Raw genomic sequence first — 57,671 nt, forward strand, 5'->3', positions numbered from 1 at the left:
GCTGAATACTTTGAATGGATGGATGGAAATCCACGTAATCAAGATAGGGTTGGATATGTAGTGACTCTAGATAAAGGTAAAATACGTAAAGCAACGGCTAAAGACAATTATATTCTAGGTATTGTATCTGCCACCCCTTCTGTAATCGGAGATAGCTATCAAGACGACTGGAACAATAAATACGTAACGGATGAATGGGGTCGTATTCAATTTCATTGGATTGATGTTGAATATGAAGAAGATAAAGAAGTGGTAAATGAAAACGGAACTATTGGAATTGAAAAAGTTACTAAGACACGCAAGGACTATGTTCAAAAGTTGAATCCTAATTGGAATCCTGACCAAGCATATACACCTCGTGAAAAACGTGCTGAATGGGATGCTGTAGGATTAGTAGGTAAGTTGTTAGTACGAGATGACGGCACACTATTCCCTAATAATTTTGCTAAGGTTGGTGGTTTAGATGGTGAATTAACGCTATCCGAAAATCCTACCAATGTTCGTGTTATGGAGCGTGTAGCATCTAATATCGTTCGAGTGTTTATTAAATAATAATTCTTTGAATAGGAAAAATTATGAAACCTTTTAAACTCTATTTCGTATACACAGTTATACAAAATTAGGGGGTAATAAAAATGTTTAATGAACTTATGTCAGTAAAAGAGATGGATAATGTTTTACAACAAAAGAAGTACGAAACTGGATATGGAATTGATGAACTAGTTAAAAATTTAACAAACACTGAGTTGAAACTATATGATAAAAAATTTAAAGAAGAAAATCATATAGTTGGCGAAATAACTTCAGATAACATGAAACTAATTAGCCCTATAGGTCATTATATTTTTACTGAAAAGTTGAATAGAGATAGAAATAAAGTATTCGGAAATTTGTTTTAGTTGTCAAATAGTTCCAAAATATGCAGCGATGTCATACCAATTAATATTATTATACTCTTAATTTATAAATGGTAAGGAGTTTTAACAATGGCACAGTTTTCTTTTGACGTAGAATTTAGAACCGACAGAACAAATTCATTAGGACAACCGATAACGGAATTTGAAATAGTTGTTTATATTAAAGATCCAATTATAGGTGAACTAATATACCCAATGTCTGTAAGTTACATTAACGGATCCGTTATACACGATGTTCAAAAGCTAGAAAATGAATTCCCTCCCGGGCAATTAAGAAGAGAAATGATTTCAAACATGAAGACATTTATAAAATCAGAGATTTAAATTTACATTAGTTCCATATTGTTAAAAAGCGTCAATCCCATCTTTCAGGTTTGACGCTTATTAAATTTTAATTCTATTAACATTAACATTTCCATTTTTCATCCGAAACTGAAAAGTAAAGGGGTGATTATAGAATGAATATAAATGCTCGATATCCTGACATCAGAAAAACAATTAACTATGTATCGTTGATAGTCCTAGTTGTTGCATTACTTGTTTTTGTTATTTCCTTTCGGAACTTAGGGAATTCTGTTTTTGAATGGGTTCTGATGTTGACAAAGTCATCATCTAACGGAAATACACCTGTAGGTTATCATTATTCAGTAAATACAGAGTTAGTTAATTCTAATTGGTGGTATCAGTCACTAATCGGAAGTTTGATAGCAATACTTTCCTCATTAGCTTGTTTAATAATATTCAAAAAGCATTAATTTTAGCAGAGTGTAAAAATGTCATCTTAGTTCCATATTGTTCGGTAATTACACGTTACTACTGTTATCAAATATTTAACAAATCAAATAATATTTCCTTTTTGTTTAACGCTACTCTTAATGGGTAGCGTATTTTTATTATTACATGAAACTTTTCCCAATTTTATGCGTAAATAAAAGTAGAAGAAAGGGAGGATGTTTTATGATTAATGGGGTACTACCAATTGATTCGAAATATTTACTAAACCTCATAGCACCATTAAAAGCGATAATTTTATTTACGATAATTTATCGAACTGTTGTTCCTATAAAAAATACAGAAATTAAAATGGATGATATGTTTATTAACGCTTTTAAAATGCTAGTATATGGGGCGTTAGCCATTTATATTTATGTGAAAGTGAGAGATACAGGAATAACAGAAATTGATGTTTTAACATTATTTACATTTATCTTGGCAGCTTTAGAGGCTACTCATAATTTTATGAATACTTTAGGTACCTATATAGGTGCAGCTCTAAGGCAAGGATGGGACTATGTTTTTGCTAGCAAAAAATACTGATTTATTTCTTGATAGTTCCATATTGTTTACTAAGCGCTGCTCTCATTGAGTAGCGTATTTTTATTTTTTAAGGTGGTGAAGGTATGATTTATGTTACTAATGGCAATGAAGTAGAAGCATTAGTACAAGTATCTAACTTTGAAATGCAACAGGAAATTAAGGGAGACTTTAATATCTCTCTTGTTTCCCATAATACAGATAGAAATCCTGCACATAGAATATTGCAAGAAGAAAGTGTTATAACTATTGGCGATTTTGACTTTAGAGTTAAACAGTTAAAGGAAACTCGTAGAGGTAAACAAGTAGTAGCAGTTAACACATTCTTTGATTTAATAGACACTCGTAAAAATGAAATCTATGGTGGTACTCGTACTTTTAACGAGTTTTTAACATTCGTTTTAGGTGGTACAGCATGGAGATTTACATTTGATAGTGATCTAAATGACCATCGATTAATTGCAAACTTTGGTGACAACAACATAATTGCTTTAATTAACGCTTTATGTCAGGTATATGAATGTGAATATGTGATTTTACCAAACAATCATATTCACTTTGCTAAACAAATTGGCGGAGATTACGATGCTCAGTATCGTTATGGATATAATGTTAAGGCATTATCTAAAAATGTCGATACGACAAAATTAAAGACATACATAGAAGGTTTTGGTGCGGATAATCTTTGGGTTAGTTATACATCACCAAATGAATTGAAATTCGGTAAACGTGAAGCAGACCCTATTTATGATGACAGATATACAAATAGTGATAGTTTAGTAGAGCGTATTAAATCTGAATTGATTGACTATCCAGAAGCAACATTCGAATTAGATTCTATTGAATTGTTAGATAAAGAATTAGGTGAGCGTGTATGGCTTATATACGAACCATTAGATATGGAATTTCAAACACGCATCCTATCTCAGACTAAACAATTCGTTAATGGTGAATTAAGAACTACTAAAGTAGTGCTAGGAAATACACTTCCTAAGACAACTACAGATATATTGATCTCACAAAAGGTAGAGATTGATGAGAATAAGAAGATTACACGCTCTAAATTTGAGCAAACTAATAATCAAATAACAATGGCGGTAGAAACTATTGGTGAATCTATTGCTGAATTAAAGCTTACAGACAAAGAAATAAACCTTAGAGTTGAAGAAACAAATAAAAACCTAGCAGAGTTCAAGATAACAGCTCAACAGATTTCAACTAGGATTGAAAATAAAGTAGATAATTTAAATTCAGAATTTGTACAAACTTCTAATGAGTTTAGAACTAGTATTAATGACAATGGTCGTGCAATTTCAACAATGAGACAAGATCTCACGGGCTTTGAATTTACAGTAAACAGTAGATTTAATGATACTAATTCTAAAATTACGCAAACAGAAAATCAAATTAGATTTGAAGTTGTCAAGAAAGATGAATATAACGGACGTACTATTACATCTATGATTAACCAAGATCCGTATGCTGTTTCTATTAGTGCCGATAAAATAAATTTAAACGGCGCTGTAATGGTTAACGGTACTATTTCAGGAGCTACAAGTATTCAAGTAAATGACAATGTCAAAGTAGGAAACTATTTGACTATAGGTGACTATTATAATGCTGACTATGCTATCTATTTTGGCGGTTCGGCTAAAGCTATGTCTATTAATGGAACTAGTAGCGATACTATACAATTAAGTGCAATGAACGGTGTAAGTATTCCTTCTGGATATTTATATGTAGGTGGACGCTCAGTATTATTAACCAATACAAGTGGATTACGATTAGATTGGAATAGTTCGTCGGGTGGTACAGACGGCGGACGTCTTTATGTACGTACAGAATACGGAGAAGTTGGGTATATTCCAATTTTAAAATAGAAATGGAGAAAGAAAATTATGAACTATGAATTACATTTAAATAACGGATTGATTTATTCCTTAAACGGAGAAGAAATTGATGCACAAAAACTCACTGATACTTTAAATAGTAATCAAGTGGGTTTTATTAATTTTGGAGGAATTATAGTAATTAAACATGCTGTAGTTGGCATTTTCCCTATTTTAAATACATCTGAAACTAAAGAAGAAGAGTAAGAAAGGATTGACCTGTGTACCTAAATAGGTATGCAGGTTTTTTGATGGTGAATAAATGTTAGAAACTATTAATTTATGGCTACCCATTCTTACGGCTGTTGTTGGAGGTTTATTAGGTATTTGGAAAATATCAAATGGATTAAAAACAACCTTAACTAATCTAATTAACAGTGTAGACCGTTTGAATGAACATTTAACAACTGTTCAAGCAGATTCAAAAGAACATGATAAACGATTAGATGCACATGACATTAGATTAGAAAATCATGAACAACGCTTAAAGACATTAGAAGAAAACTCTGAGTAACTAGAATAAAAAGGAGTGCTTAAATTGAAGATAAACTGGAAAGTACGTTTTCAATCAAAACAATTTTTGACATCATTGCTAGCGTTATTGGTAGTTCTTGCAAATCAAATTGCAGCTGTATTTGGCTATGACATTACATTAATATCTCAAGAAATTACAAATATCAGTGAAACTGTTCTATTGATCTTAGGTTTACTTGGTGTGGTTGTAGATAATACGACAAAAGGTATATCTGATAGTGAGCAAGCATTGAAATATAACGAACGGAAATAGGGAGTTGATAGTTATGATTTATGATAAACGTAATAAAGAAAATCTTGATAAGTTAGCAGTTAACACTAGAGCATTAGCATATAAATGGTATCAGTATTGTGTTAGTAATAAAATTGAAGTATTAGTATATGAAACTATTCGTTCAGTAGAACAACAGAAAGCTAACGTTGCAAAAGGTGCTTCACAGACAATGAAATCATACCATATCGTTGGTCAAGCATTAGACTGGGTTTTAGTTGATTCTAAGGGTAATGCACTATGGAATGCTTACAATACTACAAATGCAAATAAAGTTATCAACTATGCAAAGTCAATTGGTTTTGAAAGTGGACGTGATTGGGGATGGGATGCACCTCACTTGCAATATGAATATAAAGGTTACGGTACTGATACATTTGAAAAGGTGACTACACAACCTAAGAAATATAATCTTGGTTATGATGCTCCTAAAAATTCAAAAGCGTATCGTCTACATACAACAGCATTTAAGAATAAAGCAGAATCAGAGAAGGCAAAAGTTGATTACGTTAAGAATGGTTACTTAGCGTATGCTGAAGTGTTCGGAAATGATAAAGATGGATATCGTTTACAGTCTGGAAAATACATATCTCAAAAAGATGCTGAGAAAGCTGCTATGCGATTAATTAATGTAGGATTACAAGATTACGTGTCAATCATTGGTAGACCGAATTGAAAGTGCTTGTATAACACTAATGCCCAGGTACTCAATTAATTTTGAGCTTGGGCATTTTTATTTCCATGTCTAGTTAATTTCATCAACTTGTTTTTTCTTCAATTTTAAACTTAGTTTGAGTTAGATTAATAGGTTCTTTTGTTGGATCATTATCAGTAAATTGCACAGCTGTTACAGTATACTCACTAGGCTTTAAATTATCTTCAGATAAATCTAATGAAGATTGCGCTAGTTCTCCAACATGTTCAGTTGAATAATAAGCCTTATTAATGTAAACAAACGTTTCTAAATTTCCATCAAAGTTTTCATAATCGACACCTATTTGAACAATAGCATCGTCTTTATCAACAAATAATGTAGGAACATTTCCATTGGAGCTATCTCCGGCAGGGGTACTCACTTTTATTGTTGCGTTACCGATTGGTGAGGCGCTAGGGAATGGATATTTACTTTCTGCAGCTACAGGTTCTTTTTTAGCTTTAGTTTGTTCACTTGCAGGAGCCTCTTCTTTAGATTCAGCTTTTTCTTCACCACCACATGCAGTTAATAATAGTGCTGATAATGCTCCAACGTAAAATAACTTTTTCATTTAAAAATTCCCCCTCTATATTACCATTTTAGGAAAATTAGATTTAAAAGTACATATAAAAAACAAATAATACATGAAAGGGTAAATGTTTTTTCATTTTTTACTTAATTTATTCATAAAAAGTATAGATTAGATATTTTTAAATCTATTAGAAAGGATGAATGAGGATGGAAAATACAGAAAAGTCAATAAAACCAGAGCCAAGAAGTTGCATCATACAAAATGAAGAAGTACTAGAAGCTCTTCGTAATGCGTTAGACAAATACTTTACGTCTTTACCAGAAGAAAGATTACTAGAGATAGAATCTTATATGTCATGTGATAGTGATGAGGATGTAGATGAGTAGAACAATAAAGATTCATAATACAGATATTGAAATAGAGTTAACAGATGCTGAAAAAGAGTTTTACGAATCACAATTAAAAAGGGCAGAAGAAAGTGGACAAGTACTTCGAGCGAGGTTAACTGAACAAGGAACAATCTACTATACAATAGGAGAACCAAATTTAGATGTATTGGCTAGATTTTTACTACCTTATATTTGAGATTAAAGCTAAAAAAGGAGAATATGGTATGGTTAAGTATAAAGAATTCGAAGGTATGAAAGTTAAGACAATTCCAGTAGTCAAATCTATTGAGTATAACAATGATCCTATTGAAGCTGAAAAATATAAAAAGATATTGCAGGAAAAAATAGTAAATATGTTCGTATCTCACTTTAAAAATAATTTACATAAGAAGGAGGATGTGAATGACTAGTGGTAAAACTACAAAATTAAAAATAGGGAAGTATGAATATACAGTTACTGGCGTTAACGAACCTAGTGAAGAAGCTATTATGAGGTGTAGAAAAGTACTAACTAAAATAATGAAAAGAATCATGAGCGAAGAGATTGCAAGAGAAGAAGGAAGAATATCCATAAAAGAGAAATAAGTGACTAGGGTGTACTTTTGGGTACACCCTTTTTTTGTTTGTAATGGTAAATCATTAGATAAAATCACTTTCATAGTTCGATAAAAAGACATTTCCTTGTGTTGTTCCTTTTGGTAATATATAGGTAAATAATACATGGGAGGTTTAGAGCATGAAAATAAATATTATTTGTGAAAAGTGTGAAACTGAAGTTGAATTAACTCCGAAAACTGTAGGTAGACATGCTAACTTGAATGATTTAGATGATAGGTTTAGAATTAGTGAAATTAAACTTGATGAAAACTTTGATGAAGATGAGCCGCCAAAAGAGTTTAGCGATTTAGACATTAGAGTAGAGGAAGTAAGAATCGATTGTAAAAATTGTGGAGAATATATCGTTTTGAATAATTTTCCTACATATGTTTATAGATAATTGAGGTAGCTTAGAGGGGGTAATTTCCCTCTTTTTTATTTGCCTTCCTTTTCGATTAAATACTTGATGAAAAATAGGTGAGTAGTGTATAGTTTTAGTTAAAGAAGGTAATAGAATTTTATTCTTACTTTTTCATATACCTAAAACGTTTTAAATATAGATTTAAACCACGATTTATCTACATTTTTTCGTAAAATGGTTTGAGTAAACAAAGTTTATTGAATTTTATATTTACGTCTTCAAATAGTTTACGATCGCCATAGCGAAGACCTACATTACTTACTTGAATCATGCAAGTTCCTCCTTTTTTCACAATGGCACTAGTATATCATGAAATATGTACCATAGTCTATAAACATTATTAAATCAACGTTTGCGTTATTAGTTCTCGGGTGTTCGAGTGGAATAGGAGAGTGGGATAATGTTAATAAAAAGTAAAGCCAGATACTTTCATATGTATTTTATCGTCACTAAGGTAAAGAACGCGTAATAATAATAAAAGCCCTCTCTTGTAAGAAGGGCATGAGTTTACTACATTATTTCCTCTTCCCTACTTCTGATTAAATTCGCCATCATACCAGCAGTAAAAGTAAACTTCTCGTGATTCCCTCCTAAGGTAAATATTCAAAGTTTTATTCACATATATATCAATGTAAATACATTTTGGTAATACAAGGGGATGTGGAGGTGATGAAATGCTATTAAGAAACAAATATTTTAGGCAGTTTATCTTTTCATTTATAGCAATTATAGCAATTGCTATATACAATATTTCATTTCTTAATAGAGCTTTGGAGGTTTTGTTAGTAGCTTTTCTATTTACGATAATTTCTGATCTTGCTTTTCACAATAAAAAATTCCGAGACTTTTCATTATTACAGAAAATTGCCTTATTTGTAGTGACTGTGGGCATATTTATATCGGTTTTCATGTACACAGAACCTGTCTATTTTCCTAAATAGATTTTTTAAATATCGATACTTAATGAAATTTAACTACCTGTACTTGGGTAACTTTTTTGATAAATTCTCACTTAATTTCAGAGACATATAGTTAAGGGACAAATTATTTTCTATAAATAAAGTAACCTTTTATCAGATAGATTGGTAAAAGGTTACTTTAAATGGCTTAAAAACATTAAATATATGATTTTCTTCGATAAATACTTAGCGTCAAGCCGATAGCAACGCTCCCTAGTAGCATTGGGAAAACACCATGGCTAATGAATGGGATTGGCATTGACATGAGGGGGACAAGTCCGAAAAGCATAAGTATGTGATATATAATTTGCGTTGTGACATAGGCAAGGCCACCTACAATTAATAAACGACCGTATTCGTTATGAATGGAGCCTAGTGTGTATGCTAAACGGAAAATGATGAAGCCAAGAAGACATACAACGGCTACTCCTGCAATAATTCCATACGTTTGTAAAATCGTCAGTAATACATAATTAGTATGTGCCTCAATCTCCCATATTACCTTGCTGTTGCCAAACCATGTGAGGTTCTTCATCACGGTTGAAATATAGGATACACCATTATCTTCTAAACCTGGTGTATATATAGTCTTCATTCGAGCCAGTGAAAGGTTATAGGGGGCTAAAGGCACAACCATTAAGTAGCTTATTAAGGCAACAAATAAGAAACTAAAAGCTACGGTACAGGCTAATTTTTGTTTGCGAGAAAAGCTACTCGCATAAAATAATATGGCAACAATCACCGTGTACGTGCAGAATAATGAAAAGTCCGGCAATCGTATGTAGCAATATGCACCGATAGAATAAAGAATGAGCAACCACCATAATGATTTTTTTTGTTTAGCAAAAAATCCCGCAAATGCTATTAAAAAGAGAGGCAATGTCATCCAACCTTTAAGTTCTAGGGAACCTGCTTGAAAAAAGATCACATCATTCATCATTTGATTACCATTTAAGATAATAAGAAATATGAGACATCCCAGTACATACAAATGCGTGGAATAGCGCTCTAGCTTGCGGAAATCGAGTCGCGTTAAGAAAATTGTCACAGCAATTCCACCAATAACAATAACGACATTACGCATGATAAAATGTCGTAACGAGAGCTCAGCTGGTAGGAGCGGTAAAAAGCTACACATCGCTACCAGCACAAATGGAATAACGAGTAACCAATCGATTTTCGGCTGATGAATTTGATTGAGTGAGACGCCGAGATTTGTAGCATTACCCATTTCACTTACAGCCTGTTGCTCTGCATCTGCATCGTTATAGCCCTTTTCCTGCCAAGCCTGTTTTGACTTCGCTAAATGATAGGTTAACTCCTTTTCAACAGCTTTATGTGCCTCCTTGTTCCGAATATGACCCTTTACATGTTGAATAAATTCTTTAACCGTTCGCATAGCGCACCTCCTTCAGTAATTGCTGAAGAGAAGGGAGCTTGTCTGTTTCTTTGTTAAGCGTCAGAAGTTTAACACCCTTACGTGAAAGAACATATCGCTTTTCGTTCTCGTGCCACTCACTTACGACGAGTTGTTGCTGTTCAAGGCGATGTAGAGAAGCATAGATCATCCCTTCGTTAAAATGAACTACCTCTTTGTTTTTTGTATAAAGAAGTTGCGTAATCTCATAGCCTGAGCGCATCGTTTGTAGCATCGGTAACAGCACCTGATCCGAAAGTTCCTCATGAATGCCTTTGCGCACAGCTTCCTTATGTGTCTCCGTAAACTGCACCTTTTTAAATTGATTTTTCATAGCTTGTTTAAAACGTGTTTCCGTCAAATGGATTCCCTCCTAACGCTTTTTGTAACAAGGAACGTGCCTTACGAAGTCTTGTTTTCACCGTATTGTTATTCAATGATAAAATGCTAGCAATTTCCTGGATCGAATAGTCCTCAAAATAATAAAAGTAAATAAGTTCACGATACTTTACGGGAAGTGCCATCACTAAGTCAAACAACGCCTCGTCCTCACTATTTTTCACAACTTGCTCAAGCAAATCGCTCGTTTCTAATGTTTCCTCTAACACATTCGTTTCGATAACATCGACGTTTTTCTTGTACCAGCTCTTTATATAGTCCTTTGAATGATTAATAGCAATACGCCATAACCAAGTTTTCAAACTGGCATGCCCCTGATATGTTGAGAGAGCCTTATAGCACTTGATAAAAATCTCTTGCGTCAAATCTTCAGCAAGAGCAGTATCATGTACATATGTATAAACAAGCTGCAGAATCGCTTGGCCATAATTGGACATTAGCTCCTCAATCACCTGATCTCGTGATAAACCGCTTGCTGTTATTGTTTCCTCCATATCGTACCTCCTTACGTGTTCATTCATTAGACGATTGCCAAATAATACTGGTTTTACTTTTATAAAAAAGCGTGTAAATGTGTTGTGAGTACTCGTAAGCTAAATAACCTTTAGGAAGAGTTCTAGCAGGTAAGGATGAGGGGTACATTAAATAGTAGGGCGAAATAGCAAACTTTTAGTAGAAAGGGAGGGGATCTTGAAGAGACTTACATTAATTTTGATAATTACCGTAATGATTTGCATTGTCTTTAGTAAAAAAATATTTTCAATTAATGATCATAATCCCTCAGAATCTAAACTTTATATCAATGTGTTTGATCCTAAAAGTTTGAAGTTTACATTCTATCATTTTGATCAGAGTCAAAATAAAAGTAAAGTACTATTTAGTAAGGAAACGACGGATTTTACTGCTTTCGCTTATTCTGAACGTACTAATATATTGTATTTTGCTGATGTCATATCAGATCATACAATACAATTATTTGAAAATGACCTAAACACGAATCAAATGAAACAATTAACCACTGTATTTCATAACGTTGACTTTATCCAAATAGACAAAGCTCAAAGAATTATCTTTATGAGAGTGCTATTAAGAGATGAACTTAAAAATTTTCATATGGCTACCTATAATCTTGATACGCAGAAAATACAAATATGGGACGAAGACAACAAGGATAGCAGTATTTTAGATTTTAATTATAACCCGAACAATAATCAATTAATTGTGGTTTCTTTCTCCGAGGACGAAGATCAGAAGAAACTTGACGAGGTTAATAAAAATCAAACGAAATTACAACCGACCAAATACAGTTTAGATATTTATGATATTGAAGGACAAAAAAAGAAACATGTAGCCGATGTAGAAAGATTTATAAGTGGCGCATCATTGGCTCCAGATGCAAGCTCTGTTATTATTAGCTATGATGAAGCTGTAGATAGTCCTATTTCGCATGTTGTTGAAATAGATGTCAAAACAAAAAAAGTAAAGCACCTACTAGATAGTAGTAATATTTATTCAAAAATTCGCTCAGTTAAATACGATGAAAAAAAAGAAGGGTTTTATTTCTTATCTAGTTTTATTGATGAAAAAAAGGGTTATAGTATTTTGGAAATACCTAAGGAGAGCGTACTCTCGTACTATGACATGAAGAAAAATAAGGTGCGAAATGTTTGGCGAGCTAAAAAAAGTGTTATTGTTAATTATTCAGCAGAACATTTTTAATGTAAACATTTACTTCTTGATATTTCTGAAAAGACTGTTGACAATAATTGGTAGCTCGTGTAGAATATGTTGAAATTACAGTCAAATTCGGTGAAAAAGAGAGTAGTTTATGGAGCTACTGGAAAGCGAATTAGGGATGGTGTGAGCCTAATGCAGCAGCCATAAATGAAACGCACTTTGGAGAAGGTTCTCGAATGAGTAGTAGAGAATATCGGGGAGTCACCTCGTTAACAATGGAAAGTGGTCATATTTATATGGCAACTAGAGTGGTACCACGGGATAACTATGCTCTCGTCTCTATATTTAGAGATGGGGGCTTTTTTTATTGAGAGGAGAATGAACATGCATACACAAATTGCGAAAAGAATTGCTGTAGCATTAAATAATGAGTTATCTGTTAATGACATTCAAAATCTACTAGAAAGACCGAAAAATTTGGGCTTAGGAGATGTAGCATTCCCGTGCTTTACACTGGCAAAAAAATTAAGAAAATCTCCAAACAGTATCGCATCCGACATAAAACACAATTTAAGCTGTAATTTAATACAAGAAGTTCAAGTAGTAGGTGGCTATGTCAATATTTTTTACCATCAGCCAACGATTATACATCAAGTACTTTGCCAAATAGTAAAAGAAGAAAATCTATACGGGACTCATCAGGAGTCAAAGGGGAATGTAGTTTTAGACTTTTCTTCCCCAAATATTGCGAAGCCTTTTTCCATGGGCCATTTACGCTCCACAGTGATCGGTAATGCTTTGGCGAATATTGCTGAGAAAAATGGCTATCAAGCAATTCGTATAAATCATATAGGTGACTGGGGCACACAGTTTGGTAAGTTAATCGTTGCCTATCGTAAATGGGGCGATCAAAAAATAATTGAAGCTGCCCCAATAGAGGAACTGTTAAAAATATATGTAAAGTTCCATGAAGAAGCGGAACAGGATGAAACACTCAATGAACAGGGACGTGCTGCATTTAAAGCATTAGAAGATGGAGATGGAGAGGCTTTAGCTCTTTGGCAATGGTTTAGAGATGCATCACTCGAAGAATTCAAAACCATTTATCAATTGCTTGGGATAAACTTTGATTCTTTCGCTGGGGAAGCGTTCTACAATGACAAAATGACTGCTGTTGTTAAAGAATTGAAAGAAAAAGATCTACTTGTGCAATCAGATGGTGCGTATGTCGTTGAAATAGACAATATGCCTCCATGCTTAATCACTAAAACAGACGGTGCTACGCTCTATGCTACACGTGATTTAGCAGCTGCTTTTTATCGCAAACAACAATATGATCCTAAAAAAATATTTTATGTTGTAGGGAATGAACAATCTCATCATTTTAAACAACTATTTAACGTAATTGAGAAGATGGGATACGATTGGGCAAAAGACTTACAGCATGTACCTTTTGGGATGATTCTAAAAGACGGTAAAAAAATGTCGACGCGTAAAGGAAAGATTGTTCTATTAGCAGAAGTACTAACAGAAGCGATAGCTACGGCGAAGCGAAATATCGAGGGGAAAAATCCAAATCTAGTGGATAAAGAGAACATTGCACGTCAGGTTGGTGTAGGAGCGGTTATTTTTAATGATTTAAAAAATGATCGTCTTCATGATATTGACTTTTCGATTGAGCAAATGATGCATTTTGAAGGTGAAACAGGGCCTTATATTCAATATACGTATGCACGTATCTCATCTCTTTTGGAAAAAGCAAAGGAACATAGTTACGAAGTATCGTTTGAAGCATTAGGGGAGCAAGCGTGGCCAGTTGTTTTATTACTGGAACAGTTTCCGAATGTAATTGTCAACACTTTTGAGCAAGCAGATCCATCACAAATTGCTAAATATGCCTTGCAATTAGCGCGTGTATTTAATAAATATTATGCTCAAAATAAAATATTGGTCGATGATAGCCAGAGAACATCACGATTAGCATTTTGTCATTGTGTAGCCATTGTTTTAAAAGAATCGTTAGCATTATTGGGCATTGCAGCGCCAAAAAAAATGTAAGTATCGTAAGCTGCTGCTATGTCTTGATACTACATCAATAATTACCATTAAATTGTCCGATACTAGAAAAAATGGTAAAAGGAAATAGTGAGAATTCAAAGGTCTAACAAATTTCGTTGAATTTTTAACCGTATCAATAGAGAGAAGGTTTTTAGAACGTATGGAGAAAAAGCAATGGCGTGTTTCCATGGTACTTGTGGTTGTTAGTATTTTCTTCGTTGCACTCAATATGCGCCCAGCAATCACAGGAATAGGACCTCTATTTAATATACTTTTGGAATCACTCCATATATCAAATACAAAAATGAGCTTTTTAACTTCTATTCCGGTGTTTTGTATGGGTCTCTTTGCACCATTCGCAGTACCATTACAAAGAAAACTCGGAACAAAAACAGCCATTACGCTCTTAATAATAATCCTAGCATTAGCAAATGGGCTACGCTTTTTAAAAGAAAGTTATGTACTACTTGTAGTCACAAGCTTCGCTGCAGGATTTGCCATTGCACTTATTGGCCCCATCTTAAATGCCTATATAAAGAAAAAATTCCCGAATCGTTTTACAACCGTGGTAGGTGTTTATTCATTTGGAATAGGAACAGGGGCAACATTGAGTGCGGCACTAACCATAACATTTTTTAATCATTTTCATGAGAGCTGGACGATGGCGCTTGGTAATTGGGCAATACTTGCTATCATTGCTCTTTGTATATGGTTACTAGCAATACAAAATCAAGAGCGGCCAGAAACAGGTGTATTGACAGAAAATGCAGCACGAAATCCTTGGAAAAATGCACGTGCTTGGACTATTTTAATTTACTTTGGGATACAAACATCTTTGTTCTTCTCAATAATGTCTTGGCTAGTACCGATCGTACAGGCTAAGGGCTTTTCTCTTGGAGCAGCAAGCTCTATGCTAACATTTATGTCTATTGTACAAATGATTGGAAATATTTTGGTTCCAATACTAATGGACAAATGGTTCAGTCGAATCAGTTGGCTCTTTTCTTTAGGGATCTTAGGCGTGATTGGCTTTGTGTTGCTATGGTTAGGCTCAGGGACTTTGTTATGGATTGCTGTATTCATAATAGGTATCGTATTAAGCGGCTTATTTCCAATTGGTTTATTGCTACCACTGGATGAGGCAAGAAATGACGAGGAGGCAAATAGCTGGTCATCTATGGTGCTTTCAGGAGGTTTTATGATAAGCTCCATTATCCCAATACTAATCGGCTATTGCTATGATGTGACTGGAAACCATACATTTACCTATTTGATTTTTATACTATTAATGATTGGCATAATTGCTACTACATTTATGCTTAAGAAAAAATAATGGGAAGACATGCTTAAATGTACGAGCATGTCTTTTTTTCAAAGCTCCATAATCGGCTTTTAGTTCACATTTTTATGATGAACTTTTATAAGATCTAGACGCCTCCGTACAATGTTCATTGTTATATATCTGAAGTAATGTATCTGAGAACAAGTTGGTTTGGTCCATCATAATTCTATGACCGGCATTTGGAATGATAAATAATTTTTTATGAGGAGCGTTAATTTTAGTAAAGTATTCTTCGGCAATAATATAGGGAGCCTGCCAGTCATCCTCACCTAAAATGAAATAAATGGGAACTTTATAATCTGAGGAGTCTGCCGCCAGGTAAAAGTCTTCTAAAAATTCATGGACTTTGCTATTTGCTTTTAGTCCTTTTGAAAATGCGAAAAGATCCGATAACTTAAAAATAGGACTTCTAAACGCTGATATAAATACAGGAAGATCACTTTTCACAGCTAAACCATATAACCCTTGAAGTTTTCGGATTTTCATACATTTCTTTAAAAACTCACGATCAAATTTTATTTTTTCTCCAGGATAAGTTCCTATAGCTTCCAGCTTTTTTAAAGCTTTTTTATCATTTGCCTTTACTATTTGTTCCTTCATTTTGGCATAAGCAACACGCTCATTTTCAAGAAGGGAGACAACTTGTGCCACGCCAATATAATAAGCAATATCTTCAGGAAATAGCTTGATAAATATACTTCCTAAAATAGTGCCCCAAGACCTTCCGAGTAAAACAATCTTTTCTTTATTATATTTCTGCTTTAAATATTGAATAATCCCATATAAATCTTCTAGCATGACATCAATTGTAGGGTACTTGTAGGGGTTTTTAGTAAGCGTTTTTCCAGCACCACGCTGATCCCAATGAACAATCGTAAACGTTTCTTCTATTTTATATTGAAAAGCATGGGCAAAAAGAGATTCAACACTACCAGGACCACCATGTAAATAAAGCAATACTGGGTTATCATAATTAGTACCTGAATGAAATAAATAATGATTTACACCGTTAACCGAGACAAATTCTTCACTATTAATTAATTTCTCGGATTTATTGTTCATTTCTCATTCTCCCTCTAGATGATTTCTTCGTCTTTCAAACTCCTTTAAAACCTTTAGCTGAACGTCAATTTGATTTTCATCCATTGTCAAGTTACTGCGCTCCTCAAAGCCATCTTGTTCTTCACCATCAAAACTAAATAACTTCTTTAATAGACCCCACATTGTTTCGAGCTCATTAGTAGAAAAATTTTTAAAAAGATCCGCTAAAAAATATGTTCCTTTTTCTCCCGCCTCTAGCGCAACTTGTTTACCAAACTCAGTAATCGTCGTGTTGACCGCACGTTTATCTTGCTGACTAGGGGCAATTTCAACATATCCTTTGTTTTTCATAGTAGTGACTAATTGCTTTACATTCTGTTTAGTCGTTCCTAATTTTCTTGCGATATTGTTGAACGATGCTTGATCTTCAGGTAAATGGGCAATAGCTAAGATCACCATAAATTGTCTAGATGTTAGTTTTTCTAAATATTGATCGGATTGTACTTGAATTTTATTGCCAACAGAAAAAAGGGCTGAATAGATTTGTTGCATTAGAAATAAGTCATTGTTCATAAAGATGTCCTTTCCTTTAGACAATATATTGTCTATAAAATAAATGAACGGTCACATAAGTGAGAAGACTTCTATTGTTAATAACATTTTAACCACAAATAATAAGTCATTTTTCATAGCAAATGTAAAAAAGAGACGTTTTTTATAGGTATAACGGATTGACTAAAAGGTGAGGGTAATATTTTTATAACACTTAATCTCAAATAATATTATTATGTAAACTTGAAACGTTTTGTAACCTTGTTTATGATAGTAAAGAAAGATGTTTAACTTGCATTTAGCACTGATAGTCATCACCTCTATTGGTGATAAGTGGGTGCGGGGTGAGGTTATTGTTTGGCGGTTTACAAATAACCGCTGAGATAGCGGAACTCAGGCTATGAACTTCACATTTGTGAGAATGCTTAAGTGACCAACATCGTGCCTTTGCAGAGGCAGATTTGATAGAAAGTTTTGGTGAACGTATGCGGAAAAAGATGCTCATCCTTGGAGCAACAGCTTTATTATTAACAGGCTGTGGAAATGAAACATTGGCAGAGGTGTTTCATACTGAAAAGACCGATGCAAAATCGGAAAAAGCTGTGACGAAGCAGCAAGAAAAAATTGTACCAGAAGTAAAAGTAGTTGGGGAGAACGGAATCGGTGCAGGAGTCATTATTAAAAAAGAAGACACTAAGCTCTATATTTTGACAAATGGTGCGCTCGTCGCTTCAAAGCCAGTTGCTCTCGTGCAATTTAATAATGATAAACTTATGGAAGCCGATGTGCACTATATATCTACCGCTTATAATATAGCCATTTTAGAAGTACCGTATAACGCATCGGTAAAGGTGCCGAACGTCTATAAAGGTGAATTAAATCAGGTAGCTGTTTATGTTGATAGCTTACCACACATCATTAAAAAATATAGTGACAGCGTAGCAGCTTATTACATAGATGCAAAACAACATACACTTATTGGGAGCCCGGTTCTAGAAGCAGAGAATGGTGAACTTGTGGGCATCTATTTTAAACGCCAGCAAAACGGTGGATCACAGCCGTTTATATTGCCATATAAAGATATTGTACAGTTATTGGATGAGTGGATCTCAGGTACTATGAAGACAAGTGATCGACTAACCCAATCCAAAAACTTAAATCCATATATTGAACAAGGCGATAAAGAAGCAGTCCAGCAAGCTATTGATCAATACGGGAAAAATATTTTTGCTTATAATGCCGATGAGGTAAAACTATTTTTAGATACATTTTATAAGCATTTAAAAGCGGCTGTTGAAAATCATGATGCTAGTGTCATGAAGCCTTTTGTAGGTTCAGACGATTTACAAAGCACGCTGGATAATATGGTAGCGCATTACGCAACTAAACAAGCAAAAATTCGTTTTTACAATACATCGATTAAAAACATCAGCATGAAGGGCCAAACTATTGTTATTCGTGCAAAAATAGAGTATGTACTAACAAATTCTGCTGGTCAAGAGGCATTTGCGAACTCTATGATGGTATATGAATTAAATAAAAATAAACAGGGCGAGTATAAGCTTATTCGCCTAACAACAGAGGAGTGAAAAGTTGGATGGAGCAAGCAAGACAAATGCTACAACATCATTTTGGCTATGATTCATTTCGCAATGGACAAGAACCAATTATTGAACAAACATTACGAGGTCAATCAAGTCTTTGTGTGATGCCAACTGGCGGAGGTAAATCAATTTGCTATCAAATTCCGGCACTCATGCTAGATGGCCTAACAGTCGTCATATCTCCTTTAATTTCTCTTATGCAAGATCAGGTAGAAGCATTACGTGCTGCAAATATTCCGGCCGCGTATATAAATAGTACTTTAACCGTGCAAGAAGTGAACGAAACAATGCAGCTAGCGAGTGCAGGTTATTTAAAGCTCCTTTATATAGCACCTGAGCGATTAGAGAGTGCAACATTTTTACAGGTATTATCGAATTTATCAGTACCTTTACTTGCAGTGGATGAAGCACATTGTATTTCTCAGTGGGGCCATGATTTTAGACCAAGTTACCGAGCAATCCAAAAATTATTTACATTATGGCCGCAAAAGCCAACTGTCTTAGCACTTACAGCAACAGCTACACCGGCTGTATGTGACGATATTAGACAATTATTAGGGATTGATGAGCAATCAACGGTGATTACCGGCTTTTCACGTGAGAATTTATCTTTCTCAGTGTTAATTGGTGAAAACAAAGAGCGTTACATTAAAAATTATTTAGTAAAAAATAAAAATGAAACGGGCATTATTTATGCAGCTACACGAAAGGCTGTAGACTCAATCTATGAGCTTTTAAGTCGCTCGGGCGAAGCTGTGGCAAAATATCATGCGGGACTGTCAGAGGACATGCGTATGTCAGAGCAGGAGCGCTTTTTAAAAGACGAGGCACGCATTATGGTAGCGACCAATGCATTTGGAATGGGTATTGATAAGAGTAATGTACGCTTTGTTATTCATTATCAAATGCCGCGCAATATGGAGAGCTATTATCAGGAAGCGGGACGTGCAGGACGTGATGGCTTGCCAAGTGCCTGTATTTTACTTTATGCATCAGGTGATGTTCAAACACAGCGCTTTTTAATTGAACAGACGCAGGATGAAACACGCATTGCACAGGAATTAGCGAAGCTACAAACGATGGTTGATTATTGTCATACAGAAGGCTGCTTACAAAATGCCATCTTAACGTATTTTGCCGAGGAAGCAGGGGCACCTTGTAGTCGTTGTAGTAATTGTAATGATGGGCGAGAAGTCAAAGATGTGACGGTAGATGCACAAAAGGTATTAGCTTGTGTTGTAAGGATGGGGCAAAAATTCGGTAAGACGATGGTGGCTCAAGTGTTAATTGGCTCCAAAAATCAAAAGGTCACTGAATTTGGCTTTGCAAGGCTGTCTACTTATGGCATTTTAAAAGGACAATATTCCTCAAAGGATGTCTCAACCTTTATTGAGTTTTTAATTGCTGAGGGTGTACTTGCCGTTAAACATGGCACGTTTCCAACTATTTATGTATCAGAGGAAGGCAAAGAAGTTCTACTCGGGAATCGACAGGTCATGCGAAAAGAAGCTGTTACTGTTCGTAAGCTTGTTGACAATGATCCGTTATTTGAACATTTACGATTATTACGTAAAGAGATTGCGGATGAAGAACAAGTACCACCATTTGTTGTGTTCTCTGATAAAACATTGCGTGATTTATGTGATAAAAAGCCGACAGAACTAGAAGACTTACGTCATGTAAGTGGGATTGGTGAAGTTAAATTCGAAAAATACGGTAAGCGTTTCTTCGATGCTCTTCACTCTTTTTTGAAAACAACATGATATAGGAAGAAAGGGAAGTGCTTAATTCAAAAGAATTATGCACCTCCTTTTTATTTTACAAAGTATGACAACGGCTATTTTTCCCAAAGCTCGATCAGTCGACCATCAGGATCCTTAATCCAAATAAACTTTCCAAATTCACTGATTTCTTGTTCCTTTTCAAGAGGTACTCCAATATGATCAAGATGGTTAATAGTCTCGTTTAGAATGAAAAGATAGTCTCATTTCCTAATTGGGGTTTAATCACAGTCCCATTCCAATCTTCAATGTCCGTCTTCAACACTTCAACGTACCATTTTTTTATAACATCAATATTCTTCGTTCTCCAAAATATTCCTCCTACACCTTTTATCATCGTTCTAACTCCTGTCTGTCTTCAAATTTTTAGTTTTTCAATTTATTGCTCAGTTCCTTCTTCAACTATACTGTTTTGAGTACAATTTTTCCCAAAATAAACTTGAAAAAATCACCTCAAAAATAACTAAAGAGGTGATTAAACAAAAACCCGGAATATTTATTATTCCGGGTCTTGATTCTCACTTACTTATAGTGCTCCATGACACACTGCCTCGCTTCCGCATTCATCTTAAAATTCTTTAAGAACTGTGCTTTAGCTTTGATGGTCCTTCTGAGTTACCGGTCAGCCCCACTCATCGGGTTAACCCTCCTTGTCATTGGATTTGAAGTGAAATCTTTAATAGTATAAACTGTTTATTATTTTCTATACACGTTACTTAAAAAAATGAAAAAATCCATTGAAAACGGCTATACATCGAGATTAATTGTGACTGGGCATAATTGTCGCTTTTTCGCTACAGATAAACAATGGGTTCAAGATCGGCTTTGTGCTTAGGCCAGCAGATGTTTTCTGTGCGAAAGCGCAGCGGTAGCAACAGCAACATGAGGGCCGACACGATATTAGTCAAACCTAACTAAAGAGGTGATTAAACAAAAAAATAACCCGGAATAATTATTATTCCGGGCTTGATTCTCACTTACTTATAGTGCTCCATGACACACTGCCTCGCTTCCGCATTCATCTTAAAATTCTTTAAGACAACTGTGCTTTAGCTTCATTCAGCTTTGATGGTCCTTCTGAGTTACCGGTCAGCCCCACTCATCGGGTTAACCCTCCTTGTCATTGGATTTGAAGTGAAATCTTAAATAGTATTGGCTATTTATTATTTTTTATACACGTTATAGAAAGATCAGAAAACGCTTTTAATCATACGTTTTTACAGGCATTAATGTAAAACAAGTCGAATCCTTCGCGTACGAGAATTCGACTTGTTTAGGTTGAAATCTTCATCTTATTATGAAAAGAAAAAAAGCGGTTATATTCTGAGTCAGGGAAGTGAATCTTCTATCGAAATAAATGATTGCATTTGGCTATTTATCCCAATGTTTATTGATGAACTGATCTCGACCAGAATGTGCTCGATCATTCTGATAATGCTCCGACTCTTTTTTATAATAGTCCTGATGATAATCTTCTGCAGGGTAGAAGGGCTTGGCATCGCGAATTGTGGTTACAATAGGTTTATCAAAGCGACCACTTTTTGCTAGTATTTCTTTGGATGCTTCAGCAATGTGTTTTTGCTCTTCTGAATATGTAAAGATTGCCGTTGTGTATGATTCACCACGGTCATGGAATTGACCATAAGCATCCGTTGGGTCGATTTGCATCCAGTAAATATCAAGGAGCTGCTCATAACTAAAAATGTTAGGGTCGAATTCAATTTCGACTACTTCTAAATGGCCAGAAGTACCTTTTTTGACATCCTCATAAGTAGGGTTGTCTAAATGGCCACCCATGTAGCCCGAAGTGATCTTATGTATACCGTCCCACTCAACAAATGGCTTTACCATACACCAAAAACAACCGCCAGCAAACGTAGCTTTCTCGATCATGTACATCATCCTTTCTTTCGTGAAAATATTATAGCATTATTTTGTTCATAACTGGCAAATAGGGTGTAAAATAACCTATAAATAGTTGTTGTTAGCATTCATAATATAATATAAAATGAACCTTTCTTTATATGGAATCGTTACATTAACTATAAAAAATAGAGGAGTTAACAGTTATGGAAGAGCAAGATTATTCAAGACGCTCGCAACGTCCAAAAAAACGTCGCTTGCGTAAAGGGAGAGCATTGTTCACATTGCTATTACTTTGTGTCATTGTTATTGTAGGTTATTCCGTTATGCAATACCGCAGTGGACTAGAATTAGCAACGGATACAAAGGTAGCCCAAGAGGATTTTAAAGGTGATGCAGTAAAAGGCGATGTTGAAAATTATTTATTATTAGGAATCGATACTCGTGGTGAAGAAAAATCACGTACAGATACAATGATGGTATTATCTTGGAATAAGAAAACAAATGATGTGAAGCTCGTGTCATTAATGCGAGATATTTATGCAGATATACCAGGTTATAAATCCTATAAGCTTAATACGGCTTACTATTTAGGCGGTGTCCAATTATTAAAGGATACGATCGGTAATATGTTTGGCCTGCCCATTAATCATTATGCAATTATCGATTTTAAAAATTTTGAATCTCTTGTAGATATTATAGCGCCAAATGGAGTTGAAATGAATGTAGACAAGGATATGTCCGAAAAAATTGGGGTTTCATTAAAACAAGGTGTGCATAACTTAAACGGTAAAGAATTACTTGGTTTTGCCCGATTCCGACACGATGAAAAAGGAGATTTTGGTCGGGTAGAACGTCAGCAAAAGGTTATCGAAGCGTTAAAGAATGAAGTTTTATCACCTCAAAATATTTTGAACTTACCAAAATTCGTTGGTGCAGCACAAGGTTATGTAACAACGGACTATTCATCTTCTGGAGAGATTCAGCAAGTGCTTAAAATGGTGTCGAAAGGTAAAGTCAAAATAGAAAAAGCAACTGTTCCAATTGAAGGTAGTTATAGTTTCAAAAGCTTTAGTGGTGTCGGTGATTCAATTGTTATTAATGTAGAGAAAAACAAAGAATTTTTACGTAACTTTTTAGGCATTTCCCTAGAGTGATTTTTCGCAAAATCCAACATTATCCTGTACTATATGGATATAGGATTTGTATTGGGGTGAGTAGATGGAGAAAGAAAGACCAAAAGAGCGTTCGAATTTCTTTTCAACGAAGTTTATTCGTTTTTTAGGTGGTAAAAACTTATTTTTTACACTGATTATTTTATTATTGCTAGCATGCGTTATTTTTATGTTCCAAAAAGTTTCCTTTATATTTACCCCGCTAAAAGTTTTATTTGAGGTAGTTATTCTACCAGGGGTACTTGCCATTATTGGGTATTATTTATTACGCCCAATAGTAGGGCTATTCGAAAGATGGCGTATCCCAAGAGTTTGGGGTATCTTTCTTCTATATATCATTCTGATTGGTATAATTACGTTATTAGTAGTACTTGTCTATCCGTTTTTACGAGACCAGTTTACTAATTTAGCGCAGGAATTCCCAGGATATTTTATGGCGTTTACACAAAATATAGCTGATTATCTGAATAATGCTCGTATTAACGAGTTCCTAGATAAAATTAATTTAAACTATGACGCAATGGTGAAAAATTTTACTACGGATATGGTGGAGACGGTAAAAGATACGGCTGCGAATTTAGCGCAAGGCGTGGCTTCTGGTATTACTGGCTTCGTTTCAGCCTTAACAGGAATTGTTCTATCATTAGTAACGGTGCCATTTATTTTATTTTACTTACTTAAAGATGGCGAAAAACTACCAAGCTTTATTTTAAAAATGTGCCCGCCACGTATGCGTAAAGAAGTACACGAAATTTTCCATGACATGGACAAGCAAATTAGTTCCTATATTCAAGGGCAAATTTTAGTGTCAATGTGCATAGGTGCCATGGTGACTATTGGCTTTTTAATTATCGGTATGAAATATGCTTTATTGCTAGGGTTCCTTGCTATGATTACGAGCGTTGTTCCATACTTAGGTCCAGTTATCGCCATTACACCAGCGGTCATTATCGCTCTTGTAACATCACCATTCATGCTTATTAAGCTAGCCATAGTGTGGACGGTCGTACAGTTGATTGAAGGGAAATTCATTTCTCCACAAATTATGGGTAAATCACTTAGTATCCATCCAATAACTATTATTTTCGTGTTATTAACGGCTGGTTCTTTGTTTGGTGTACCAGGTGTTATTTTAGGTATTCCAGGCTATGCTATTATTAAAGTGCTTGTGACACATTTATTCAAGCTATTTAAACATCGTTACAATCGTTACGAGGATGAGATACATCAAAAATATGATGTGTAAAAAGAGATAGCTACTGCGAACAAGCAGTAGCTATTTTTTTATATGGTTATATTAAAAGTTGGGTCTATTGTTATTAGCATTAGCAATTACATCAATGTAATTTTACTAATATAATCATAAGTGGGCTTATATAAACGGAAGGCTAGCTCTGTCCTTACGTAAATTAGGATGGGATGGAACCCCTGTCGTTCATAAATGTTTTATAGCGTTCTGAGAATGGTGCACGTAGGTAAGAAAGAATAAAACAAACAACGACAATTACAGAAAATACTAGAATGAAGGGTATAAGCTCACCACATATATGTCGATAAGGCAAGCGGAGAAGATTTTGATCGCCCGTATTGAGTCGAAAAAATAATACTGGACTATTCGTTCCGGAAATATTATAGTATTCTTATTGAAAGGAGGAATTTACCATCGGACGTTCAAAAGAGTTTGACGAGGAGCGCGTACTCCATAAGGCAATGTTAGTATTTTGGGAAAAAGGGTACGATGCAACAAGTATACCGGATTTGTTAAAAGCTATGGAATTAAGCAGATCAAGTTTGTACGAAACTTTTACGGACAAACAGACACTTTATATTGAGGCAATACACCAATACAAAAAATTCAATCAAAATAAACGCAACCTCTTGGTAAATGCGCCGTCAGCGAAAGTCGGAATACGGCAGTATTTTGATCTGCATATTACTTCTGCATTTGACGATGATTTGCCCAAAGGATGCTTGATTACAAAAGCAAGCATTGGCTTGGATTCACCGGATGAACAACTAAGCAAATTGATACGAGACAGCTTTGAGGAATTAGAACAGGCTTTCTATGAACTATTAAGTAAAGGACAGCAGACGGGAGAAATCGACCCTGAGAAAGATATTAAGGCTTTATCACATTTATTGCTTAATCTAAATCATAGTATCAAAGTAGTATCCAAGGTGAAAAACAACAAAAAAATTATTTATGACATGATGAATACCGTAATTGAGATGCTATAAATAATTTTTTTTTTGCGATTACTGGAATGATCATTCCAAAAATGCGACCAAAAAAAACTGAGGGAGAGTTTTCTATGCGTTCAATCACAAAACCAAAAGTAGAGAAACCTGTTTCATCGTGGATTATACTCATTCTTGCCATAGCTTGTGGCGTGATTGTTGCTAATCTTTATTATGCGCAGCCTTTAGTAGGACCCATCAGTGCTACACTCGGATTATCTTCCGGGGCAGCGGGCCTTATCGTCACGCTGACTCAAATTGGTTACGGAATCGGATTGTTATTTATCGTTCCTCTGGGAGATATCCTTGAAAACCGAAAACTTGTTGTTACGTTATTGCTTTTCACTGCAGTCGTGTTGGCGATTGCTGCTGTAGTTAAAAGCGCTACGCTATTTCTTGCAACTTCACTGTTTATCGGGTTAGGCTCAGTCGCTGCTCAAGTACTAGTACCGTATGCAGCTCATCTTTCGCCCGAAGCCACACGCGGCCGTAATGTGGGTAATGTTATGAGTGGCTTGTTACTTGGTATCATGCTAGCTCGTCCAATATCAAGTGTTATGACGGAGTTTATGGGCTGGCGGGCTATATTCATCTTTTCTGCAGCAATAATTTTTGTTCTGGCACTTCTATTAGTAAAGTTACTTCCTACAAGGCAGCCGATAACAACAACACAATATCCAACACTGCTGAAATCGATGTTGCATTTACTTAAAACGACACCAGTCCTGCAACGTAGAGCATTCTATCACTTTTGTGTGTTCGGAACTTTTAGTTTATTCTGGACAACTGTTCCTATGTTATTGACAAGTCCAATTTTTAATTTTTCCCAAAAAGAAGTTGCGCTGTTCGCATTGGTTGGGGTGTCTGGGGCGGTAGCTGCACCTGTGGCAGGCCATCTTGCTGATAAAGGTTGGGTTAGACCAGCTACTGGAGTAGCTTTAGCTTTAGTTATCATTTCTGTAATGCTACCCCTTATGATCCAAAGCGGCTCGACGTTTGCTTTAGTAACTTTGGTTGTTTCGGCCGTCCTTTTAGATATGGGGGTTTCTGCTAATCTGGTTCTTGGTCAACGCGCTATTTTCTCATTGGGAGCCGAGTTTCGAAGCCGACTTAATGGTTTATATATGGCCATTTTTTTTGGTGGCGGCGCTATAGGTTCTGCGACAGGAGCATGGGCATACGCCATGGTTGGCTGGAAAGCAGCAATATTGATTGGAATAGCTTTACCGACCATTGCGATGATTTATTATGCGACGGAGAAAAAGTAATTGAACTACGTGTGTTGATAGATGAAAAATGATGCTACACAATAAAAATGGGTCGTAGATGAAAAAAGGACTCCTTTATGATAACGGGTTCTGTTTTCGAGTCCAAAACTTAAAAAATCACGATAAAAGGGATATCAAATCGAAATGATTTGGATATCCTTTTTTTATTGATATAAAGCGACTTTTTAACAATTTTCATACGAATTGGTATATCAAATCGCATTAATAAAGTTACATTATAGAAAGTTCTTTAACGATGCGAATACATAATCTTTATTTTGCTCGAATTAGTTAACGTATTAATTTAAACAACTACGGTGCAGTTTATTTGAAGAAGCATTTTAAACACGTTAATTCTCGCTTCAGAGACATTTATCAATCAAAAATGTATAATATAGTTAATTAAACTTTTTGACGAACCTCCCCGTATGTTCAGGTGGCACAGGCAAAAGGTAATTTTACAGGTATTGAAGAAAAGATAAAGAAGTCGTTATACAATAAGCTGGGTACTTCACGAAATATCAAACCAAGTTGCACAAAAAGGTACTGCGAATTGTCTTCTTTGAAAGACATGGTGGAAATTTGATTGTAGCGACACAAAAGTGACTGGAGACTATGTGTTAGTGAAAATATCAGTCAATTTTAACGAATAAGAGCGTTGTATAAATGAAACTTACATTTAAAGGAGGATTTTATGGGATATATACAAGATTTGCGTAAAGTAGTTGGAACTCGACCATTAATTATGTGTGGTGCTTGTGTATTGGTCATTAATAATCGTCAACAGGTTTTAATGCAGCTTCGGAAAGATAATGGGTGTTGGGGGTTAATTGGGGGATCAATGGAGTTAGGTGAAACATTAGAGCAAGTTGCCCATCGAGAATTATTTGAGGAAACAGGACTAACTGCTAAAAGTCTACAATTAATCAACACGTATTCCGGACAAGATTTTTTTTATCAATATCCGCATGGTGATGAAGTTTATATCGTTGTTACAGCATTCGAATGTAAAGAATATAGTGGTCTCCTAGTTCATGATCAAAATGAGGCAACAATGCTACAATTTTACTCTTTAGATGATTTACCCAAAAATATTAGTCCTCCTGATAGACCGATACTTGAGGATTATATCGGTAACTATAGAAAAAGCCCTTCCAACCATTAAAGTTAGAAGGGTTTTCATATTGTTTATATGTTTATTTCTGTGATGTAATTTGCACTTGTGCTAAACGATCAACAGCTTCCTGCAACAATTCTTTCGGTTGTACTAAAGCTAAACGTAAGTAACCTTGTCCAGCCGAACCAAATACTGTACCAGGGACTGTCACGATACCAGCTTGTTCAATTATTTTAAATGCAAGCTCTGTGCAGTCAATATCGTACGGATATTTTGCCCAGACAAACATGCCACCGTCAGAAGGGGCTGCATCCCATCCTAATTCACGCAAGCCGTCCATTAATGTTTTATGGCGTTCTGAGAATATTGCACGTAGGCTTGCTGTAATTTCCTCTGCGTTATCAAGCGCTACGACCGCAGCATCTTGAATTGGTTCGAAAATACCGAAATCTAAATTTGATTTTAATTGTTTTAAAATCGAAATCATCTCGGCGTTACCCGCGATATAAGCGATACGTGTACCAGCAAGGCTAAAGCTTTTCGATAATGAGTTAATTTCCATCCCGACTTCTTTTGCTTCAGGAGTTGATAGGAAGCTAATCGGGCCATCACCTGTAAAGTAGAACTCAGAGTATGCCGCATCATGTAGAACGATGATGTTATATTTTTTAGCAAATGCAATGACTTTTTCAAAATAGGCTAATGAAGGCATTGCAGGTACTGGGTTACCTGGTAAGTTTAGAATTAGTAGCTTAGCTTTTTGCGCAATATCTTCAGGAACAGCATCTAAGTCTGGTAAATAATCGTTGTCAGCTGTTTGAGGCATATAGTAAGGTGTTGCCCCTGCTAGATGAATTCCTGCATCATAGGCAACGTAAGCTGGGTTTGTGGATAATACGATATCTCCTGGATCACAAAAGGCGATTGGTAAATGTACTAATCCTTCTTGAGAGCCAATCGTTTGAATGATTTCAGATGCGGGATCTAAATCTACATTGCTACGACGTTTATAATAACGACTAACTGCATCATAAAAACGTTGTGTGCCTGTTAAAGTATAGCCATAGGATTCTGCTAAACCCGCTCTATACGATAAATGCTCGCGAATTTTAGCGTCTGGGGGAAGGTCAGGGCTACCTAAGCTTAAATCTATTATTTTCATGCCTTTAGCTTCCTGTTGTTTAGCATGATTTTTTAAATCTCCGAAAATTGCTGGTTTAAATAATGACATTTTTTTAGATGGTACGATTTTCAAACTAGTACACTCCTTATAGTTGTATAACAGAATAGTAGTTCACATTTTATCATACTAAAGCACATAAAGGGAAAGTTATTCTGAAAAAAGAATATATTTCTAAATTAAAGAAGATGTGTGCCTATGCTAGCGGAAATGATTTAACTTATGTTGGGAATAATAATTTTAACGAAAAAAATGTTATGTTTCTGCTATCATGAAATGGAAAGGAGCTGTATAACATGAATGTATATTCTTTAAGTGGGCCAAGTGGAACAGGGAAAAGTACAAGCGCACTTGTTTTCGCCCATAAAATTGGGGTAGATGCTCTTATTGATGATGGTCTTCTTATTGTCAATGGTGTGAAAGTAGCGGGTATCTCCGCAAAATTTGAGAAAAATACGATAACAGCCGTTCGTCGAGCTATTTTTACAGATGATACACATTGCGAGGAAGTAAAAAACGCACTCGATACATATAAGGTACAGACAATTTTACTGATCGGTACGTCCGATAAAATGACAAAAACGATAGCTCGACAGCTAGAGCTTGGTCCTATCGATAAATTTTACTATGTTGAGGATGTGCGTTCCCAAAAAGAAATTGCAAAAGCGCGCTTTATTCGACAGACGCAGGGGATGCATGTAATGCCTATACCGTATCGACAAGTCGAGCAAAACTTTTTTAAACGACTCGTTCAAAGAGGGATCGAGATTTTCTCGTCAAAGCGTGAAAAAATAGGGGAGACGACAATTGTTCGCCCTGATTTTCAACAAGAGTATATCGATATTAGTAAGCATGTTTATGTGCAACTACTAACGTATTGCTGTGCAAAGCAAGATAATGTACAGAAAGTCGAGCACGTACATTTCGTATTAGGCGATCTAGCGCAAGCAACGATTACATTGCAGTTAAAGCTACCTATTAATTATTCCTTACCAGATCGATTGCATACATTACAAAAAACGATACAGGAGGAATTTTATAAGCATTTTGGTTATGAATTAGATGCCATTCATCTTCACATTAAGTCGGTAGCGTTAAAGCGAAAAGACTAAAAACAGGTACCTCCAATCGCTAATGGGGCGAGCAGAGTACCTGTTTTTTATTTTGATTGACGTGTAAATTGTGGCTGACGTTTTTCTACAAAGGCACTGCAGCCTTCCGCAAAATCCTTTCCGACAAACGGTGTTGAACCTTGCCATAATGTGGGTACACTGTCCACGCATTCTTGAACAGATTGCTTCACAGCCAGTAAAGATTCAGGTGACATTCCTGCAACAAGTTTACCCATGCGAATCATGTATTTATTTAAGTCTTTTTCAGTTACTAAATAGTTAAGCATGCCAATCTTAAAGGCTTCTTCAGCTTTAAACATACGACCAGTAAATACTAAATCTTTCGTCGTAGAAGGGCCAACTAGTTGAACTAAACGTTGTGCAAATTTGTTATTTAAAGTGATCCCTAATTTACCGACAGGGATGCCGAGCTTTGCCTTTTCAGAGCCGATGCGAATATCACAAGCTAGCGCAAGCTCTAAACCAGCCCCCATTGCGGGACCATTAATGACGCCAATCGTTGGAATCGGTAAACGCTCAATTGTGGATATCGTTTTTTCCATATGTACAAATGCTTCTTCGGCTTTTTCAAGGGATATGGCGTTGAATTCTTTAATATCAGAACCTGCCGTAAAATTTTCACCAGAGCCGCGTAAAATCAATACTTTATTTTTCGGATTATTTAATACTTGTAAAGCTATTTTTGCCAATTGATCCCACATATTTGCTGTTAGTGCGTTTTTAGCCTGTGGGCGATGGATCGTAATTATTGCTAGCCCAGCTGTTTCTTGATAAATAATTTTTGCGTCTTCTGCTTCAAGTCGAGTTGTTTTTACTTGCATACTTAAAAAACCCCCTACATGTATAGTTGATACTCTTATTATATAACACAAACAGCAATAAACACTAAATTATACGAATTTTCATGTAAATTAGCCCGGTTATACAAGAATAGGGTCATTTTAAAGAAATTGTCCTACAACAATGTGCGGAAAATTACTATTGTAAGAAAACAAAAGATGTGGGACACTGCTATAGGATCATTTGGTTCCTCATTTTGAAAGAAGCATTTGAACACGGGAAGCTGGATAGTGTATAAATACTACAGATTATCCGACATTATAATTTAAATAAATGAATTATTACTGACGCCCCCAAAATATAGTAAACTTATATAAAACACGCACAGTAACTAAGGGGGTCACAAGATGGTCACACTAGTGGAAGCATGGAATAGCTATTTTTTACTTTTAAACTCTTTGAAGAAAAGTGCGGCTACGAAAAAACAATACAATATAGATGGACAGCAATTTTTAGCGTTTGCTCATGAGAACAACTACTTGTATGTAGATCATCTTTTAAAAGAATTGTTATATATATATAGTAATTATTTGAAAGAGACCTACGCAAATGTCAACACGTTTAATCATAAAATTGCTACTTTACGGGGTTTTGTTGACTTTGTCTTTTTAAGAGAGTGGGTAGAGCCCTTTGACTATGAGGGCATTTTACAGCCAAAAAAGCGACAAAAAAAGGCTTTGAAATTACTGACGAAGAAACAATTGCTGCAAATTGCGAATGTCTGGCCAACTTATTTTCAATACGCTAAAACAAAGGAGCATGCTTGGCTAGCAAGACGTAATGGCTGCATTGTCCAACTACTAATGGAAACAGGATGTAAGCCTGCAGAGCTTGTCTGTATGAAATGGTCTCATATTGATTTTGAATCTTCGGTAGTTTTCATTGCTAATCAAAACGGGCGTAGAGCAATAAAGCTTTCTCCAATTTTAATGGGCATGTTGGTGCACTATAAAGAGGCAACTGAGGAATTACATGAAGATAAGCAAGGAGAATGGATTTGGGTAAGCGAGGTGAGTCAATCAAAAGCTATCTCAACAAAAACAATTGAGCGAATTTTCCAAACGATATCAAAGGATATCGTTACAAATGTGAGAGCAACGGATTTGCGCTACACTGTCATGCAAAAGGCATTTAAAAGTGAAAATACAGTCGAAAGTATTCAAGAAAAGATGGGCTATGTACGAAAATGGGTGCTTACTGAAAGACAGGGACGGTTTGAATAAAGATGGATATTTTGCATGAAGTAAATAAATTCTGTAACACCAATACTTTAAATGAAAATAATTCTGTATTTATCATGGAAAGAATAGTAGTGGTCATACTTTTTTGTATTGAATTTCAGTTTGGAATAGTATAAAATTTACAAAAATGCATATAAAAAGCTATGAAAAGAAGAGTAAACATATGTACTATCTACAGAGACCTCTGGTAGCTGAAAAAGAGGGATAGGAAATGTGTTGAACCAAGCCTTTGAGCTGTGTATAGGATTTGTTTATTGGAACAATGATGATGCAACGTATTCTCACGTTATAGAGATAGAGTATCGCAGGTGATTTATTCACAAAGCCGTACTCGATAAGGTTTCTGCAGCAATGTAGAAATGAAACTGGGGTGGCACCGCGATATGACTCGCCCCCAAGATAAATATCTTGGGGGTGAGTTTTTTATTTTGATTTTAAAAAAATAAAATAGGAGTGGTGATTATGTCCAGATGGAAATATCCTTTAATACTATTAGGAGGAATAGGCATTTCAAATGTGGGTGCATGGGTTTACCTAATTGCACTGAATTTAATAATATTGAACGAAACAGGTTCCCCGCTTGCAATTGCTTTATTATATATACTAAGTCCAATTGCAACTATATGTTCTAATGCTTGGTCAGGTAGCTTAATTGATCGGGTAAATACACGGCGACTTTTGATGAGATTAGACGTTTTCCGAGCAATATGTATTGCGTTAATTCCATTTTTACCTTCACTTATTTATGTTTATGTACTAGCGTTTATCATAAATATGGGAAGTGCTATTTTTCAACCTACATCTATGGTTTATATGACTAAACTTATACCAGAACAAGATCGGCAACGCTTTAATGCACTACGTAGTTTTATCAACTCTTGTGGTTCACTAATAGGTCCTGCTATTGCTGGGATTTTATTTTGGATGGGTACTCCTTATACTGCCATTCATGTAAATGCAGTGGCATTATTTATTTCAGCACTTATTATAATGATGCTACCTAATGTTGATACAAGACTCAAAGAGACAGAGGGGCAAAGATTTACTTGGGATATGATAAAAAGTGATGTTCGAATTGTTTTTAATTTCAGTAAGGACAATATTTATGTCACAAAAATATATTTATTATTTTGTTGCACTACTATATTCATGACTGCAATAGATTCTCTCGAGGCAGCATTTGCTAAAGGCGTACTTTCAATATCAGACACCAATTATGGGTTTTTATTAAGTGTCTTTGGAGCTGGAATAATAATAGGATCAATTATTAATTCCGTATTTTCAAAACAACTTGCAGTTAATCTTTTAATAGGTATTGGTACCATCTTTACCTCAATAGGTTATATAGTACTTTACAGTTCGAGTGGCTTTATTAGTGCAGTGCCTGGTGTATTTTTAATCGGTTTTGCTGTAACGTTTGCAAATACAGGGTATTTGACTTTCTATCAAAATCATGTCCCTGTGACGATGATGGGAAGATTCGGAAGCATCTTTAGTGTCATTGAGGCAGGTTTTATTGTTGCTTTCACGGTTTTAATAGGTTTAACTGCTGAGTTAACTTCAATCCGTCCTGTGGGGTTAATAGGTTCATTTTCCTTCTTCTTATTAGGGTTATTGGCATTAAAAACTGTATCAGGTGCAAAACGGCAGGAATATTTTATAAAAGATGCTTCTTCTTTAAACAGTAATTAAAAAAGGGCAGAAGTGCTGAATAAAGGTATTAGGAAACTTATTAATTAAAATCGTATAAAGGGGTCGAATAAATGAAATACATTGAATCCGAAAAGGTCACTGAAGTAGAAAAAGAACATATTTTTCAAGAATTATTAAAATACAATCTTGATAACATTGAAGATAAGGTAGTAAAAGATATTGGTCTTTTTGTAGAAGATGAAGAAGGAAATAGAGTTGCGGGGTTGATTGGTGATACACATGGAAATTGGTTAGAAGTGGAGTATTTATGGGTAAGTGAAAAACTTCGTGGACAGCATATTGGTACGGAATTGATGCGTAAAGCTGAGAAGATTGCTATTAATAGAGGATGCAAATATGCCTTCCTCAATACTTTTAGTTTTCAAGCACCTGATTTTTACGTGAAGCTAGGCTATGAAGAAGAATTTGTACTCAATGATTATCCGCTAATGGGTAAGCGATACTATTACACAAAAAAACTTTAAGATTCAATTGTTAATAAGAACGCTGAATAGGGTTAGTTTATTAAAGGCGATCGAGGAAGATACGGAGAAATTTAAGTAGAGGACTATTCTCGACTATGCAACAATCAAATCAATATGTATCATACAATCTAAGGACTTGTGAGTAAAATAACACACAAGTCCTTTTGTTATACTTCCTCAATCGCTCCTACAGCGCCTCCTACAAGACATATTTTTTATAATTCTATTTTCTAGTTGTCGCCGCGTTTCTCTAAATTTTTAGCAGTTTTACTTTGCTCAACATTCTTTTGTTTTTTAAAGGTACCCATGAGAAAATCATAGGCTGGGTTCGTAACACCATACCAGTAATTTTCATTTTTGAAATGATGCCATAAATGAACTTTTTTCATCCAACGTCCCCATGGAGATATTGGTCGAAGGGGGCGGTGAGCGATATAATGCTTCCACTCATAAAATAATAAAAAGAGCATGATGCCTGCTATAAATGCGTTTGTCATTACAAAGCTAGATGAAAAAATATAAAAAATGGCTGCTGCAATTACAATGTTTGGCACACTATACCATAAAGGTAAAAATAATAAATGTAATTCATTCGGCTTTGAATGGTGGTCGTAATGTAAACGTTTAAGCATTTTTAACAAAAATGTACTTTTTGGTGGTTTCAGATGAAAAAGAAACCTGTGTGTAACATACTCAGCTAAGGAATACATAATCATTCCTAGAATAAAAGCACCTAAATTTCCGATAGACGTTAAATGTAGAATCATCAATCCAAAACTAATAAGGAATAGACAGGTCATGATTAATATATCAGGATAGGAAAAATATTCTTTAAAATATTTCAATTTCATTTATCACGCCTCCAGTATTCTTTATTTTTATCTATCTTTCCAGAGTACTAAGCTTTTCGCCATGGTTGTCGTAGACAGCCTTTCCGCTTCCGTTGCATCTCCCTTTAATGCAGCGTTTAATAAGTCGCGGTAATAGTTGAAGGACAACACACGATGTTCTTTTACAGAAAAATATCTTTTTGCCATATCCATATAAATGGAATCGAAGCTATTTAAAATGAGTAGAAAGATTGGATTGACGGCAAGGCCAGCACACCTCTTTTGCAAATCCCAATCAAATGCTGCATAGCTTTCAGCACTATCTTCAAGCTGCTCTAGATTGGCAAGGAGAGCAACTACTTTAGGCTGATTAAACTTGACAGCATCACGAATATAAGTCGGAGCCAAAGAACTTCTTAATTCTAATAAGTACATGATAAATTCATCTGTTATGGTATGATGATTCTCAATAATATTAACAAGTGTCGTTAGATTCCCATTGCGCCAATAATCATTAACAACCGCAGGCATTCCTTTTCTCCCTGTTATCCACCCACCCCTTCCTAAACGTTGAAGAGCCTCCCGAATAGTTGGTCGACCAACACCAAATTTTTTGGCAAGCTCTCTTTCCGGCGGTAAAATACTTCCTACAAAATAAACACCAGCCAATATAGATCTAATTAATTCAGTTTCAATTTTATCTGAGGAGCGTTCCTTTTCTTTCAAATCCTCGTCCCCTTTGCTTAGTGGTAATACAAATTAAATACAGTGGTAATACCAAAAATTATATATCTAGTCTGAATTTTCTGTCAATAGAAAGTGAAAATTTTATAAAAAGGATTATCAAACAAGCAAGTAAAATACTTAGTAGATAATTATTTGCATCAAATAATTAATAGCAGGAGGGAAAGAGCATTAAATCAGCCTCCGCTAAGACAAATGAATTTTCAATCCATAGCTTTGGTGGCCATAGTGGTTTTAAAGAGAAGAAGTATCCTTTAGTGGAAAGCACCTAGTAGTTTAATAAATATGGTTAAAATTTAGTCAATCAACACACCATGTTCGAAAGAAAGAATCGTCAGGATCTTCTTATAACTGACCAAAAATAATATTCTGAATTATAGAAATTTGAATGATTTTTATCAATAAAAGACCTGAAAAATTCCTATATATTCCTCGATGAAATGAAATTTTTTATGTTTACAATATGTTATTTTGACACATCTATTAGCAAATTTAATAGGAGTTCATTCTATTATTAATATAAAAAACCTTCGAGTGCATCATTATTCATTTTTTATAATAATTATTAATGTGTGCAAAACGTTACACTTAGTATTTTTTAGTTCAAAAGGGTAAATGAAATAATTTTCATAGCGATTAATTATAAAAAAATAAATTGACACTCAAATGTTTATGACTTAATATGAGTCTCAGCATAATAATATAGCTCTTATTAATAACCGTTGAGACGAGGGGTCGAAGATACGGTGGCCAAACAATTTAGTTCATCATGAATTGAATCCAGTGGGCCGAACCTGAGCACAAAATTAAACTTTTGTGAACAATAAGAGGAACAGCAGCTGATAGTATTCGAAGCTTTCCTTAAAATTGGGTGAGCTTTTTTTTATGCCCTAAAAATCTATAATTGTTAGGAGCAGTTAAAATTGTCAGAAAAAGTATTATTCACATCGGAGTCTGTATCGGAAGGACATCCAGATAAAATTGCAGACCAAATCTCAGATGCAGTATTAGACGCAGCATTATCGCAAGATCCGCTATCACGTGTGGCATGTGAAGTATTCACAACTACAAACACAGTAATTGTTGGTGGAGAGATCACTACAAAAGCAGAACTAGATATCGAAAAAATTGCCCGTAATACCCTAATCGGCATTGGTTACACAGATGATAAGTTCGGCATTGATGGTCATAACTGCAATGTACAAGTTTTAGTACATACGCAATCTCCTGATATCGCAATGGGTGTTGATTCTTCAAGCGATACAAAAGAAGTTGGTGCTGGTGACCAAGGTATTATGTTCGGTTTTGCAACGAATGAAACTGAAAACTATATGCCTTTAGCAATTGAAATGGCACATATGCTTGTCAAACGTGCAACTGAGTTACGTAAAAATGGTCAATTCAAATGGGCTCGACCAGATATGAAATCACAAGTTACCATTGATTATTCGGATAGTATGCAACCTAAAATTGATACTGTTTTAATGTCAATCCAACATGATGATGATTTTGACCGAGTAGCATTCATTGATTACGTTACAGAAAATGTAATTAAAGCTGTTGCGAAGCAATTTGGTATGAATGAAGACTTCCGCATTTTAATTAATCCTACTGGTCGTTTCGTAGTAGGCGGACCACACGGAGATGCAGGTTTAACAGGACGTAAGATTATTGTTGATACTTATGGCGGCGCAGCTCGTCATGGTGGTGGCGCATTCTCTGGTAAAGACTGTACAAAAGTTGACCGTTCAGCGGCATACGCAGCGCGATACGTAGCAAAAAATATTGTTGCAGCAGGCTTGGCAGATAAATGTGAAATCCAATTATCATATGCAATTGGTGTAAGTGAACCAATTAGTATCGCTTTAGAAACATTTGGTACAGAAAAAGTAGCAAAAGAAGAAATTCTAACAGCGATTCGTCAATTATTCGACTTAACGCCAACTGGCATTATTAACATGCTAAATCTACGTAAACCACAATATCAACAAGTTGCAGCTTATGGTCACTTTGGACGTAGTGATGTCAACGTAACTTGGGAAAAAACAGACAAAGTTTCTCAATTAGAGCAACTCTTAACAGTTGCTATGGGCCAATAATGCAATGCGTGCAAAATCGAGTGGCTACAGCGGAATTTTTAGCCACTCAAGACCGCATGCCATTATTTGAAGCTTTAGTCAATTATACTAAACAAGATGTTACGCCGTTTGATGTACCTGGACATAAAATGGGGCTACATGAAAACCCATTAAAATGGACGCTTGGAGAAATGACATTAAGAATGGACGTAAACTCGATGAAGGAGCTTGATTTATTAAGTCATCCGGAATCGGTTATAAAAGAAGCTCAGCAATTAGCTGCACAAGCATTTAATGTAGACTACGCTTACTTTTTAGTAAATGGCACTACTGTAGGTATTCTCGCGATGATTTTAGCGACATGTAAACAAGGAGATACATTGATTGTACCTCGTAACTGCCATAAATCAGTTATGAACGGCATTATATTAAGCGGAGCAAAACCAGTATTTATTCAACCTGAAGTTGATCAACATTTTGGTATTGCACACGGAATATCAGTTGAAAATGTCAAAACAGCGCTTGCAGAAAATCCACAAGCGAAAGCTTTACTTGTAACGTATCCAACATATTTTGGATCGATGAATCAACTGCAAGAAATTTGTAAGCTTGCACATGAACAAAATGTAACCGTTATTGTTGATAGTGCACACGGAGCGCATTTAACATTTTTACCTGATGCAAACGATGCCATTAGTGCTGGTGCCGATGCAGTAACAGTCAGTATGCATAAAACCGGGGGTTCATTAACACAAAGTTCGCTTCTATTACTACAAGAAAAACGAATCGATTCGAAGCATTTGCAAAAAGTATTAAATATGCTGCAAACGACGAGTGCAAATTATTTATTAATGAGTTCTTTAGATGTAGCACGAAGAGAATTAGCGGTGTATGGACAACAACGTTATAGCCAATTAAAGTCAATTGTTGATGCGGCAATTGAGGAAATTGAAAATAATTCACGCTATGAAGTGCTAAAAGCTGAATATGTACAACAAAATTTCAATCAATCCTATGATTGGACGAAACTTGTTATTCGTGTGAACGATCTCGGTTTAACTGGTTTCGAAGTTTACACAATATTGAAACAACAATATGGCGTTCAAGTAGAACTTGCTGAAGGATATGTCATAATGGCAGTCATTAGTCATGTTGATACGAATGAAACAATCGGTAAATTAGTACATGCGTTAAAAGATATTGAACGTATTCACGCAAAAAAAGATGTGATTCAGTCAGCTTATGTGACAGCGAATCAAATTAATAAATTAGCAATGACACCGCAACAGGCGTGTAATGCTGAAACAGAAACAAAGTTAATTTATGATGCGGTAGGTCGAATTAGTGCAGATTCATTAATGATTTATCCACCGGGAATACCACTAATTATCCCTGGTGAAGTTATTTCAGAGGAAGTAGTAGAATTATATAACTTCTATTATCTTAATTTTGGGAATGTTCTGTTCGAAACGAAAGAAGAAAATTATATTACAGTCGTAAGGGAGACAAATAAATGAGCATTGAATTATCAACATTAGGAAGACACGTATTAATTGAATTTTATGGTTGCCCAAGTGAAATTATTGAGCAAAATGCATTAATCGAGCAGTTTATGAATGAAGCTGCTGACTATTCTGGGGCAACAATTGTAGAATCTTGCTTCCATCATTTCAACCCATATGGGGTTTCGGGTGCAGTAATTATTGCTGAATCACATTTAACGATTCATACTTGGCCAGAATACGGATTTGCTTCTGTAGATGTTTACACTTGTGGTGACTCAGTAAGTCCTTGGAAGGCAGCAGAATATTTAGAACAAAAACTGCAAGCGAAAAAGACAGAATCATTTGAAGTACCACGTGGAATGGCAGATAAAATTCGCCAATTTGCAGAACAAGAAATTGATACAATTCTAGTGAAACAAGAAGTATTAGAGGACGTGATTTAATGAAATGGTATACAGAACAATGGAGCGATAACTGTAAATTTTCAATCGGATACAACGAAGAGATTCATAGTGAACAATCTCCGTTCCAAAAAATCGATTTTTATAAAAGTGAAGAGTTTGGTACTTTCTTCACGTTAGACGGTTTGATGATGGTTAATGAAAAAGATGAGTTCGTTTATCACGATATGATTACGCACCCAGCATTCGCTACTAACCTAGATATAAAAAAGGTATTAATTATTGGTGGTGGTGATGGTGGGACTGCTCGTGAAGTACTACGTTACGAATCAGTAGAAAAAGTAGTTATGGTTGAAATCGATGAATTAGTATTCCGTTTAAGCCAAAAATACCTTCCAATTACAGCTGCAGGTGTCGAAGAAGATCCTCGTATGGAATTGATTTTCGATGATGGTTTAGCTTACGTTCAAAACGCAGCTGATCAATCATTCGATTTAATATTAGTAGATTCTACTGATCCAATTTCTGTCGGTGAAGGTTTATTTACAACAGCTTTTTATAAAGAATGCTACCGTGTATTAAATGAAAAAGGAATTTTAATTAACCAACACGAATCACCCTACTTCACGGAGTATGCAGAAAACATGCGTAAAGCACATAAAAAAATTAAAGGTATTTTCCCAATCGCAAGCGTATATCAATTCCATATGCCAACGTATCCATCAGGACACTGGCTATTCGGATTTGCTTCAAAAGCATTACATCCAATTAAAGATATTCAAGTAGATGCTTGGGACAAATTTGCTCTAAAAACGAAATATTACAACACAGATTTACACGTTGGTGCATTCGCACTTCCTACATTTGTGAAAGAAGCACTTGATCGCGATGAGTAAACCTTTAAACGTAAAAGCTTACTCTTACGTCAGAGGATTATAGAGACTTTGTGGAGCTTGTTGTGAAGTTGCGGCTTTGTTAGATTTATATTTCCAGTGCCGTATCACAAGTAATAGTAAACCAGAAGTTTAAACTTATTGTATAAAAAAGTGAATAAACAAAAAAAGTCGCCTTATGGGCGACTTTTTTTGTAGGTCTTAAGGTGGAAGATAATTAGTATTTAATAGAAATATTGACAATTATTTTTCGGACAACTAAGCTTAATTAAAAGTAGAGCTGGAGAGGGGATTGCCAGTGGAATTCATTAAATTAAATTGTCCGAATTGTAATGGAAAAATTGAATATAGAGAGGGACAATCATTCAAATGTCCTTTTTGTGAAACTGAAATAATGTTGAAAGAGAATAAAGTTTATTATGTTGATCAGACGATTAATAATTATTATGGTACAACTTCTGCGCATAAAGATACACGTCCAAAAACGAATTTAAAAGCGCTTTTAATAATACCGATTGTTATCCTTTGTACATTTCTTGGCTATGTTCTTTTGAGTGGCAATCAAACAGAATTTGGTAACCATAAGGAAATACCTATTCGGAAAATGCCAGAAAGCGAAGTTCTTTTATTCTTTTTAAAAGATATTTTTGATAAAGGTGAAGCAATGCCGTCTAAAGAAGAAATCGCAAGTATCCGTTATTTGAAGGCATACTATTCTGAAGATCAATGGCATTTTGATTACAGTCTTGACGATCCGTTTACAAATAAGCAAGCCAAAATTTCTACCTATATTATTATAGATAAGTTATTAAATACACAAAAAATTGAACAAAAAGATTTTGAAGCCTTTACAGGATTGACGGTATTGAATCTGATGGGCGATTATGAAATATCACAAAGTGAAAGTGTAAGCTTCCGACATCTGGAAGGTTTAAAAAGCTATACAGGTCGCTTTAATGAATCATTTAGTAAAATTGCTGACTATTTTAGTGATAAGTCTAATGTTGTAGAGCTCTCTATTCAAATTCGAAGTAATGATGAACTTGCTTTATTATTAGAATTTCCTAACCTTCAATCACTTGAAATTTCGTATCATACCGAGGAGGTTACAGATTTCCCACTTATGAATAAACTGCCTTTAAAATCATTGTCTTTAAAATTTGCCAACGATTTGAAGTGGTTGTCTCCGTTAAGTGATTTAGAGTCGTTAGCAATAGATTATAGTGAAGCAACAGATTTTAGCTCGTTCTATTCACTGAATCAATTACAAAATTTGAAACTTACAGCGGTAAAAAACTTAAAAACGCTTGATTTTATACAAAACATGCCTAGTTTGCAAACACTTGATCTTGAAAATATGGATATTACGAATGTAGAACGCCTTAGAAATAAGTCATCATTGACAAAGCTTCGCTTAGCTTCTCTTTATAAATTAGAATTGCTTGATATTATGAACAGCCTGACTTCACTGACCGATTTATCGATAACTGGTTATAGTGGCCAAATAGCACCGATTGTAGCACCAAATTTAAAAAAAGCAGTATTAACAAGTACTTTCCTACCTAAGTTAGAGGCACCTACTTTAAAAGATTTAACTGTTGATATAAGTGGGGCACAGTCGTATTTGAATGGAGCAGAATTACTGAAATACCCACAGCTAGAACAACTTACAGCGATGGAGTCAGGCGATTTTACAGGCATTCGTTCTTTAAATCGTCTACCAAATCTGCAAACTATAAATTTAAATGAAACAACTTTTTATGAAGAGACGAGTGAATTATTCAATTTACAACATGTAAAAACGTTAAATTGTAATGAGTGTAAGTTCCAATTTAATAGTCAAAATTCGTTTAACAACAACAAACTGGAACATTTAACTTTGAATAATGTATCCTTCCGAATAGATAATGGTGATTGGGTACATGAAGTTGATCAGGTAATGCCTTACTTTGTTGGCCTTACAGCTTTGCATTCATTCACTATCCAAGATAGTTCACTACAATCATTAAGTTTTATGGAAAAGTGGCAACAAATTGAGGAGCTTCATTTGGAAAATAACGCTATTTCGAATGTAGAGCCTTTAGTGAATTTGCCCAATTTGAAAAAGCTATATATTTTAGGAAATCAGGTACAAAATAAAGCAGTTCTAGACAATGGAATTATAATTTATTGAGGTAATGTGACTATCTATATATCCTCAAAATATGAATAAATTTAATCTCAGCAAAGTGTTTAGTGTACGGCTAAAATATAGGGCAATATAACAGTGTTTTTCCAGAAAGAAAAATCCGATTGACGTTTTATACTATTTTTTGTATTATATTGAAGAAAAGAATGCCCGGACTAGAACGGGAGAGGTTCATAGCAAATACCCTCTATAAAAAACTATGGAAACATGACAATATGCCATGTCCATATCGGACGTGGTTTTTTTTTATGTTTTTACTTATGTTTTAGTAGAATGATTGGTACTGCCTCTCTTGAAAAGTGTTGGGAAACATTTTACAAGGAGGTTTTTTTATGTCTTGCCGAAGCCGTGAAAATGGATTAAAGGATTGGACTTATTGGTACCAAGGCACACAATATTCGTTAAAAAAAAAATAAGAAGAAAGCAGCTCTTTCTTAGAGTGCTGTTCTCGATATAAGGGAGTTTTTATAGATGAAGCAGGAAAAAGCAATTGTTGTATTTAGTGGAGGTCAGGACAGTACAACCTGTTTGTTCTGGGCAAAAGAACGTTTTGAAGAAGTTGAGGCTGTTACTTTTGATTATGGTCAAAGGCATCGTCTTGAAATTGAATGTGCGAAGGAGATAGCACGGGAGCTCGGAGTTAAGCATCACATTCTTGATATGTCACTCCTGAATCAGCTTGCTCCGAATGCATTGACGCGACAAGACATAAAGGTAGAAGACGGAGAAAATGGTGAGCTTCCATCGACCTTTGTACCTGGCCGAAATCTTCTTTTTCTTTCATTTGCGGGCGTTTTAGCGAGCCAAGTAGGAGCTAAGCATATTGTAACTGGCGTTTGTGAAACGGATTTTAGTGGATATCCGGATTGCCGAGATGTTTTTATTAAATCCTTGAATGTAACGTTAAATTTATCGATGGATGATTCCTTTGTGATTGATACACCGTTGATGTGGCTGAATAAGGCACAAACATGGGAGCTTGCCGATCAATTTGGAGCACTTGAATTTATTCGGGAAAGAACGTTGACTTGCTATAATGGTGTAATAGCAGATGGCTGTGGTGAATGCCCAGCATGTAAACTGCGAAATAAAGGGCTTGATGAGTATTTGAGCTTCAGGAAGGAGTCTTAAAGCATGTCAGACTTTATAATTGTCGATAAACTCCAAAAAATAGATGAAGATATTCAAAGAAATCAATTGAACTATCATGCAAAGCGTGTACTCATAAGCAAAGAATTTACCTTCGATGCTGCTCATCATTTACACAATTATGAGGGGAAATGTAAAAACCTGCACGGTCATACGTATCGCGTAGTATTAGGACTGAGTGGATACACAGATGAACGCGGTTTGATGATTGATTTTGGCGATATAAAAGCAATATGGAAACAAAAAATAGAAATTCATTTGGATCACCGTTATTTAAATGAAACGCTTCCACCCATGAATACGACGGCAGAGAACATTGTTGTTTGGATTTACGAAAAGTTAACTGAGGCCTTGCTTGATAAACAAAGATATAACGGTGCTCGTGTAGAGTTTATCAGGCTATATGAAACTCCGACAAGCTATGCAGAAGCTAGACGGGAGTGGATGGAAGTTGAGTAAGGTACCTGTTATCGAGATTTTTGGACCGACGATTCAAGGTGAGGGAATGGTCGTTGGCCAGAAGACTATGTTTGTGAGAACTGCAGGCTGTGATTATTCCTGTTCTTGGTGTGATTCATCGTTTACGTGGGATGGTAGCGGAAAGTATCTTATCGTCCAAATGACAGCAGAAGAGATTTGGTCTGAGTTGAAAAGCCTTGGAGGCAGTGGTTTTTCATTTGTCACGATTTCAGGCGGCAATCCTGCACTCCATCAAAATTTGGAAGAACTCATTGCAATTTTAAAAGAAAATGACATAAAGGTCGGGGTAGAAACACAGGGAAGTAGGTGGCAAAAATGGATGTATGAGATTGATGAACTGACAATCTCACCAAAGCCACCTAGTTCTGGAATGACCACAGACTATTCGGTGCTCTCTGATATCTTCGAAAAGCTTAAAAATCGAAATAGTAATCACCATATATCTCTCAAAATAGTCGTATTTAATCAAGAGGATTACGATTATGCTAAACAAATTCACCATCGATATCCAATGATTCCTTTTTATCTTCAAGTCGGTAATGATGAGCTAACGTCGACTGACAATTCACGATTAATACTACATTTATTGGATAAATATCATGCACTGATTGATAGAGTGATTAATGATGAGGAATTCAGAGATGTCAAAGTACTACCACAGTTGCATGCCCTTGTTTGGGGGAATAAAAGAGGTGTATAGATAGTGTGTCATTACAAGAAATTGTATGGTGTTATCATTATTCATTAGGCTTCCATCAGATACGTGGTGTGAAAGTATAGGCAAATTTTTTATTAAAAGTGAGTTATAAGCTGAAACTATTTTAAATAGTGAATTCTTATTTAATGTCACACATTATATGTATAGAAATTAAAAGGATAGAAGAGCTTAAATAAATTCGCTCTATCTATCCTTTTTTACCACAGATATGACCCTATTTACTACAACAATTAAATCAATCGAATGTTGCAGTAATTTAAAAGAAGCTTATATCAATTATTAATTGTACATTAAGCCTATTTCTTAAACTTCTAAGTAATAAAAGATATAGGTTGTTTTCTAAAAGATTGTTGCTATTCAACTAACGAGGCAAGTTAATGAAAGGGAGTATTATTTTCCACTACAAATAATGGTACAATTTGGGTAAGAGGTGAGGTGAATGAGTCTTATTCTTTTTGCTTTTATTCACCTACTCATAGGATTAGTATTAATTTACTTTTATCGTAAATTACCAAAAGCAATAACTACATTTACATTTGTCTTTCTTACTATGAGTTTTTTTACTGGGGAGTCGTTTTATTAAAGTAACGGGGCAATTATTTTTTTCATTCGGATTAATGCACCTGGCGATTGCTTTATTCATTCCTAATTTAACAGGTTGGGGTGACCCTCCTGGTAAACTTACGACAGTTCTAAATGAAATAATTGGATGGGTTCCTTATACATTAAGTATTATATTATTTTCAATTGATGCTTTGATTCTTATTTATGATTTATGGCAAACAAGACAAAGTGAAAGAAGTTAATTTTTATAGACAAATGTATTGATTAAATAAGGAACTCAATCTTCATTATAGTGCTAACGGGGAAGTTTTGGTGAATAAGATTTTGTAAACGAGATGGAGAGGAATTGATATTTATGCTTTTGCTTGTCGTACCGTTATTAGGAGTTTTGTGGTTTTTAAATTTCACTACTTTTTTGAAGAATTTAAAGAATGGAAAAAGTACTCATAACCAAAATGTTATAGGAGCACTCTTAACTTTTATCTTTATCTTTTCTCTAATGTACTGCTATGCTGGAACCCATTAAATAAAAAAGATTGTGAACCATTGACTTAATTAACGGGGTGCTTTAGTTGAAAAGAGACAGCAATCACTGTCTTTTTTTACTACTTAAATAATTCAAAATGAGCTGTAACCCATTTGTTTTCGTTGTCTGAAATATACTGTTCAGCAAGAATCAGTCTTTGGATAAGTTCTTGTTTTGATAGTTTCATATACTTTCTATGAAGAATATCAAGGTTACGGTCGGGTTTTAGTTTCCTGAAATAAATGTCCAAATCTAAGTTGTTCTGCGGTTTATTTACTTTGCTATTTTCTTTCAAAGGTTTTACTATGAATTTTAATCTACTTTCAGCCCGTTATTAACAGGGATAGAAGGTTCTCAGTTGTTATTTATAACGGGATTTTTAAACATTTTCGTGATTGGTCATACTCTCGTTTATGGTGTCTTTGATAGGAGTTGAAATCGGACTTAAATTTTCACGTGTTGCTTTTTTGATGAACACACCAGGATTCTTCACTTTCGATGGTGCCTGATGCATTATCAATAATATTTCCAAGGTTCGTTTTCTCCCCACGACAGAGAAGATTGATAACATCTCATCAGTAGGAAAAGTAAGAGTAACTGCTTGATACGCCAGTTTCACTAACACTGTTTCATCGACTTCTGGTTTTATAGCACCTATCTGTTCAGCCTCACTAACTGGGATCACTTTATTATCCGATTCAATAACTATCCAACCTTCTTTATCACTGCCTGACCGTATCTAAAGTTTAATAGTTTCTTCGTGTTTACCTAATAAGTCAGCCACTTCTTTTACTTTATATTCTTTCAAGCGATTGCCTCCAAACAGAATGTATGTTTCAAGGATGTACGTTTTATTTTACCGAAACAATTAATTACTACGGATATTACTTATATAGGGTATATGTGGTAGTAAATGAGGTCGTTTAGGGTCTAACAAATAAAAAAAGTACACCACTATATATAAGTGAAGTACTAATTGTTTAATATAATGTGTGACATTAAACACAACCTCTTGAAATTACTGTTTTATATACATTCACTTGTCTTTAATTTTACAGAGTAGCCTATACTTTTTTTGTGCGCCCCAACATGTATGTGATCTATAGAGTATATATTTGAATCGTGGGACAGCAGTAGTAACTAGCCAAGTGCAAGAGTTCACACGGCGATGCGGAATCTGAAAAAAGTATCTAGTCTTAGGAACACGAACTTCATTTTGTATCCTCTTAGTGATAATTAACAAAATTGAATTTTCACAAATAATAAAAATTCCTACCATTTTATCTACTTTCCTATCTACATTTGTGTTAACTTATTATTAATATAAGTTAACTCAAATAGAAAGAGTAGGAGGCAATGACATCAAGTATTTAAAAAGTAAGATGGAGGAATAAAATGATCCGAAAGTTTTCTACATATGATCTTGCCCAGATTTCATTGCTAGCTTGTCTTATTATCGTTACAGGCATGTTTAAAATTCCAACAGGTTTTCCTGGGTCTGACTTTCAATTATCAGCACCTATTGCAGTTGCGATTGCAGCGGTATTTGGATTTAAGCGATATTTTCTAGCGGGGATTATTGCAAGTATAATCTTATTTTTACTAGGTATACACTCGATCTTAAATGTGGAGATCTCATTCATTTTTCGATTGACTGTAGGCCTACTTATTGTTTTATTTGGGACTTCAATTCCGGTACTTGTTTTGGCAGGCCCAATCGGAACAACGATTGCTAGATTTGGTTTGGCTTTTACGTTAGGAACTCCATTGTTACCGTTAGTAGTTTTGGCTATTCCAGGCATGGTAATCACAGCTGTTAGTGTTTATCCCATTACGAAAATGTTACAGACAATAAATAGGAAAGTAGCAGGTAATAATCATGTTAAAAACGTGTTATAGCATTCGAATGCGTGCGGCAGAAAGAAGCCCTGAACTAGGGGAAAAGCATATATCTGGTGGTGAACGGATAGGTAGTAAATCTCAGATAGAGCCAATTGTAAAGCAGTTATTGAACAAAGCAAGTAATCATTCGCGTGGAGATGCTGACTTTATACAAATTACCGTTGAAAAAATTGCGCATGATCAGATACAGTATTTGCCACCATTAGAAATTACGACAGTTGAGGCCGATTCAATTGAAAAAGCCCATAGTGAAGCAAGAAAGATACTAACCTCCTTAGGTGTTTCGGAACATGCATTGAATGTTGCTTTTCATCAACTTGATAGTCATCAAAACCTCCGTGGGGCGATCATTCTAAATAGTAAAAGCGGCTTACGGCTTGACGATCGGGGGGAGAAGGGTGTTCGTGTATCACGAATCGATTGGCAGGATGCTAATGGGGAGCTGAATGAGCGCGTCCGTGAAGCGTTGGCTCTGGCGACGAAAGTGGCAAATTCTCCGTTTACAATTGCAGAATTATGTTGGTCTGATGATCCAGATTACGTGACTGGATATGTAAGTAATCGTGCCATTGGTTATGTCAGAATTACACCGTTAAAAAGGGAAGGCTGCGAGAGCGGAGGGCGCATTTATTTTGTGTCAGATGAAGTTGAACTAGAATCTTTTATAGACTATTTAGAAAGCGTACCGGTTCTCATTAGGAGGGATTAAAAAATGGAGCATTGGTTTCAGCAGGAACTACAGTTAATAGAAGAGAAAGGATTGACAAGAAAGTTACGTTCGTTTTCAAATGGAAATGAGAGCGAGATCATCATGAATGGTAAGAAATTCTTGCTTTTTTCATCTAATAACTATTTAGGTCTTGCAACAGATTTTCGGTTAAGAAAGAAAGCATTTGAAGGTATTAGTAAATACGGTACAGGAGCAGGTGGTTCGAGATTAACAACCGGAAATTTCGTCATTCATGAACAGCTTGAATCTGAAATTGCGGATTTGAAAAAGACTGAAGCTGCCATTGTTTTCAGCAGTGGTTATTTAGCGAACATTGGTGTGATTTCGAGTGTGATGAAGGCTGGGGATATGATTTTTTCTGATGCTTGGAATCACGCGAGTATAATAGATGGTTGTCGACTTAGTACTGCAAAGACAATTGTTTATGAACATGCGGATATGGTAGATTTAGAGCATAAATTAAGGGGATCACGTGGAGATGGAAAGAAGTTTATTGTGACAGATGGCGTCTTTAGTATGGATGGTGATATTGCTCCACTTCCCGAAATAGTTGCACTAGCAAAGAAATACAATGCTTACATAATGATTGATGATGCGCATGCGATAGGTGTCTTAGGAAATGATGGCCGTGGTACTGCTGATTATTTTGGATTGAAAGATGAAATTGATTTGACAGTGGGCACGTTGAGTAAAGCGATTGGTGCAGAGGGTGGCTTTGTGGCGACGTCGTCCATTGCAAAGAACTATTTACTCAATTGCGCTAGATCTTTTATTTTCCAAACAGCTTTATCTCCAAGTGCGATTGAAGCAGCGCGAGAAGGAATCTTCATTATTCAACATGAGCCCGAACGAAGGGAACAATTGCTGAATAATGCTAAGTATTTACGTTTGAAATTGGTGGAATCGGGTTTTGTAGTTAAGGGAGGAGAAACGCCAATTATATCTCTTCTTATTGGTGATGCCCATGAAGCTATGCAATTTTCTGAGAAACTAATGGATGAAGGTGTTTTTATTCCAGCGATTCGACCACCAACTGTGCCAAAAGGGTCAAGCCGGTTGCGGATTACAGTGATGGCTACACATACAATGGAGCAACTCAATGTAGTCATAAATAACATTAAGAAAATAGGAAAAGAAATGGGTATTGTATCATGATCAAGAATGATACCGAGATAAATTCTTTTGATATAGAATAAATTGTTGTTGACTACTGCAAAATTCAAGATTAAAATCATCTTAATAAAACCCCTGATTCTTCTGCTTGGCGTAGAAAAATCAGGGGTTTAATTTATACCATTGCACGTTTTGTTATAAATGATTCAATGCTTTGACGCTCACTTTAACTGTTAAATCATGTTTTCCACCTGAATAAACGCCTTCAACAGGGCTTATATCGGAATAATCACGGCCAATGCATAAAATAATGTGATTTTCTAATACTTCTACATTGTTAGTTGGATCGAGACCAATCCAGCCGATTCCTGGTATCATGACTTCTACCCAAGCGTGGGTTGCAATATCACCGATTAAGGCAGAGTTTTCATCGACGTATAAATAACCGCTAACATAGCGTGCTGGAATTCCTTTAGCTCTTAGCACTGCAAGCATGACATGTGTGAAATCCTGGCAAACACCTCGCTTAAGGGAAAAGGCTTCGCTTGCAGTTGTCGTAACATCGGTTGCACCAGGAACGTATTCAAAAGTCGAGTATAAATATTGCATTAAATTTAATGAAAATAATACAGGATTTTCAGCATGACCAATTGCATGATAAACTTCCTCTAACTGATTTTCTGTCATAAACGTAAAATGTGTAAACTTTAAATAGGGCAAATAATGCTCATAAAACAGTTTCGAGTGAAAAATTGTCTGCATTTCTGGTGAATATTGAATGCGATGAATAAATGGTGCACGTTGAATGCTGACAATAGAGGTCGTTTGAATTTCTAGCACTTGATGCTGCTCAGGTATATAAAATGTACCAACCGTATTGCCCCATATATCTGTATGCTCACGCGTTAAAGATGAAGGAGTGATGGCAATTCGATAGGATAGTAAGCGCTGACGCTCATCGCCCCTTGGTTTTAAGCGGATTGTATTTAAGCTTTGATCGACTTCAGACTCATATTGAAAAATATTTGTATGTTGAATTTCAAATTTCATTGTGTCTGCTTCCTTTGGATTACTGACTTGCTTGCTGAAAGGGAGCTGTTGTTGATTCCTTTCAAGGTTGTACGCTGGGTTCATATAAATGATAAATTGTTGAAAATGTATTGCCAAAATCAATACATTGACACAATCTTTCCTCCATTAACAAAATAGTTTCCTCTAAGGTAATATTCCATAAATCTACATTCATCACGGCAAATAATAAACTCTTTAATGGGGTATGAAGCTCTAAAAATCTTGCTGAAAGAGGGTCGCTTTCTAAACAGATAAAAGCTTCTTCTAATTTTTCTAAGCAAAACATCACTGAACGTGGGAAATGTTTATCCTGTAATAAATATTGAATAACATAAAGTAAATTGGTTTGGCGATGCTTGCGTAAATAAGACTCCGTCGCCTCCGATAAATCAAGTAAAAACGATCCGTCCGCTTCTTTTAAAGAGATGGCTATTTCCTTATGTTGCTCCAGTATAATTAAAGCCATACGAATCGTCTTTTCTACACGTTCTAACCATTTCCCAACTTGCATGAAATAAAAGGGTAAATCTCGATCCATCGAGCCTTCGATAAGCCCCGTTACCGTCAAAGAAGTCTTTCGAACATTTTGTAAAAAAGAGTTTAGAACAATTAGTGGAATTGGTCTTTCACGTTTCAACATTTCTTGCTGTAATGATAAATAAAAGGCATTTTGCAATTCCCAAAGCTCAATGGGTATGCTATCTCGAGTTATACGGGCGTTTTCTCGAACTGCACGTAAAGTAGCATGGAGGGCATTGCAGTTATTATTAGAAAAGAGTAGATATTCGATAAGTGGATTGACTCGAATCGACTCATAAAAGGACATGTATTCTTCCTTCGAGGCACAAATATTTAACACCGCTTCCCAATGATCGATGTATTCATTTTCTTTGCCAGATTGCTCCAACATATTCAACAGCTGTACTTGTAATATATGTGCATTCGTTTGTGATCGTTCACTATATCGTGCCATCCAGTATAGTGCATCGGCTACTCGACTTAGCATACTGCAATTCCTCCTTTAATATCCATGTATCTTTTGCTCCTCCACCCTGGGAAGAGTTCACGACTAAAGATCCTTCTTTTAATGCTACACGCGATAAACCTCCAGGAAGCACATAAGTATCCTCGCCCTTCATGACATAAACACGCAAATCGACATGACAAGGATAAAATCTCCCATTCTGAAAAGCTGGTGCTCTAGACAAGCTAATTGTTGGTTGTGCAATGTATTGAACTGGGTTTTCCAATATTTTTTCTTTAAAAATAGCCATTTCTTCATCACTCGCATGCGGACCAATTAGCATATCATAGCCTCCTGATGCACTAACGTTTTTTATGACAAGCTCTCTCATATGCTCAAGGACCCAACCTCGCTGTCTATCATCAGCTAGATGATAAGTCTCCACATTACGTAAAATAGGTTCCTCTTTCAAATAATAGCGAATCATATCCGGTACATAGGCATACATCGCTTTATCATCAGCAACACCATTACCAACAGCATTTAAAATAGCAATATTTCCAGCTTTATAAGCAGCCATAATATGAGGAACTCCAAGTAAAGAATCCTCACGAAAAACAACAGGATCTAAGAAATCATCATCAATTCGACGATAAATAATATCAATTTGCTCTAGACCGTATATTGTCTTCTTATACACCTTATTATCTCGGACAACTAAATCTCGCCCTTCAACAAGCTGAATATTGAGCTGCTGTGCTAAAAAAACATGATCGTAATAGGCCGAATTATACATACCTGCTGTTAAGAGGACAGCTTTAGGTTCTCTATCTGGATTCATAGAAGGTGGACGATGAGCAAGAAGTGCCTTCTTCATAAAGGACATTTGTTTGTCGAGTGACTGGATCGTATGTTTAGAAAAAAATTCAGGATACACTTCCTTCATCACAGATCGATTTTGAAAAACATAGGAAATCCCTGAAGGATTGCGTAAATTATCTTCTAACACGTAGTAAACGCCATGTTCATCACGAATCAAGTCTATGCCTGCTAAAAAAATATGATTATCAATAGGTACTTTTACACCAAGCATTTCTTTATAATAATACCGATTGTTTTCAATGAGTTGTTTCGGAATAAGCCCATTCTCAAAAATGGACTGTTCATGGTAAACATCATGTAAAAAACAATTTAATGCTTTCACACGCTGCTTCATACCAGCTTCTATTACTTCCCACTGTTCATATGGAATAATAATAGGTATAAAATCAAAGGGCATTGTCCGCTCTGTTCCACCTTGTGCACCATATACGGTAAATGTAATGCCTTGTTTAAGGAATGTTGATTGTGCTTGCTGATATTTTTCATCTAATTGTTCCTTAGTGAAAGCATGGAGCTTATGGTGGAAAGACCGATAATGAGGCTTCGGTTGATTACCTTCGAACATCTCATCAAAAAACATACCAGATTCATAGAACTTCATCATATGGATCGCCCTCCGAATTTAAGTAGTCGAGAAAACGTGTTACACTTAGTAAGAATCAATATCGCCTTGGCGACATTGTAGTAAATGGGTACCAATTGAAAAGGCACCATATCCGCATTCATCTCATCACCTTTAGAGTAATGAAGATAAATACATATAAAAGGAGCAAATGAAATGACAATCATTAATTTAATGCAAGCGTATGAGCTAGACAAGCTTTCAAAATTAGATTTTACTGATGAGGAGATTTTACGCACATTGCAAACAGGGGATGTATCAGTTTGGCAGGAAAAAGTACCAAACTATGAATTTTCCGAAACAATGGCACTTTACCAAGAAGGGGAGCAAATTTTCATAGATGCTCTGCACGGTAACTACAGTATCAAATATGTAACTTTGCCAGGCATTAAACGCTTATTGTATATTCGTCTCCAATTAGAAGAAGGAAAGGATTATCAATTATTAGAAACGGGAATCCAGCATTTAACTTGTGATGAGGAAGTTATCGCTAAACTTCAACATATGCTATCAACAAACTGGTCTCTAGCCAAACAAGTTGATGGGACGTATAGTATTTTTGTAAAGTAACGGTTTTCATACCGAAATCGACAAAAATCCAAATAATTCCACGTGTATTGTGAGAAGAATCGACACGTACAGTTACCCATCTTTTTATTTTTCGAATCGTCTCAGAGCATTTAACTCACTAGATTTAAATATTCATTTTTTTTGCTCTTTATACCTAAAAAATGAAACTTTCATAAAAACTTTTAAAAAAGGTGATTTTCTTTCTAAAGAGAATCATCTTTTTTATTGTCCATAAAAGGAACGTTTGTTCTGAGTTGTGAGAAAGAGCATTTTTTTCACTATAAAGTTCCCAAATTTATATTTGGGAACGTTTTTTTGTGGTAAAATAGAGAAAATAGAGGTGATTTTATGGAAAAGACAAAGCTTCCTAAAATAATGAGAGATTTCCTTGTTTATTTAACGACGATTAAAGGGAAGTCTCATCGCACAAGAAAAGAATATGAATATGATTTGACATTGTTCTTCCGTTTCTACATAGCAATTCAGAATGATCATGAACTATCAGATTTAACGAAAATAGATATTTCAACTATTTCAATAGAAGAAATTCGCGAAATGACACTAGAGGATCTTTATTTATTTATGGAATATTGCGAGGTGCAGCGAGGGAATTCAGCTTCTGCGAGAGCGCGTAAAGTAGCAACGTTAAAATCATTTTTTAAATATTTAAAAGGGAAACGACGTCTACTAGAGGAAAATCCGGCAGATGAATTAGAAACGCCAAAAATAGGACGGAAAAAGCCTATCTATATGAACATTGAGGAAGCCACGCAATTTATCGATGGCATCCAGCCAAATCGTGCTTCACCGAGGAATTATTGTATGATGATGTTTTTCTTAAATTTAGGGATTCGTGTGACGGAGCTTTGTCAGCTAAATAGGTCATCTATACAAGGTCGCTACTTAACGGTTGTTGGTAAAGGGAATAAGGAGCGGACAGTATATTTGAATGATAGCTGCATCCAGGCACTTGCAGACTATGATAATAGCGGAAAGGCTGCATATAAAGGAGGGGACGAGGAGCCTCTTTTCGTCTCACAAAAGGGAACACGCTTCACCCGTCAAACCGTTGCAAAAATCGTTAAACAAATTAATCAGCAATCGGGACTTCAAAAAGAACGCCTGACACCGCATAAGTTACGGCATACTTCCGCGACAATGATGTATAAATCTGGGGCAGATATTCGAAGTCTCCAGCATATACTTGGCCATTCAAGTGTTGCAACGACACAAATCTATACTCATATTGAAGATGAAGAGCTACAACATGTACTCGAAAATAATCCGTTCAATATTGTTCGTACTAGAGAACATTTCATTGAATAAAATAGGCAACTAAAAAAGCCGATTTTCCTTACTTGTAGGAGTCGGCTTTTGGTTCTATTATCTGGTTGTTAGCTTCCATTCCATCAATAGAGTTTGTTTGCTCAATAAACTGTCTTTCAATTGGCGTAAATTCGTGATGTAAACGAGTAATTAAATATAAATCAACGAATCTAAAGGTTGATGGTACATCTAAGTATTGTTCAATGTTGTATCGTCTTGCTATACGTTTAGAAACTAAAGTAATTCCCATACCCATCATGGCAAATTGTAACAAAGTTTCTGGGTCTCCTACTTCAATTATTTCTCCCTGCGTAATAGTTAAATTCATACATATGTCTCGCAATATTGAAAGATACAAACAGTTATCAGATAGCACAAGTAAGTTTTTTTCACATATATAATCCTCGAAGATTGTACTCCGATCAATACCTTGACCTATGATAATCATTTCTTCAATAGCAACTTTTTTATACTTTATATTATTATTTTTTAATGTGCCAATCGTATAGGCTAGATCAATTTTCCCTAGCAGAATTTGATTTTCTATATACTCTGTTGAACCTGTTTTTAAGGTTACCGATAAATTAGGGTATGTTTGATAAAGCTTATTTAAAGCTTGTGATATTTGAGTTCCTCCCATTGAAATCATCGTACCAACTCGTAGTTTTTCCTCATGTTTTTTCATCATATTTTCTGTTTCTTCCCAAAAAAACAATATTTTCTTAAATTGATGATATAATTTTTCTCCATCTTTTGTTAGTGTTACACCTTTAGAATTTCGAATAAATAATTCTTGATTATAATGATTTTCGATTTTTTTAATTTTTGCCGTCATATTTGATTGTAGGTGATTCAATTTAGTGGCAGCAGCTGATATACTTTTCAATTCTGCAACTGACACAAATGCTTTCATGTTTTCAATATCCATTTCTATTCACATCCATCAAAAAAAGTGATAGGGCCATCATTAATTAACACTTAAAATGATGTCTTGTTTTCATTATACTTTGTAAAAGGATATAGAGAAACTTTTATTAGTGGAGTTTGTCATTCCTAGCTAGTCTTCAGCACGCTAAGTTTTGAGGTGGGAGTCTTTGTAGCCGTCGCTTCGATTTCGCTATAGATACATTACTGCCAGTTAATAGGAGGTATAGTTAATGGAAAATAGAATTATCAATGTAGGGATTATAGGTGGATCTTTGAATAATCAATGGGCAAGTCAAACACATATTCCAGCACTAAAGAACAATCCCTTCTACAAAATAACAGCAATTGGAACTTCCAATATTGTTACTGCTGAAAAAAGTGCTAAAATCCTAAAGGCACCTCATGCTTTTACAAACTATAAGGAATTAGCGCAATCGAAAGATGTTGACTTAGTAGTTGTAAGTATCAAAGTCCCTCATCATTATGATGCTGTACTAGCAGTATTAGAAGAAAATAAACATATTTATTGTGAATGGCCACTAGCTATTCATACGCAGCAAGCAGAAAAAATCGCTCAATTGGCAGAAGAAAGACATATTCATCATGCAATTGGACTACAAGGTAGGCAATCTCCAGAAGTTAACTATTTAAAACAAGCAATTCACAAGGGGGATATTGGTAAGGTTATTTCCTGTACTATGCAAGTTGCAACACAAGGAAAAGGTGGAATAACAGATGAAAAAGGCCGTTATCTATTACACGAAGATAATGGAGCAACCCTTCTTTCCATTAACGGCGGGCATTCACTAGATGTTCTCTGTTATATTTTAGGTGATTTTAAAGAACTATCTGCTACAATGAATGTCCA

58 protein-coding genes, 1 pseudogene, 1 riboswitch and 2 other annotated features (1 of these 62 running past the window's edge) are annotated in these 57,671 nt (G+C 35.3%); of the genes and pseudogenes, 42 read left to right on the forward strand and 17 right to left on the reverse strand.

Annotated features, from left to right (window positions below; translation table 11 throughout):
- The 9 genes from ACIPKN_RS16740 to ACIPKN_RS16780 form a co-directional block, all read left to right on the forward strand.
- Positions 1-552 (forward strand): peptidase G2 autoproteolytic cleavage domain-containing protein (locus ACIPKN_RS16740; RefSeq protein ID WP_400937996.1); only part of this gene is annotated, 552 nt, incomplete at its 5' end.
- Positions 553-635: 83 nt separating this feature from the next.
- On the forward strand, positions 636-899 hold the full coding sequence (locus tag ACIPKN_RS16745) for a hypothetical protein (protein WP_400937997.1): 264 nt from the start codon (positions 636-638) through the stop codon (positions 897-899).
- An 87-nt stretch (positions 900-986) separates the two neighbouring features.
- The gene (locus ACIPKN_RS16750) at positions 987-1,241 is read left to right on the forward strand and encodes a hypothetical protein (protein ID WP_400938000.1); all 255 of its coding nucleotides are present in this window, start codon (positions 987-989) and stop codon (positions 1,239-1,241) included.
- A gap of 633 nt (positions 1,242-1,874) precedes the next feature.
- Positions 1,875-2,234: a hypothetical protein gene (locus ACIPKN_RS16755; protein WP_400938002.1), complete on the forward strand. Its 360-nt coding sequence runs from the start codon at positions 1,875-1,877 to the stop codon at positions 2,232-2,234.
- Between the two features lie 83 nt (positions 2,235-2,317).
- The gene (locus ACIPKN_RS16760; protein ID WP_400938004.1) at positions 2,318-4,111 is read left to right on the forward strand and encodes a phage tail protein; all 1,794 of its coding nucleotides are present in this window, start codon (positions 2,318-2,320) and stop codon (positions 4,109-4,111) included.
- Between the two features lie 18 nt (positions 4,112-4,129).
- Complete coding sequence (locus ACIPKN_RS16765; protein WP_400938006.1) at positions 4,130-4,327, forward strand: hypothetical protein; 198 nt, start codon at positions 4,130-4,132, stop codon at positions 4,325-4,327.
- A 55-nt stretch (positions 4,328-4,382) separates the two neighbouring features.
- A complete protein-coding gene (locus ACIPKN_RS16770; protein WP_400938008.1) occupies positions 4,383-4,634 on the forward strand; it encodes a hypothetical protein in 252 nt (83 codons plus the stop codon).
- A 24-nt stretch (positions 4,635-4,658) separates the two neighbouring features.
- Entirely contained in the window at positions 4,659-4,907 is a 249-nt protein-coding gene (locus ACIPKN_RS16775; RefSeq protein ID WP_400938010.1) for a phage holin, read from the forward strand.
- 13 nt (positions 4,908-4,920) lie between these two features.
- Positions 4,921-5,601 (forward strand): M15 family metallopeptidase, encoded by a 681-nt coding sequence (locus tag ACIPKN_RS16780; RefSeq protein ID WP_400938012.1) that lies wholly within the window; start codon positions 4,921-4,923, stop codon positions 5,599-5,601.
- An 82-nt stretch (positions 5,602-5,683) separates the two neighbouring features.
- Here ACIPKN_RS16780 and ACIPKN_RS16785 read toward each other — a convergent pair whose 3' ends face one another.
- Positions 5,684-6,190, reverse strand: a complete 507-nt coding sequence (locus ACIPKN_RS16785) for a hypothetical protein (RefSeq protein ID WP_400938014.1) — start codon at positions 6,188-6,190, stop codon at positions 5,684-5,686.
- Positions 6,191-6,351: 161 nt separating this feature from the next.
- Here ACIPKN_RS16785 and ACIPKN_RS16790 point away from each other — a divergent pair, with 161 nt between their 5' ends.
- The 5 genes from ACIPKN_RS16790 to ACIPKN_RS16810 all read left to right on the forward strand — a co-directional run bounded on the left by ACIPKN_RS16790 (position 6,352) and on the right by ACIPKN_RS16810 (position 7,537).
- Entirely contained in the window at positions 6,352-6,537 is a 186-nt protein-coding gene (locus tag ACIPKN_RS16790; RefSeq protein WP_400938016.1) for a hypothetical protein, read from the forward strand.
- Positions 6,530-6,736 carry a hypothetical protein gene (locus tag ACIPKN_RS16795; RefSeq protein WP_400938019.1) on the forward strand — a complete coding sequence of 69 codons (207 nt, stop codon included), beginning with the start codon at positions 6,530-6,532 and terminating at the stop codon, positions 6,734-6,736. The genes ACIPKN_RS16790 and ACIPKN_RS16795 overlap by 8 nt, the downstream gene beginning before the upstream one ends.
- A complete protein-coding gene (locus ACIPKN_RS16800) occupies positions 6,702-6,950 on the forward strand; it encodes a hypothetical protein (RefSeq protein WP_400938022.1) in 249 nt (82 codons plus the stop codon). The genes ACIPKN_RS16795 and ACIPKN_RS16800 overlap by 35 nt, the downstream gene beginning before the upstream one ends.
- Positions 6,943-7,125 carry a hypothetical protein gene (locus ACIPKN_RS16805; RefSeq protein ID WP_400938024.1) on the forward strand — a complete coding sequence of 61 codons (183 nt, stop codon included), beginning with the start codon at positions 6,943-6,945 and terminating at the stop codon, positions 7,123-7,125. The genes ACIPKN_RS16800 and ACIPKN_RS16805 overlap by 8 nt, the downstream gene beginning before the upstream one ends.
- A 151-nt stretch (positions 7,126-7,276) precedes the next feature.
- Entirely contained in the window at positions 7,277-7,537 is a 261-nt protein-coding gene (locus ACIPKN_RS16810) for a hypothetical protein (RefSeq protein WP_400938027.1), read from the forward strand.
- A gap of 1,137 nt (positions 7,538-8,674) precedes the next feature.
- Here the strand turns inward: ACIPKN_RS16810 and ACIPKN_RS16815 are convergent.
- The 3 genes from ACIPKN_RS16815 to ACIPKN_RS16825 are packed head-to-tail and all read right to left on the reverse strand — an operon-like array spanning position 8,675 to position 10,827.
- A complete protein-coding gene (locus ACIPKN_RS16815) occupies positions 8,675-9,916 on the reverse strand; it encodes an FtsW/RodA/SpoVE family cell cycle protein (RefSeq protein WP_400938030.1) in 1,242 nt (413 codons plus the stop codon).
- Positions 9,903-10,295 carry a helix-turn-helix transcriptional regulator gene (locus ACIPKN_RS16820; protein ID WP_400938033.1) on the reverse strand — a complete coding sequence of 131 codons (393 nt, stop codon included), beginning with the start codon at positions 10,293-10,295 and terminating at the stop codon, positions 9,903-9,905. Before ACIPKN_RS16820 ends, ACIPKN_RS16815 begins: the two co-directional genes overlap by 14 nt.
- On the reverse strand, positions 10,276-10,827 hold the full coding sequence (locus ACIPKN_RS16825; protein WP_400938036.1) for a sigma-70 family RNA polymerase sigma factor: 552 nt from the start codon (positions 10,825-10,827) through the stop codon (positions 10,276-10,278). Before ACIPKN_RS16825 ends, ACIPKN_RS16820 begins: the two co-directional genes overlap by 20 nt.
- A 196-nt stretch (positions 10,828-11,023) precedes the next feature.
- Here ACIPKN_RS16825 and ACIPKN_RS16830 point away from each other — a divergent pair, with 196 nt between their 5' ends.
- The 3 genes from ACIPKN_RS16830 (at position 11,024) to ACIPKN_RS16840 (ending at position 15,401) form a co-directional block, all read left to right on the forward strand.
- A complete protein-coding gene (locus ACIPKN_RS16830; RefSeq protein ID WP_400938039.1) occupies positions 11,024-12,052 on the forward strand; it encodes a hypothetical protein in 1,029 nt (342 codons plus the stop codon).
- Positions 12,053-12,133: 81 nt separating this feature from the next.
- Positions 12,134-12,354 (forward strand) — a binding site (T-box leader).
- 40 nt (positions 12,355-12,394) lie between these two features.
- Positions 12,395-14,068, forward strand: a complete 1,674-nt coding sequence (gene argS, locus ACIPKN_RS16835) for an arginine--tRNA ligase (protein ID WP_400938042.1) — start codon at positions 12,395-12,397, stop codon at positions 14,066-14,068.
- A 160-nt stretch (positions 14,069-14,228) separates the two neighbouring features.
- Positions 14,229-15,401: an MFS transporter gene (locus ACIPKN_RS16840; RefSeq protein ID WP_400938045.1), complete on the forward strand. Its 1,173-nt coding sequence runs from the start codon at positions 14,229-14,231 to the stop codon at positions 15,399-15,401.
- Between the two features lie 72 nt (positions 15,402-15,473).
- On the opposite strand, the gene ACIPKN_RS16845 is transcribed toward ACIPKN_RS16840, so the two are convergent.
- Both ACIPKN_RS16845 and ACIPKN_RS16850 read right to left on the reverse strand, forming a co-directional pair.
- Entirely contained in the window at positions 15,474-16,472 is a 999-nt protein-coding gene (locus ACIPKN_RS16845) for an alpha/beta fold hydrolase (protein ID WP_400938047.1), read from the reverse strand.
- A 3-nt stretch (positions 16,473-16,475) separates the two neighbouring features.
- Positions 16,476-17,024: a MarR family winged helix-turn-helix transcriptional regulator gene (locus ACIPKN_RS16850; RefSeq protein ID WP_400938049.1), complete on the reverse strand. Its 549-nt coding sequence runs from the start codon at positions 17,022-17,024 to the stop codon at positions 16,476-16,478.
- A 440-nt stretch (positions 17,025-17,464) separates the two neighbouring features.
- Between ACIPKN_RS16850 and ACIPKN_RS16855 the strand changes: the two genes are divergently transcribed.
- Positions 17,465-18,592: a TcaA NTF2-like domain-containing protein gene (locus ACIPKN_RS16855; RefSeq protein WP_400938051.1), complete on the forward strand. Its 1,128-nt coding sequence runs from the start codon at positions 17,465-17,467 to the stop codon at positions 18,590-18,592.
- Between the two features lie 8 nt (positions 18,593-18,600).
- Positions 18,601-20,370 carry a DNA helicase RecQ gene (gene recQ / locus ACIPKN_RS16860; RefSeq protein WP_400938053.1) on the forward strand — a complete coding sequence of 590 codons (1,770 nt, stop codon included), beginning with the start codon at positions 18,601-18,603 and terminating at the stop codon, positions 20,368-20,370.
- 74 nt (positions 20,371-20,444) lie between these two features.
- Here the strand turns inward: recQ and ACIPKN_RS16865 are convergent.
- Both ACIPKN_RS16865 and msrA read right to left on the reverse strand, forming a co-directional pair.
- Positions 20,445-20,725: pseudogene (locus ACIPKN_RS16865) on the reverse strand (VOC family protein).
- A 1,034-nt stretch (positions 20,726-21,759) separates the two neighbouring features.
- On the reverse strand, positions 21,760-22,281 hold the full coding sequence (gene msrA, locus ACIPKN_RS16870) for a peptide-methionine (S)-S-oxide reductase MsrA (protein ID WP_400938056.1): 522 nt from the start codon (positions 22,279-22,281) through the stop codon (positions 21,760-21,762).
- Between the two features lie 176 nt (positions 22,282-22,457).
- Here msrA and ACIPKN_RS16875 point away from each other — a divergent pair, with 176 nt between their 5' ends.
- The 5 genes from ACIPKN_RS16875 to ACIPKN_RS16895 all read left to right on the forward strand — a co-directional run bounded on the left by ACIPKN_RS16875 (position 22,458) and on the right by ACIPKN_RS16895 (position 28,097).
- Positions 22,458-23,408, forward strand: a complete 951-nt coding sequence (locus ACIPKN_RS16875) for an LCP family protein (RefSeq protein WP_142508077.1) — start codon at positions 22,458-22,460, stop codon at positions 23,406-23,408.
- Between the two features lie 64 nt (positions 23,409-23,472).
- The gene (locus ACIPKN_RS16880; RefSeq protein WP_142508078.1) at positions 23,473-24,672 is read left to right on the forward strand and encodes an AI-2E family transporter; all 1,200 of its coding nucleotides are present in this window, start codon (positions 23,473-23,475) and stop codon (positions 24,670-24,672) included.
- Between the two features lie 464 nt (positions 24,673-25,136).
- Entirely contained in the window at positions 25,137-25,664 is a 528-nt protein-coding gene (locus tag ACIPKN_RS16885; RefSeq protein WP_400938060.1) for a TetR/AcrR family transcriptional regulator, read from the forward strand.
- Positions 25,665-25,738: 74 nt separating this feature from the next.
- Entirely contained in the window at positions 25,739-26,932 is a 1,194-nt protein-coding gene (locus ACIPKN_RS16890) for an MFS transporter (RefSeq protein WP_400938063.1), read from the forward strand.
- A 694-nt stretch (positions 26,933-27,626) separates the two neighbouring features.
- Positions 27,627-28,097: an NUDIX hydrolase gene (locus ACIPKN_RS16895; RefSeq protein WP_400938066.1), complete on the forward strand. Its 471-nt coding sequence runs from the start codon at positions 27,627-27,629 to the stop codon at positions 28,095-28,097.
- A 31-nt stretch (positions 28,098-28,128) separates the two neighbouring features.
- Here ACIPKN_RS16895 and ACIPKN_RS16900 read toward each other — a convergent pair whose 3' ends face one another.
- On the reverse strand, positions 28,129-29,304 hold the full coding sequence (locus ACIPKN_RS16900) for an aminotransferase class I/II-fold pyridoxal phosphate-dependent enzyme (RefSeq protein WP_400938068.1): 1,176 nt from the start codon (positions 29,302-29,304) through the stop codon (positions 28,129-28,131).
- Between the two features lie 221 nt (positions 29,305-29,525).
- Here ACIPKN_RS16900 and ACIPKN_RS16905 point away from each other — a divergent pair, with 221 nt between their 5' ends.
- Positions 29,526-30,341, forward strand: a complete 816-nt coding sequence (locus ACIPKN_RS16905) for a hypothetical protein (RefSeq protein WP_400938071.1) — start codon at positions 29,526-29,528, stop codon at positions 30,339-30,341.
- A 47-nt stretch (positions 30,342-30,388) separates the two neighbouring features.
- On the opposite strand, the gene ACIPKN_RS16910 is transcribed toward ACIPKN_RS16905, so the two are convergent.
- A complete protein-coding gene (locus ACIPKN_RS16910) occupies positions 30,389-31,183 on the reverse strand; it encodes an enoyl-CoA hydratase/isomerase family protein (protein WP_142508085.1) in 795 nt (264 codons plus the stop codon).
- A 366-nt stretch (positions 31,184-31,549) separates the two neighbouring features.
- Here ACIPKN_RS16910 and ACIPKN_RS16915 point away from each other — a divergent pair, with 366 nt between their 5' ends.
- From ACIPKN_RS16915 to ACIPKN_RS16925, 3 genes are all read left to right on the forward strand, one after another.
- The gene (locus ACIPKN_RS16915) at positions 31,550-32,425 is read left to right on the forward strand and encodes a tyrosine-type recombinase/integrase (protein WP_400938073.1); all 876 of its coding nucleotides are present in this window, start codon (positions 31,550-31,552) and stop codon (positions 32,423-32,425) included.
- 152 nt (positions 32,426-32,577) lie between these two features.
- Positions 32,578-32,842 (forward strand) — a binding site (T-box leader).
- Between the two features lie 63 nt (positions 32,843-32,905).
- A complete protein-coding gene (locus ACIPKN_RS16920; protein ID WP_400938076.1) occupies positions 32,906-34,135 on the forward strand; it encodes an MFS transporter in 1,230 nt (409 codons plus the stop codon).
- A 71-nt stretch (positions 34,136-34,206) separates the two neighbouring features.
- Positions 34,207-34,620 carry a GNAT family N-acetyltransferase gene (locus ACIPKN_RS16925; protein ID WP_400938078.1) on the forward strand — a complete coding sequence of 138 codons (414 nt, stop codon included), beginning with the start codon at positions 34,207-34,209 and terminating at the stop codon, positions 34,618-34,620.
- A 230-nt stretch (positions 34,621-34,850) separates the two neighbouring features.
- Here ACIPKN_RS16925 and ACIPKN_RS16930 read toward each other — a convergent pair whose 3' ends face one another.
- A complete protein-coding gene (locus tag ACIPKN_RS16930) occupies positions 34,851-35,471 on the reverse strand; it encodes a sterol desaturase family protein (RefSeq protein WP_400938080.1) in 621 nt (206 codons plus the stop codon).
- A 27-nt stretch (positions 35,472-35,498) separates the two neighbouring features.
- On the reverse strand, positions 35,499-36,176 hold the full coding sequence (locus tag ACIPKN_RS16935) for a GntR family transcriptional regulator (protein ID WP_400938083.1): 678 nt from the start codon (positions 36,174-36,176) through the stop codon (positions 35,499-35,501).
- Between the two features lie 941 nt (positions 36,177-37,117).
- On the opposite strand from ACIPKN_RS16935, the gene metK reads away from it, so the two are divergent.
- From metK to queE, 8 genes are all read left to right on the forward strand, one after another.
- Positions 37,118-38,293: a methionine adenosyltransferase gene (metK, locus tag ACIPKN_RS16940; RefSeq protein ID WP_400938086.1), complete on the forward strand. Its 1,176-nt coding sequence runs from the start codon at positions 37,118-37,120 to the stop codon at positions 38,291-38,293.
- On the forward strand, positions 38,293-39,789 hold the full coding sequence (locus ACIPKN_RS16945) for an aminotransferase class I/II-fold pyridoxal phosphate-dependent enzyme (RefSeq protein ID WP_400938088.1): 1,497 nt from the start codon (positions 38,293-38,295) through the stop codon (positions 39,787-39,789). The genes metK and ACIPKN_RS16945 overlap by 1 nt, the downstream gene beginning before the upstream one ends.
- Positions 39,786-40,220, forward strand: a complete 435-nt coding sequence (gene speD / locus ACIPKN_RS16950) for an adenosylmethionine decarboxylase (RefSeq protein WP_082172725.1) — start codon at positions 39,786-39,788, stop codon at positions 40,218-40,220. Before ACIPKN_RS16945 ends, speD begins: the two co-directional genes overlap by 4 nt.
- Complete coding sequence (gene speE, locus ACIPKN_RS16955) at positions 40,220-41,074, forward strand: polyamine aminopropyltransferase (RefSeq protein WP_400938091.1); 855 nt, start codon at positions 40,220-40,222, stop codon at positions 41,072-41,074. Before speD ends, speE begins: the two co-directional genes overlap by 1 nt.
- A gap of 295 nt (positions 41,075-41,369) precedes the next feature.
- Positions 41,370-43,244: a leucine-rich repeat domain-containing protein gene (locus ACIPKN_RS16960; protein ID WP_400938093.1), complete on the forward strand. Its 1,875-nt coding sequence runs from the start codon at positions 41,370-41,372 to the stop codon at positions 43,242-43,244.
- A gap of 175 nt (positions 43,245-43,419) precedes the next feature.
- Positions 43,420-43,466: riboswitch (PreQ1 riboswitch) on the forward strand.
- Between the two features lie 264 nt (positions 43,467-43,730).
- Entirely contained in the window at positions 43,731-44,390 is a 660-nt protein-coding gene (gene queC, locus ACIPKN_RS16965; protein ID WP_400938095.1) for a 7-cyano-7-deazaguanine synthase QueC, read from the forward strand.
- 3 nt (positions 44,391-44,393) lie between these two features.
- Positions 44,394-44,867 (forward strand): 6-carboxytetrahydropterin synthase QueD, encoded by a 474-nt coding sequence (queD, locus tag ACIPKN_RS16970; RefSeq protein ID WP_400938097.1) that lies wholly within the window; start codon positions 44,394-44,396, stop codon positions 44,865-44,867.
- Positions 44,860-45,588: a 7-carboxy-7-deazaguanine synthase QueE gene (queE, locus tag ACIPKN_RS16975; protein WP_400938099.1), complete on the forward strand. Its 729-nt coding sequence runs from the start codon at positions 44,860-44,862 to the stop codon at positions 45,586-45,588. The genes queD and queE overlap by 8 nt, the downstream gene beginning before the upstream one ends.
- 1,487 nt (positions 45,589-47,075) lie before the next feature.
- On the opposite strand, the gene ACIPKN_RS16980 is transcribed toward queE, so the two are convergent.
- Complete coding sequence (locus ACIPKN_RS16980; protein WP_400938101.1) at positions 47,076-47,381, reverse strand: hypothetical protein; 306 nt, start codon at positions 47,379-47,381, stop codon at positions 47,076-47,078.
- Between the two features lie 710 nt (positions 47,382-48,091).
- On the opposite strand from ACIPKN_RS16980, the gene ACIPKN_RS16985 reads away from it, so the two are divergent.
- From ACIPKN_RS16985 to bioF, 3 genes are read left to right on the forward strand one after another with little or no spacing between them, the layout of a single operon-like run.
- Positions 48,092-48,595: a hypothetical protein gene (locus ACIPKN_RS16985; RefSeq protein ID WP_400938102.1), complete on the forward strand. Its 504-nt coding sequence runs from the start codon at positions 48,092-48,094 to the stop codon at positions 48,593-48,595.
- Entirely contained in the window at positions 48,576-49,307 is a 732-nt protein-coding gene (gene bioW, locus ACIPKN_RS16990; protein WP_400938105.1) for a 6-carboxyhexanoate--CoA ligase, read from the forward strand. Before ACIPKN_RS16985 ends, bioW begins: the two co-directional genes overlap by 20 nt.
- Positions 49,308-49,310: 3 nt before the next feature.
- Complete coding sequence (gene bioF, locus ACIPKN_RS16995) at positions 49,311-50,483, forward strand: 8-amino-7-oxononanoate synthase (RefSeq protein WP_400938108.1); 1,173 nt, start codon at positions 49,311-49,313, stop codon at positions 50,481-50,483.
- 153 nt (positions 50,484-50,636) lie between these two features.
- Here the strand turns inward: bioF and ACIPKN_RS17000 are convergent, their stop codons facing one another.
- The 3 genes from ACIPKN_RS17000 to ACIPKN_RS17010 all read right to left on the reverse strand — a co-directional run bounded on the left by ACIPKN_RS17000 (position 50,637) and on the right by ACIPKN_RS17010 (position 53,962).
- Positions 50,637-51,491 carry a transglutaminase family protein gene (locus ACIPKN_RS17000; protein ID WP_400938110.1) on the reverse strand — a complete coding sequence of 285 codons (855 nt, stop codon included), beginning with the start codon at positions 51,489-51,491 and terminating at the stop codon, positions 50,637-50,639.
- A gap of 61 nt (positions 51,492-51,552) precedes the next feature.
- Positions 51,553-52,518 (reverse strand): alpha-E domain-containing protein, encoded by a 966-nt coding sequence (locus tag ACIPKN_RS17005; RefSeq protein WP_400938113.1) that lies wholly within the window; start codon positions 52,516-52,518, stop codon positions 51,553-51,555.
- Complete coding sequence (locus tag ACIPKN_RS17010; protein WP_400938115.1) at positions 52,472-53,962, reverse strand: circularly permuted type 2 ATP-grasp protein; 1,491 nt, start codon at positions 53,960-53,962, stop codon at positions 52,472-52,474. Before ACIPKN_RS17010 ends, ACIPKN_RS17005 begins: the two co-directional genes overlap by 47 nt.
- Positions 53,963-54,136: 174 nt before the next feature.
- Here ACIPKN_RS17010 and ACIPKN_RS17015 point away from each other — a divergent pair, with 174 nt between their 5' ends.
- Together ACIPKN_RS17015 and ACIPKN_RS17020 are read left to right on the forward strand one after the other, a co-directional pair.
- Positions 54,137-54,550 carry a hypothetical protein gene (locus tag ACIPKN_RS17015; RefSeq protein WP_400938118.1) on the forward strand — a complete coding sequence of 138 codons (414 nt, stop codon included), beginning with the start codon at positions 54,137-54,139 and terminating at the stop codon, positions 54,548-54,550.
- 348 nt (positions 54,551-54,898) lie between these two features.
- Positions 54,899-55,876, forward strand: a complete 978-nt coding sequence (locus ACIPKN_RS17020; protein WP_400938120.1) for a tyrosine recombinase XerC — start codon at positions 54,899-54,901, stop codon at positions 55,874-55,876.
- 28 nt (positions 55,877-55,904) lie between these two features.
- Here the strand turns inward: ACIPKN_RS17020 and ACIPKN_RS17025 are convergent, their stop codons facing one another.
- Entirely contained in the window at positions 55,905-56,804 is a 900-nt protein-coding gene (locus ACIPKN_RS17025; protein WP_400938123.1) for a LysR family transcriptional regulator, read from the reverse strand.
- A 229-nt stretch (positions 56,805-57,033) separates the two neighbouring features.
- On the opposite strand from ACIPKN_RS17025, the gene ACIPKN_RS17030 reads away from it, so the two are divergent.
- Positions 57,034-57,671, forward strand: partial view of a Gfo/Idh/MocA family protein gene (locus ACIPKN_RS17030; protein ID WP_400938125.1) — the 5' portion only. Its footprint extends 472 nt past the window's final position; only the first 638 of its 1,110 coding nucleotides appear in the window; it begins with the start codon at positions 57,034-57,036; its stop codon lies off the right edge, out of view.

The organism is Lysinibacillus sp. NPDC086135, from assembly GCF_044746345.1.
Classification (GTDB): Bacteria; Bacillota; Bacilli; order Bacillales_A; family Planococcaceae; genus Lysinibacillus.

Excerpts from the sequence above, each read along its gene's own strand:
- ACIPKN_RS16800 (WP_400938022.1), top strand. The coding sequence starts at position 6,702 with ATGTATTGGCTAGATTTTTACTACCTTATATTTGAGATTAAAGCTAAA.
- ACIPKN_RS17025 (WP_400938123.1), bottom strand. The coding sequence starts at position 56,804 with ATGGATATTGAAAACATGAAAGCATTTGTGTCAGTTGCAGAATTGAAA.
- ACIPKN_RS16905 (WP_400938071.1), top strand. The coding sequence starts at position 29,526 with ATGAATGTATATTCTTTAAGTGGGCCAAGTGGAACAGGGAAAAGTACA.
- ACIPKN_RS16815 (WP_400938030.1), bottom strand. The coding sequence starts at position 9,916 with ATGCGAACGGTTAAAGAATTTATTCAACATGTAAAGGGTCATATTCGG.
- ACIPKN_RS16945 (WP_400938088.1), top strand. The coding sequence starts at position 38,293 with ATGCAATGCGTGCAAAATCGAGTGGCTACAGCGGAATTTTTAGCCACT.
- bioF (WP_400938108.1), top strand. The coding sequence starts at position 49,311 with ATGGAGCATTGGTTTCAGCAGGAACTACAGTTAATAGAAGAGAAAGGA.
- ACIPKN_RS17005 (WP_400938113.1), bottom strand. The coding sequence starts at position 52,518 with ATGCTAAGTCGAGTAGCCGATGCACTATACTGGATGGCACGATATAGT.
- queD (WP_400938097.1), top strand. The coding sequence starts at position 44,394 with ATGTCAGACTTTATAATTGTCGATAAACTCCAAAAAATAGATGAAGAT.
- ACIPKN_RS16925 (WP_400938078.1), top strand. The coding sequence starts at position 34,207 with ATGAAATACATTGAATCCGAAAAGGTCACTGAAGTAGAAAAAGAACAT.
- ACIPKN_RS16985 (WP_400938102.1), top strand. The coding sequence starts at position 48,092 with ATGATCCGAAAGTTTTCTACATATGATCTTGCCCAGATTTCATTGCTA.
- ACIPKN_RS17015 (WP_400938118.1), top strand. The coding sequence starts at position 54,137 with ATGACAATCATTAATTTAATGCAAGCGTATGAGCTAGACAAGCTTTCA.
- ACIPKN_RS16910 (WP_142508085.1), bottom strand. The coding sequence starts at position 31,183 with ATGCAAGTAAAAACAACTCGACTTGAAGCAGAAGACGCAAAAATTATT.
- ACIPKN_RS16890 (WP_400938063.1), top strand. The coding sequence starts at position 25,739 with ATGCGTTCAATCACAAAACCAAAAGTAGAGAAACCTGTTTCATCGTGG.
- ACIPKN_RS16770 (WP_400938008.1), top strand. The coding sequence starts at position 4,383 with ATGTTAGAAACTATTAATTTATGGCTACCCATTCTTACGGCTGTTGTT.
- ACIPKN_RS17010 (WP_400938115.1), bottom strand. The coding sequence starts at position 53,962 with ATGATGAAGTTCTATGAATCTGGTATGTTTTTTGATGAGATGTTCGAA.
- ACIPKN_RS16760 (WP_400938004.1), top strand. The coding sequence starts at position 2,318 with ATGATTTATGTTACTAATGGCAATGAAGTAGAAGCATTAGTACAAGTA.
- ACIPKN_RS16780 (WP_400938012.1), top strand. The coding sequence starts at position 4,921 with ATGATTTATGATAAACGTAATAAAGAAAATCTTGATAAGTTAGCAGTT.
- ACIPKN_RS16795 (WP_400938019.1), top strand. The coding sequence starts at position 6,530 with ATGAGTAGAACAATAAAGATTCATAATACAGATATTGAAATAGAGTTA.
- ACIPKN_RS17020 (WP_400938120.1), top strand. The coding sequence starts at position 54,899 with ATGGAAAAGACAAAGCTTCCTAAAATAATGAGAGATTTCCTTGTTTAT.
- ACIPKN_RS16745 (WP_400937997.1), top strand. The coding sequence starts at position 636 with ATGTTTAATGAACTTATGTCAGTAAAAGAGATGGATAATGTTTTACAA.
- ACIPKN_RS16930 (WP_400938080.1), bottom strand. The coding sequence starts at position 35,471 with ATGAAATTGAAATATTTTAAAGAATATTTTTCCTATCCTGATATATTA.
- ACIPKN_RS16785 (WP_400938014.1), bottom strand. The coding sequence starts at position 6,190 with ATGAAAAAGTTATTTTACGTTGGAGCATTATCAGCACTATTATTAACT.
- ACIPKN_RS16765 (WP_400938006.1), top strand. The coding sequence starts at position 4,130 with ATGAACTATGAATTACATTTAAATAACGGATTGATTTATTCCTTAAAC.
- ACIPKN_RS16750 (WP_400938000.1), top strand. The coding sequence starts at position 987 with ATGGCACAGTTTTCTTTTGACGTAGAATTTAGAACCGACAGAACAAAT.
- msrA (WP_400938056.1), bottom strand. The coding sequence starts at position 22,281 with ATGATCGAGAAAGCTACGTTTGCTGGCGGTTGTTTTTGGTGTATGGTA.
- ACIPKN_RS16915 (WP_400938073.1), top strand. The coding sequence starts at position 31,550 with ATGGTCACACTAGTGGAAGCATGGAATAGCTATTTTTTACTTTTAAAC.
- ACIPKN_RS16845 (WP_400938047.1), bottom strand. The coding sequence starts at position 16,472 with ATGAACAATAAATCCGAGAAATTAATTAATAGTGAAGAATTTGTCTCG.
- speE (WP_400938091.1), top strand. The coding sequence starts at position 40,220 with ATGAAATGGTATACAGAACAATGGAGCGATAACTGTAAATTTTCAATC.
- recQ (WP_400938053.1), top strand. The coding sequence starts at position 18,601 with ATGGAGCAAGCAAGACAAATGCTACAACATCATTTTGGCTATGATTCA.
- ACIPKN_RS16840 (WP_400938045.1), top strand. The coding sequence starts at position 14,229 with ATGGAGAAAAAGCAATGGCGTGTTTCCATGGTACTTGTGGTTGTTAGT.
- ACIPKN_RS16790 (WP_400938016.1), top strand. The coding sequence starts at position 6,352 with ATGAGGATGGAAAATACAGAAAAGTCAATAAAACCAGAGCCAAGAAGT.
- ACIPKN_RS16885 (WP_400938060.1), top strand. The coding sequence starts at position 25,137 with ATGTTAGTATTTTGGGAAAAAGGGTACGATGCAACAAGTATACCGGAT.
- ACIPKN_RS16920 (WP_400938076.1), top strand. The coding sequence starts at position 32,906 with ATGTCCAGATGGAAATATCCTTTAATACTATTAGGAGGAATAGGCATT.
- ACIPKN_RS16825 (WP_400938036.1), bottom strand. The coding sequence starts at position 10,827 with ATGGAGGAAACAATAACAGCAAGCGGTTTATCACGAGATCAGGTGATT.
- ACIPKN_RS16895 (WP_400938066.1), top strand. The coding sequence starts at position 27,627 with ATGGGATATATACAAGATTTGCGTAAAGTAGTTGGAACTCGACCATTA.
- argS (WP_400938042.1), top strand. The coding sequence starts at position 12,395 with ATGCATACACAAATTGCGAAAAGAATTGCTGTAGCATTAAATAATGAG.
- bioW (WP_400938105.1), top strand. The coding sequence starts at position 48,576 with ATGTTAAAAACGTGTTATAGCATTCGAATGCGTGCGGCAGAAAGAAGC.
- ACIPKN_RS17000 (WP_400938110.1), bottom strand. The coding sequence starts at position 51,491 with ATGAAATTTGAAATTCAACATACAAATATTTTTCAATATGAGTCTGAA.
- ACIPKN_RS16875 (WP_142508077.1), top strand. The coding sequence starts at position 22,458 with ATGGAAGAGCAAGATTATTCAAGACGCTCGCAACGTCCAAAAAAACGT.
- speD (WP_082172725.1), top strand. The coding sequence starts at position 39,786 with ATGAGCATTGAATTATCAACATTAGGAAGACACGTATTAATTGAATTT.
- queC (WP_400938095.1), top strand. The coding sequence starts at position 43,731 with ATGAAGCAGGAAAAAGCAATTGTTGTATTTAGTGGAGGTCAGGACAGT.
- ACIPKN_RS16850 (WP_400938049.1), bottom strand. The coding sequence starts at position 17,024 with ATGAACAATGACTTATTTCTAATGCAACAAATCTATTCAGCCCTTTTT.
- ACIPKN_RS16810 (WP_400938027.1), top strand. The coding sequence starts at position 7,277 with ATGAAAATAAATATTATTTGTGAAAAGTGTGAAACTGAAGTTGAATTA.
- ACIPKN_RS16755 (WP_400938002.1), top strand. The coding sequence starts at position 1,875 with ATGATTAATGGGGTACTACCAATTGATTCGAAATATTTACTAAACCTC.
- ACIPKN_RS16805 (WP_400938024.1), top strand. The coding sequence starts at position 6,943 with ATGACTAGTGGTAAAACTACAAAATTAAAAATAGGGAAGTATGAATAT.
- ACIPKN_RS16880 (WP_142508078.1), top strand. The coding sequence starts at position 23,473 with ATGGAGAAAGAAAGACCAAAAGAGCGTTCGAATTTCTTTTCAACGAAG.